The sequence below is a fragment of the Arthrobacter sp. CAN_A1 genome (genome assembly GCF_015751665.1).
In the GTDB taxonomy this organism is placed as follows: Bacteria; Actinomycetota; Actinomycetes; order Actinomycetales; family Micrococcaceae; genus Arthrobacter_D.
Window position 1 is genome coordinate 507,956 of the sequence record NZ_JADOUR010000001.1, and the last position, 50,158, is coordinate 558,113.

The 50,158-nt window shown below is 64.8% G+C and carries 49 protein-coding genes, 1 tRNA gene and 1 pseudogene (1 of these 51 only partly in view); 24 read left to right on the plus strand and 27 right to left on the minus strand.

Annotated elements, in window-relative coordinates:
* On the minus strand, positions 1–411 hold the 5' end (the start) of the coding sequence (locus IWX62_RS02550; RefSeq protein WP_196839765.1) for an SDR family oxidoreductase. 432 nt of this gene lie to the left of the window's left edge; 411 of the gene's 843 nt are visible here — the first part of the coding sequence; its start codon is at positions 409–411; its stop codon lies beyond the left edge, outside the window.
* Positions 412–771: 360 nt separating this feature from the next.
* On the opposite strand from IWX62_RS02550, the gene IWX62_RS02555 reads away from it, so the two are divergent.
* On the plus strand, positions 772–1,677 hold the full coding sequence (locus IWX62_RS02555; RefSeq protein ID WP_333483151.1) for an SDR family oxidoreductase: 906 nt from the start codon (positions 772–774) through the stop codon (positions 1,675–1,677).
* A 31-nt stretch (positions 1,678–1,708) separates the two neighbouring features.
* Here the strand turns inward: IWX62_RS02555 and IWX62_RS02560 are convergent, their stop codons facing one another.
* Complete coding sequence (locus tag IWX62_RS02560) at positions 1,709–2,302, minus strand: vitamin K epoxide reductase family protein (protein WP_196839766.1); 594 nt, start codon at positions 2,300–2,302, stop codon at positions 1,709–1,711.
* 123 nt (positions 2,303–2,425) lie between these two features.
* Complete coding sequence (locus IWX62_RS02565; RefSeq protein WP_196839767.1) at positions 2,426–3,490, minus strand: TIGR04086 family membrane protein; 1,065 nt, start codon at positions 3,488–3,490, stop codon at positions 2,426–2,428.
* 109 nt (positions 3,491–3,599) lie between these two features.
* On the opposite strand from IWX62_RS02565, the gene IWX62_RS02570 reads away from it, so the two are divergent.
* The gene (locus IWX62_RS02570; protein WP_196839768.1) at positions 3,600–4,100 is read left to right on the plus strand and encodes a DUF456 domain-containing protein; all 501 of its coding nucleotides are present in this window, start codon (positions 3,600–3,602) and stop codon (positions 4,098–4,100) included.
* Positions 4,101–4,136: 36 nt separating this feature from the next.
* A complete protein-coding gene (locus tag IWX62_RS02575) occupies positions 4,137–5,774 on the plus strand; it encodes an amidohydrolase (RefSeq protein ID WP_196839769.1) in 1,638 nt (545 codons plus the stop codon).
* Between the two features lie 11 nt (positions 5,775–5,785).
* Here the strand turns inward: IWX62_RS02575 and IWX62_RS02580 are convergent, their stop codons facing one another.
* From IWX62_RS02580 to IWX62_RS02590, 4 genes are all read right to left on the minus strand, one after another.
* The gene (locus IWX62_RS02580; RefSeq protein WP_196839770.1) at positions 5,786–7,576 is read right to left on the minus strand and encodes a glycoside hydrolase family 15 protein; all 1,791 of its coding nucleotides are present in this window, start codon (positions 7,574–7,576) and stop codon (positions 5,786–5,788) included.
* Between the two features lie 10 nt (positions 7,577–7,586).
* Positions 7,587–7,712, minus strand: coding sequence for a hypothetical protein (locus tag IWX62_RS16185; RefSeq protein ID WP_333483152.1), 126 nt, complete (start codon positions 7,710–7,712; stop codon positions 7,587–7,589).
* Between the two features lie 102 nt (positions 7,713–7,814).
* Positions 7,815–9,308 carry a S10 family peptidase gene (locus tag IWX62_RS02585; RefSeq protein ID WP_333483153.1) on the minus strand — a complete coding sequence of 498 codons (1,494 nt, stop codon included), beginning with the start codon at positions 9,306–9,308 and terminating at the stop codon, positions 7,815–7,817.
* Positions 9,309–9,457: 149 nt separating this feature from the next.
* The gene (locus tag IWX62_RS02590) at positions 9,458–10,990 is read right to left on the minus strand and encodes a DHA2 family efflux MFS transporter permease subunit (protein WP_196839772.1); all 1,533 of its coding nucleotides are present in this window, start codon (positions 10,988–10,990) and stop codon (positions 9,458–9,460) included.
* A gap of 51 nt (positions 10,991–11,041) precedes the next feature.
* Between IWX62_RS02590 and IWX62_RS02595 the strand changes: the two genes are divergently transcribed.
* A tRNA-Ala gene (locus IWX62_RS02595) sits at positions 11,042–11,114 on the plus strand.
* Between the two features lie 170 nt (positions 11,115–11,284).
* On the opposite strand, the gene IWX62_RS02600 is transcribed toward IWX62_RS02595, so the two are convergent.
* Entirely contained in the window at positions 11,285–12,079 is a 795-nt protein-coding gene (locus tag IWX62_RS02600; RefSeq protein ID WP_196839773.1) for a hypothetical protein, read from the minus strand.
* 185 nt (positions 12,080–12,264) lie between these two features.
* Here IWX62_RS02600 and IWX62_RS02605 point away from each other — a divergent pair, with 185 nt between their 5' ends.
* Positions 12,265–12,489, plus strand: coding sequence for a hypothetical protein (locus IWX62_RS02605; RefSeq protein ID WP_196839774.1), 225 nt, complete (start codon positions 12,265–12,267; stop codon positions 12,487–12,489).
* Here the strand turns inward: IWX62_RS02605 and IWX62_RS02610 are convergent.
* The 6 genes from IWX62_RS02610 to IWX62_RS02635 all read right to left on the minus strand — a co-directional run bounded on the left by IWX62_RS02610 (position 12,420) and on the right by IWX62_RS02635 (position 18,260).
* Positions 12,420–13,172 carry a hypothetical protein gene (locus IWX62_RS02610; RefSeq protein ID WP_196839775.1) on the minus strand — a complete coding sequence of 251 codons (753 nt, stop codon included), beginning with the start codon at positions 13,170–13,172 and terminating at the stop codon, positions 12,420–12,422. The two genes, IWX62_RS02605 and IWX62_RS02610, sit on opposite strands and share 70 nt — an antisense overlap.
* Before the next feature lie 116 nt (positions 13,173–13,288).
* Positions 13,289–14,920: a ribonuclease J gene (locus IWX62_RS02615; protein ID WP_196839863.1), complete on the minus strand. Its 1,632-nt coding sequence runs from the start codon at positions 14,918–14,920 to the stop codon at positions 13,289–13,291.
* A 56-nt stretch (positions 14,921–14,976) separates the two neighbouring features.
* Positions 14,977–15,204, minus strand: a complete 228-nt coding sequence (locus IWX62_RS02620; protein WP_196839776.1) for a hypothetical protein — start codon at positions 15,202–15,204, stop codon at positions 14,977–14,979.
* A 38-nt stretch (positions 15,205–15,242) separates the two neighbouring features.
* Positions 15,243–15,734, minus strand: a complete 492-nt coding sequence (locus IWX62_RS02625) for a heme-degrading domain-containing protein (RefSeq protein ID WP_196839777.1) — start codon at positions 15,732–15,734, stop codon at positions 15,243–15,245.
* A 72-nt stretch (positions 15,735–15,806) separates the two neighbouring features.
* Positions 15,807–17,651 (minus strand): S-layer homology domain-containing protein, encoded by a 1,845-nt coding sequence (locus IWX62_RS02630; RefSeq protein ID WP_333483154.1) that lies wholly within the window; start codon positions 17,649–17,651, stop codon positions 15,807–15,809.
* Between the two features lie 276 nt (positions 17,652–17,927).
* Entirely contained in the window at positions 17,928–18,260 is a 333-nt protein-coding gene (locus tag IWX62_RS02635) for a hypothetical protein (RefSeq protein WP_196839779.1), read from the minus strand.
* Positions 18,261–18,417: 157 nt separating this feature from the next.
* On the opposite strand from IWX62_RS02635, the gene IWX62_RS02640 reads away from it, so the two are divergent.
* On the plus strand, positions 18,418–19,347 hold the full coding sequence (locus IWX62_RS02640; RefSeq protein ID WP_196839780.1) for an alpha/beta fold hydrolase: 930 nt from the start codon (positions 18,418–18,420) through the stop codon (positions 19,345–19,347).
* Positions 19,348–19,358: 11 nt separating this feature from the next.
* Here the strand turns inward: IWX62_RS02640 and IWX62_RS02645 are convergent, their stop codons facing one another.
* Positions 19,359–20,597: an alpha-hydroxy acid oxidase gene (locus tag IWX62_RS02645; RefSeq protein WP_196839781.1), complete on the minus strand. Its 1,239-nt coding sequence runs from the start codon at positions 20,595–20,597 to the stop codon at positions 19,359–19,361.
* A 144-nt stretch (positions 20,598–20,741) separates the two neighbouring features.
* Here IWX62_RS02645 and IWX62_RS02650 point away from each other — a divergent pair, with 144 nt between their 5' ends.
* Positions 20,742–21,440 (plus strand): FadR/GntR family transcriptional regulator, encoded by a 699-nt coding sequence (locus tag IWX62_RS02650; protein ID WP_196839782.1) that lies wholly within the window; start codon positions 20,742–20,744, stop codon positions 21,438–21,440.
* Between the two features lie 47 nt (positions 21,441–21,487).
* On the plus strand, positions 21,488–22,003 hold the full coding sequence (locus IWX62_RS02655; protein WP_196839783.1) for a mycothiol transferase: 516 nt from the start codon (positions 21,488–21,490) through the stop codon (positions 22,001–22,003).
* A 13-nt stretch (positions 22,004–22,016) separates the two neighbouring features.
* Here IWX62_RS02655 and IWX62_RS02660 read toward each other — a convergent pair whose 3' ends face one another.
* The 3 genes from IWX62_RS02660 to IWX62_RS02670 all read right to left on the minus strand — a co-directional run bounded on the left by IWX62_RS02660 (position 22,017) and on the right by IWX62_RS02670 (position 23,721).
* A complete protein-coding gene (locus IWX62_RS02660) occupies positions 22,017–22,661 on the minus strand; it encodes an alpha-ketoglutarate-dependent dioxygenase AlkB family protein (RefSeq protein ID WP_196839784.1) in 645 nt (214 codons plus the stop codon).
* 38 nt (positions 22,662–22,699) lie between these two features.
* A complete protein-coding gene (locus IWX62_RS02665; protein WP_196839786.1) occupies positions 22,700–22,948 on the minus strand; it encodes a hypothetical protein in 249 nt (82 codons plus the stop codon).
* 104 nt (positions 22,949–23,052) lie between these two features.
* Positions 23,053–23,721 carry a phosphoribosyltransferase gene (locus IWX62_RS02670; protein WP_196839787.1) on the minus strand — a complete coding sequence of 223 codons (669 nt, stop codon included), beginning with the start codon at positions 23,719–23,721 and terminating at the stop codon, positions 23,053–23,055.
* Positions 23,722–23,900: 179 nt separating this feature from the next.
* Between IWX62_RS02670 and IWX62_RS02675 the strand changes: the two genes are divergently transcribed.
* On the plus strand, positions 23,901–25,052 hold the full coding sequence (locus tag IWX62_RS02675; protein ID WP_196839788.1) for a baeRF2 domain-containing protein: 1,152 nt from the start codon (positions 23,901–23,903) through the stop codon (positions 25,050–25,052).
* On the opposite strand, the gene IWX62_RS02680 is transcribed toward IWX62_RS02675, so the two are convergent.
* Positions 25,049–25,852 carry a phosphatase PAP2 family protein gene (locus IWX62_RS02680; protein ID WP_196839789.1) on the minus strand — a complete coding sequence of 268 codons (804 nt, stop codon included), beginning with the start codon at positions 25,850–25,852 and terminating at the stop codon, positions 25,049–25,051. The genes IWX62_RS02675 and IWX62_RS02680 overlap by 4 nt on opposite strands.
* Positions 25,853–25,891: 39 nt before the next feature.
* Here IWX62_RS02680 and IWX62_RS02685 point away from each other — a divergent pair, with 39 nt between their 5' ends.
* The 3 genes from IWX62_RS02685 (at position 25,892) to IWX62_RS02695 (ending at position 28,705) form a co-directional block, all read left to right on the plus strand.
* Complete coding sequence (locus IWX62_RS02685) at positions 25,892–26,557, plus strand: pyridoxine/pyridoxamine 5'-phosphate oxidase (protein ID WP_333483155.1); 666 nt, start codon at positions 25,892–25,894, stop codon at positions 26,555–26,557.
* A 123-nt stretch (positions 26,558–26,680) separates the two neighbouring features.
* A complete protein-coding gene (locus IWX62_RS02690) occupies positions 26,681–27,817 on the plus strand; it encodes a glycosyltransferase family 4 protein (protein ID WP_196839791.1) in 1,137 nt (378 codons plus the stop codon).
* Between the two features lie 54 nt (positions 27,818–27,871).
* Positions 27,872–28,705, plus strand: coding sequence for an SGNH/GDSL hydrolase family protein (locus IWX62_RS02695; protein ID WP_196839793.1), 834 nt, complete (start codon positions 27,872–27,874; stop codon positions 28,703–28,705).
* A gap of 3 nt (positions 28,706–28,708) precedes the next feature.
* Here IWX62_RS02695 and IWX62_RS02700 read toward each other — a convergent pair whose 3' ends face one another.
* Positions 28,709–30,088: a short-chain fatty acid transporter gene (locus tag IWX62_RS02700; protein ID WP_196839795.1), complete on the minus strand. Its 1,380-nt coding sequence runs from the start codon at positions 30,086–30,088 to the stop codon at positions 28,709–28,711.
* Positions 30,089–30,240: 152 nt separating this feature from the next.
* Between IWX62_RS02700 and IWX62_RS02705 the strand changes: the two genes are divergently transcribed.
* Positions 30,241–31,197, plus strand: coding sequence for a ribose-phosphate diphosphokinase (locus tag IWX62_RS02705; protein ID WP_196839865.1), 957 nt, complete (start codon positions 30,241–30,243; stop codon positions 31,195–31,197).
* A 58-nt stretch (positions 31,198–31,255) separates the two neighbouring features.
* Here the strand turns inward: IWX62_RS02705 and IWX62_RS02710 are convergent, their stop codons facing one another.
* Entirely contained in the window at positions 31,256–31,996 is a 741-nt protein-coding gene (locus IWX62_RS02710; protein WP_196839796.1) for a maleylpyruvate isomerase family mycothiol-dependent enzyme, read from the minus strand.
* Between the two features lie 94 nt (positions 31,997–32,090).
* On the opposite strand from IWX62_RS02710, the gene IWX62_RS02715 reads away from it, so the two are divergent.
* Entirely contained in the window at positions 32,091–32,639 is a 549-nt protein-coding gene (locus IWX62_RS02715; protein ID WP_196839797.1) for an acyl-CoA thioesterase, read from the plus strand.
* A gap of 49 nt (positions 32,640–32,688) precedes the next feature.
* Here the strand turns inward: IWX62_RS02715 and IWX62_RS02720 are convergent, their stop codons facing one another.
* Positions 32,689–34,665: an acyl-CoA dehydrogenase family protein gene (locus IWX62_RS02720; RefSeq protein WP_196839798.1), complete on the minus strand. Its 1,977-nt coding sequence runs from the start codon at positions 34,663–34,665 to the stop codon at positions 32,689–32,691.
* 80 nt (positions 34,666–34,745) lie between these two features.
* Positions 34,746–35,030: an acylphosphatase gene (locus IWX62_RS02725; protein ID WP_196839799.1), complete on the minus strand. Its 285-nt coding sequence runs from the start codon at positions 35,028–35,030 to the stop codon at positions 34,746–34,748.
* Positions 35,031–35,076: 46 nt separating this feature from the next.
* Here IWX62_RS02725 and malQ point away from each other — a divergent pair, with 46 nt between their 5' ends.
* The 6 genes from malQ to IWX62_RS16425 all read left to right on the plus strand — a co-directional run bounded on the left by malQ (position 35,077) and on the right by IWX62_RS16425 (position 41,793).
* Positions 35,077–37,230: a 4-alpha-glucanotransferase gene (gene malQ / locus IWX62_RS02730; RefSeq protein ID WP_196839800.1), complete on the plus strand. Its 2,154-nt coding sequence runs from the start codon at positions 35,077–35,079 to the stop codon at positions 37,228–37,230.
* A gap of 131 nt (positions 37,231–37,361) precedes the next feature.
* Positions 37,362–37,742, plus strand: coding sequence for a DUF7793 family protein (locus IWX62_RS02735; protein ID WP_442859226.1), 381 nt, complete (start codon positions 37,362–37,364; stop codon positions 37,740–37,742).
* Positions 37,743–39,293, plus strand: coding sequence for a putative bifunctional diguanylate cyclase/phosphodiesterase (locus tag IWX62_RS02740; RefSeq protein WP_196839801.1), 1,551 nt, complete (start codon positions 37,743–37,745; stop codon positions 39,291–39,293).
* Positions 39,294–39,302: 9 nt separating this feature from the next.
* Positions 39,303–40,094, plus strand: coding sequence for a class I SAM-dependent methyltransferase (locus tag IWX62_RS02745; protein ID WP_196839802.1), 792 nt, complete (start codon positions 39,303–39,305; stop codon positions 40,092–40,094).
* A gap of 189 nt (positions 40,095–40,283) precedes the next feature.
* Positions 40,284–41,687: an OFA family MFS transporter gene (locus IWX62_RS02750; protein WP_196839803.1), complete on the plus strand. Its 1,404-nt coding sequence runs from the start codon at positions 40,284–40,286 to the stop codon at positions 41,685–41,687.
* Position 41,688: 1 nt separating this feature from the next.
* Positions 41,689–41,793, plus strand: a complete 105-nt coding sequence (locus tag IWX62_RS16425) for an MFS transporter small subunit (protein WP_442859227.1) — start codon at positions 41,689–41,691, stop codon at positions 41,791–41,793.
* A gap of 244 nt (positions 41,794–42,037) precedes the next feature.
* Here IWX62_RS16425 and IWX62_RS02755 read toward each other — a convergent pair whose 3' ends face one another.
* Positions 42,038–43,021 carry an aldo/keto reductase gene (locus tag IWX62_RS02755; protein WP_196839804.1) on the minus strand — a complete coding sequence of 328 codons (984 nt, stop codon included), beginning with the start codon at positions 43,019–43,021 and terminating at the stop codon, positions 42,038–42,040.
* Between the two features lie 366 nt (positions 43,022–43,387).
* Between IWX62_RS02755 and IWX62_RS02760 the strand changes: the two genes are divergently transcribed.
* Entirely contained in the window at positions 43,388–44,779 is a 1,392-nt protein-coding gene (locus IWX62_RS02760; protein ID WP_196839805.1) for an S-layer homology domain-containing protein, read from the plus strand.
* A gap of 68 nt (positions 44,780–44,847) precedes the next feature.
* Positions 44,848–45,636 carry an SDR family oxidoreductase gene (locus IWX62_RS02765; protein ID WP_196839806.1) on the plus strand — a complete coding sequence of 263 codons (789 nt, stop codon included), beginning with the start codon at positions 44,848–44,850 and terminating at the stop codon, positions 45,634–45,636.
* A 50-nt stretch (positions 45,637–45,686) separates the two neighbouring features.
* Here the strand turns inward: IWX62_RS02765 and IWX62_RS02770 are convergent, their stop codons facing one another.
* Positions 45,687–47,168 (minus strand): glyceraldehyde-3-phosphate dehydrogenase, encoded by a 1,482-nt coding sequence (locus IWX62_RS02770; RefSeq protein ID WP_333483156.1) that lies wholly within the window; start codon positions 47,166–47,168, stop codon positions 45,687–45,689.
* Positions 47,169–47,399: 231 nt separating this feature from the next.
* Here IWX62_RS02770 and IWX62_RS02775 point away from each other — a divergent pair, with 231 nt between their 5' ends.
* Both IWX62_RS02775 and IWX62_RS02780 read left to right on the plus strand, forming a co-directional pair.
* Positions 47,400–48,236, plus strand: coding sequence for an ACT domain-containing protein (locus IWX62_RS02775; protein WP_196839807.1), 837 nt, complete (start codon positions 47,400–47,402; stop codon positions 48,234–48,236).
* A 35-nt stretch (positions 48,237–48,271) separates the two neighbouring features.
* Complete coding sequence (locus IWX62_RS02780) at positions 48,272–49,228, plus strand: acyl-CoA thioesterase (RefSeq protein WP_196839808.1); 957 nt, start codon at positions 48,272–48,274, stop codon at positions 49,226–49,228.
* A 163-nt stretch (positions 49,229–49,391) separates the two neighbouring features.
* On the opposite strand, the gene IWX62_RS02785 is transcribed toward IWX62_RS02780, so the two are convergent.
* Both IWX62_RS02785 and IWX62_RS16190 read right to left on the minus strand, forming a co-directional pair.
* Positions 49,392–49,685, minus strand: a complete 294-nt coding sequence (locus IWX62_RS02785; RefSeq protein WP_196839809.1) for a DUF4287 domain-containing protein — start codon at positions 49,683–49,685, stop codon at positions 49,392–49,394.
* Between the two features lie 225 nt (positions 49,686–49,910).
* A pseudogene (locus tag IWX62_RS16190) lies at positions 49,911–50,158 on the minus strand (hypothetical protein); the annotation flags it as partial.

Below are 50,158 nucleotides of genomic sequence, written 5' to 3' on the forward strand. Positions count from 1 at the left end.
GTCGCGGAGGAACGTGTACTCCATCCCGGAGCGTCGCATGTGCTCTTCGGTGGCCCAGTGGTCGCGGCCAAGGGTGAAGGTGGCATCCGCTGCCGCCCCCGAGAATGAGGTGTACACGATGTGCCGGACACCGGCATCCCGCGCGGCATCGACGAAGGTTAGGTGCTGGCTCACGCGGTCCGCAGCCTCGCTCGCTGACACCATGAAGAGGGTGTCGACGCCGTGTAGGGCCGCAGCGGCCGCAGCACGATCCGCGTAGCTGCACTGAGCCGCCGTCGCCCCGGCCAGCACCGGTGCCCGGCCAAGGTTCCGGACCGGCAGGCGAAGGGTGAGTCCGGCGGCCGAAAGACTGCGGGCAACGGCGCCGCCGACCGCCCCGGTGGATCCCGAGACTGCAACTAGTTTGTTCATATCCGGTCCAGCGCCAGGACTGCAGGAATTATTTCCCCGTCGGCAGGGTCCTGCGCCGCTCGCCTAGACTGGGGCATTATGCGCTTCATCAACAAATACCGTGTGCCCATCGTCTGGCTTCTGATCATTGCCATGGTGGCAAGCATTGGTGCCGGTTTCTTCGCCCAGATCCTCTAGCCGCCGGGCCGGTTGGGGTGTGGGAGCCTCCGCTCCGGGATCTAACCTCAGGGTGTGCCTTGTCCCGGCAGGGCCAGCCGCCTAAGATAGTCAGTAGGCTTAGCTTTGGCGGTGGTCGCTGATTCACCGTCCCGTTGGCTTGCACAGACCGTATCGCACGCACGCTCGGCAAGTGAGGATCATATGACTGACAAGACCTCTGACCAGTACACCTTCCAGAATCCCGTCACGCGTTTTCCTAGCATCTCTCCACCGAAGCAGGATCAGCCCGAACCCGGGCTGGACCGCGATCTGGAGCCGCAGACCGACCGCGGGGAAACGTCCTACCGGGGAACCGGCAGGCTCAAGGGCCGCAAAGCCCTCATCACGGGAGCCGACTCCGGCATCGGCGCCGCCGTCGCCATCGCGTTTGCGAGGGAGGGCGCCGACGTCGCCCTGTCCTATCTCCCCGAGGAGGAGCCGGATGCGGTGGAGGTGGCTCGCATCATCGAGGAGTGCGGCCAGAAAGCGGTCAAGCTTCCCGGCGACCTGACAGATGCAGCGTTCTGCCGGTCCCTGGTCAATGAGGCCGCCGAGCAGTTGGATGGCCTGGACATCCTGGTCAACAACGCCGGCAAGCAGATTGCCGTCGAGCGCCTTGAGGATCTTACTGACGAGCAACTGGACGAAACCTTCAAGACCAACATCTACTCGTTCTTCTGGATTACCCGGGAGGCGCTGAAGCACCTGAAGCCTGGTTCAAGCATCGTGAACTCGACCTCGATCCAGGCCTACAGCCCGTCATCTACGTTGCTGGACTACGCGAGCACCAAGGCCGCCATCAACAACTTCACCAAGGGCCTTGCCGAGCAGCTCGCACCCAAGGGGATCCGGGTCAATGCGGTCGCTCCGGGGCCGATTTGGACTCCGCTGCAGGTTTCGGATGGGCAGCCGAAGGATAAGCTTCCCGAGTTCGGCAAGGACACGCCACTGGGCCGTGCTGGCCAGCCCACTGAACTGGCCCCTGCGTATGTTTTCCTGGCATCGTCCGAGTCGAGCTATGTGGTGGGCGAAACCCTGAACGTCAACGGTGGGAAGCCTTCGCCCTAGGCGTTACCCGCCCGGCCCAAGGGTCGGGCGGTCAGCCCACAAACACGCCAATAAACCTGAAGAACACGCTCGCCGCCGCCGCGACCAGCAAGAGCGCCGCCGTCGTGCCCGTCCAGCTGCCGAGAAGGGCCCGGGCACGCGGCCCCGCTGGCAGCGCGCCGCGGAGCATATTGCGTGAGGTGAGGAAGATGGTGAGCACGATCATCGCCGCCCAGACCACTATGCAGTAGGTGCAGAGGATGCCGATGGCGAACAGCGCCTGGCTCCACAGCCAGACGGTGAAGACCATGCCGAGGCTCACCCCGACCTGTAGCGATAGCCAGTACCAGCGCGCCACCTGGGCTCCGCCGAGGAGCATGGCTCCGGTAGTGATGATCACGCTGAACGCGACAATGCCAAGGAGCGGATTGGGAAACCCCAGGAGACTGGCCTGCCACGTTTTGAAAACCTCACCGCAGGAGACAAAGGCATTGACGTCGCAGCTGGTGACATAGTCCGGATCCGCGTAGACGGCGAGCCGTTCAAGGACCAACTGGCCGGAGGCCAGCCAGCCCACCAGCCCGGTGATCACCAGCAGCAGCCCGAAGGGCCTGTCGCGCGCGAAGCGTGGTGCGGGGCTGTCCATGGTTACATCCTCGACGCATCGGCGAGCGGGTGCAAAGTGGTGGCTTCCCCTGGGCAAAGGATCACACAACTGTGCCCCGCTGGTTAACAAACCGGCGGGGCACAGTGTTGTGAAGTCCGGAGGTTAGCGGGTGGGGGTGTTGTCGTAGTCGGCCTTGTCGATGCGGCGGTGGTACCGCATGCCGGTCAGGCCGCCCAGAACAGCACCGCCGAGCGCTGCCACGAGGGCCACGATGACGGCGACGATGCCGGCGGTGGTCAGATTGCCTTCATTCAGGGGGATGCGGGGGAAGCTGTTGAGATTCGCCAGAATGTCGAACTGCCTGCCGAAGACTAACCCGAGTACCGCTACCAGCACGGCGATGATCAGTGCCCACAGCCAGACGGCGACACCCTGCTTTGCGCCGTTGAAGCGCGCCATCCGACCCGCGACATAGCCGCCGGCGAAGTAGGAGAGAAGCAGGATCACCAGCAGGACAATGGCCCCGGTGATGCCGACGGTCTGCGGATCGGCCGCCACCTGATCGGCTGCATCGTTGAGGTCGGTATTGGTGGAGAGTCCAAAGACGGCCCCCGCCGCGGCAACCAGCGCTGTCAACAGCACTGCCATGCCGGTGGCGGTGAGCCAGCCGAAGAACGCCGACCCAAACTTCATCCCGCCGAAGGTGTCCTTTTCATGCTGCAGGAGTGCAGTGCGCTCGGCCGATGTCGGGAGGGCGGGACGGTCATCGTGATCGTCGCGGTACCGGGCGTCGTCGGGGTCAGCTGTGTGGCTGACGGGCTGAGCAGTGACGGGCTGCGTCCGGGTGGATGGCGAGGCAGCCGCGCCGGCTCCCGCCCCTGCCGCTACCGCACCGGCGGTGCCGTCGGTCTCGGCCCGGCGCTGGCGGGTCGGGTCACCATCGGTGGTGCGATGCACCTCGGTGGGCTGCGAATCAGCATAGTTATGCGCCTGGGTGGCGTCGTCGTCGGTGGCAGTGCGCCGGGGGTCGACGTGGGTGTGCGCCTGGGTGGCGTCGTCGTCGGTGGCAGTGCGCCGGGGATCGACGTGGGTGTGCGCCTGGGTGGCGTCGCCGTCGTCGGCGGCGGCCGAAGTACGCCGCTCCGGTGTGCCGTCAGCATGCTTGGGGGTGAAATCGCGTGGCGAATCGTAGTCGGATGGGTCGTTCCCTGTTCCTGGCGTGCTCATGGTGCCTCCTGATTTTGGTGCCTTTAGGCTTTATCAGCAACCTTAGTGTTGCCGTGGGGTGGTAACAACCGTGGCTGGAGCACCGGCAGAGCGGTGAGAGACTTTCCCTATGGAATTTCAGATCCTGATGACCGTGCTGAGCGGCCTGCTGATTGTGGTGGGCGTCGCCGGAGTCATTGTGCCAATCCTCCCGGGCAGCATCCTCATTGTCGGGTCACTTCTGATGTGGGCCCTGGTCGTCTCCAGCACCGCGGGGTGGGTAACCTTTGGCGTCGGGGCCGCGCTGGCTGTTGCCGGGCTGCTTGCCGGCGCCGTGCTGACCGGACGGAAACTGCAGCAGCGGCAGATTCCCGGCCGGTCGGTAGTGGTGGGCCTGGTGGCCGGGGTGGTGGGGATGTTCCTGATTCCCGTGGTCGGGTTGTTCGTGGGATTCGCAGCGGGCTTGTTCGCCAGCGAATTTGCACGGCAGCGGGAATTCAAGCCGGCCCTGTCCTCCAGTGGGGCAGCGTTGAAGGCGACCGGCATCGGTATCCTCGTGGAGCTAGGCTTGGCGTTGCTTGCGGGCAGCGTATGGGTCATCGGCGTGTGGGTGCACTTCGCCACCGTCTAGGACCTACTGAACTTTTCTGTCGCCCGGGAGCAAACCATGCAGCTGGATCTCATCCTCACCAACGCCCGCATCATCACCATGGACCCGGCTCGTCCCACAGCGGGCAGCCTCGGCATCCTCAATGGGATGATTGTTGGCCTCGACGACGACCTCGCGGGCCTCGCCGCCAAGGACGTCATCGACCTGCACCACCGGGTGCTGGTCCCTGGTTTCAACGACGCCCATTGCCACACCGCGTGGTTTGGACTCACCCTGGGCGAGGTGGATCTATCCCACCTCACCGATTTGGACCGGGTCTACGCCGCGCTCCACACGGCAGCCCAATCAATGCCGGAGCCAGGTGACGACGACGGCTGGCTGGTCGCCAGCGGCTTCGACCATCACCGGTTTGGGGGACAGTTCCCCGACCGGGCCGCCCTGGACCGGGTCTCCGCCGGTCGGCCACTCTTCATCAGGCGGACGTCAGGACACGGCGGGATCGCCAATACCGAGGCGTTGCGCCGTGCCGGGGCGCTGCGGGCAGGGTTCCCCGACCCGATAGGCGGGCGGGTCGTCAGGGATGGGGCGGGGGAGCCGACCGGTCTGCTGCAGGAGACAGCTCAAGCGCTGGTCCTGGACCTGCTGCGCCCTTACCCGCGTGACGCCCTGGTCCACGCCATCGAACGCGCGACAGCCCAGTATGCCCGGGAGGGGATCACCAGTTTCAGCGACGCCGGTATTGGCGGCGGCTGGATTGGTCACGCACCGGACGAGCTGGGCGCCTTCCAGGACGCCCGGGCTGCAGGGAAGCTGCACGCACGGGCCCAGCTCATGCCTGCCATCGAGACGGTGCGGCCACCTGGAGAAGACGGCCGGGGTGGCGGCCTGGGGCTGGGGATGTACAGCGGATTCGGTGATCATCTGCTGTCCCTGGGGCCGGCGAAGATCTTCCTCGACGGCGCGCTGTCCAGCGAAACGGCGGCCCAGACCGAGCCGTACAGCACCGGAACCGCGAACAAGGGGTACCTGCTGCAGGAACCGGAGTTCCTGCAGCAGCAGATGGCCGACGCGCACCGGGCCGGCTGGTCAATAGCCGCGCACGCTATCGGTGACGCCGCGATCGATCTGGCGATCGACACCTTCACCCAGTTCCAGGCCCAGCAGTCCCAGCAGGGAAGGATCCCGCACCGGATTGAGCACGCGGCGGTGATGCGGCCGGACCAGTTGGCGGCGCTCGCCGCGCTGGGCATCGCGGTGGCACCCCAGGCCTCCTTCTTCCGTCCCATCGGCGACGCGATGGCTCATTCCTTGGGGGCGCAACGAGCGGCGTTCACCTACCGGGCCAAGTCGTTTCTCGACGCCGGTGTGTCGCTGGCGGGCAGTTCGGACCGGCCCTGCGCCGATGGGACGGCGCTGCGCTCCATCCAGGCGTATGTCGATCGGCTGACATCCAGCGGTCGCGTCTTTGGGACTGGCATGGAACGGCTCAGCGCCGGGGAGGCCCTGGGCATCTATACGGTGGGCTCCGCCGAGGCCACCGGGTTTGGTTCGGTGAAGGGCCGGCTCGCTGTCGGGATGCTCGCCGATTGCGTGGTCCTCGATGCTTCCCCGTTGGAGGTTCCGACTGGCGAGATCGCCGATATTCCCGTGATGGCTACCCTGCTGGGCGGCCGGTTCACCCATCACCAGCTGTGACCGACCGGAGGTTACGCGTCGTCTGACAGGGATAGTGCAGCGGTGATGAGGGCAAGATGGCTCAACCCTTGCGGCAGGTTGCCCATGAACTCGTGCCGGTCATCCCCGTCGATCATTTCGGACAGCAGGCCGACGTCGTTCGCGAGGGGCAACAACGCGTCCATCTGCGAGTGCGCCTCGTCTTTGCGCCCCACGTGGGCCAGCGCCGCCACCATCCAGTAGGCGCAGGCGACGAAGGTGGATTCCTCATGCTGCATCCCGCTGTACCGGTAAAGGAGTGGTCCGGAACCCAGCTCGGTGCGCAGGGCATCGATGGTTGAGGACATCCGCGGGCCGCGCTCGTAGCCGGTGATCGCGTGCAGCAGGATCGAGGCGTCCAGCTCCTCGCTACCCGGGTACCAGACGTAGCTTTGGCGGTCGGCAGACCAGCAGTTTTCCTCCACCCAGTCGCGGATCCGGTCACGTTCGGCCCGCCAGCGCTCGGCGGGGCGTTGCAGCTGGCCTGCTTCGGACAGTTTCACAGCACTGTCGAGGGCGTGCCAGCACCCCAGTTTTGACGTGGTGTAGTGGCGTTCTTCGGGGAGTTCCCAGATACCGGCGTCGCGCTGCTGCCAGGTGTCACACGCCAGATCGGCAAGGTCGGCGAGTTGGCGGGATGTGGTGGGATCCAGAACGTGGCCGGCTTCGACGTAGAGCCGCACAATGTCGAAGAGGTCGCCGAACACGCCGAGCTGGAGCTGACCCGCCGCAGGGTTCCCATCCACCACGGGGCCGATGCCCCGCCAGCCGGGAAGGTCAGGAGTGCGGGTTCCCTCCGGGGTGTCGCCATTGAGCCGGGTGAACACCTGCAGGTCGTCGCCCTGGGTACGAAGGTTTTTGAGCATCCAGGACACCGCTGCATGTACTTCCTCCCGCAGACCGGCGCGGATTAACGCGTGCAGGGTGTAGGCGGTGTCCCGCAGCCAGGCGTACCGGTAGTCCCAGTTCTTTCCGCCTGCCCTGCTCTCTGGCAGCGACGTGGTGGCGGCGGCAGCGACGGATCCGGAGGGGCTGTGGATCAGCAGCTTCAGGGCGAGGGCGCTGCGCAGGACCTCGGCGGCGTAGGGCCCGTCATAGCTGAATTCCCGGGACCAGGTCTGCCAGTTGGTGATGGTCCGGTCAATGCCGGCATCCACCGTGTGGGGGTCCGGGAGCGGCAGGGGTTCGTCATGGGTGGAGACGACGGCCACCAGGTGTCGCGATCCGGGCCCGGTGGTGAGCAGCCCGGAAATCGACTGGCCCTCGATCGACAGGTCGCCCTCGTTGATGCCGCGGACGCCCAGAGCGGTGCCGTTGACCCTGAGGACCGCGCCGTGATCGGTGGACTGCACCCAGGGGGAAGCGGTTTGGAAACAGTTACCCGGCCGGATGGCCCAGCGCATGGGGACGTTCCCGGTGAGGCCCTCGATCCGTCGGGCCAGCTCACCCCAGGGGAGCCGGCCCGCCACGCCTGTGTTCAGCGAATCGGTGACTCGCACGGTCCCCGATCCGGTGGTGTACGTAGTGGAGAGGACGTTGGTGCCCTCGACGTAGGCCCGGTGGGAAGTGAACGGCTCTGCCGGACACAATTCCAGCGCACCGCCGTCGTCGGCGTCCAGCAACCGGGCGAACGGCGGGGCAGAGTCGAGGTCCGGCGTGGGGTACCAGTCGATGGACCCGTCGTGGGCGATCAGCGCCACAGTCCTGCCATCACCGATGGCGGCGTAGGAGCGCAGATCGACGTAGCCGTCCCGACGGTCGGCTGGGTCATTGGGGTCAGTCATTGCAGGTGGGCTAACGACCCTGGTTCTTGTAACGGGTCTTGTCGGCGCGGGTGTTCGTGTTGTTGCCCCGGCGCTGGCTCAACAGTTTGGAGGCAATGACAGGAACCAGGGTCCACAGGAGTTTTTTGATGAGCACGACGATTTCCTTCTCTGTAGGGGTCCTGTGGCATTCCCACGGGAACCCTAAGCTTACTTAGAGTTTGCGAGGAAAGAAACTTTAGGATGGCACACGGGAGTTCTAGCTGGTGTGCGTGACAAAGTCCCTCAGTGCGGCCAGCTGCGCCAGTCTGCACTCGGGCTTGAGGTACATCATGTGTCCGGCCTCATGATAGTGATGCGTGAACCTGGCCCTCATCTGATCGGTCAGGTTCATGTGGGCAAACACGTATTCTGCGGCGAAATGCGGGGTTGCGCCGTCCTGATAGCCGTAGTCCACATGCACCCGAAGGGTGGGGTTGTGGACCAGGAGACGTTCAAGGGTCTGGCTCACATCAACGGGCGCGCCCTCGAATGTTTTGTAACTCCAGGGGTGCACCCGTGCCGTCAGTACCTCGTAGGGGAGGTCGTTCTCGTAGCCGAGCTCTGCCCGGACATAGTGGTTCATGGCTGCCGCGTAGGGCCCGGTGATGGCCCGGATACTCGGATCGTCGGTCATCGCCGAGTCCTGTAGGTTGGCGGGCTGCGCCTTGAACCGACCATCAATCCGGCCGACCGCCAGACCGTCAGCGCGGAGCAGTTCGGTGGCGAACTCGCCGTACTGCCACCGCAGGTTGGTGCGGCGAATGAAGGCTTCGTCGAGGGTGGTGATTGCTGCGAGGCGGGCGACGACGTCGTCGTACTCCGCGGCGGTCAGCCGGCTGCCCTGCGTGAGGGCGTACCCGTAGTCCTTGGCGGCGAATTCCTCGGCTTCCCCGACGACCTCGGCAAGATCCCGGCCCGGATGGCGGCCGTGGAAGTGGGCGATGGCAGCATAGGTCGGAAGGTGCAGGGCGTAGGGCACATCGCTTCCGGGGAAGAACCGCAGCGTCGACATGTTGAGCACGGTGGAGATGAGCCCCAGTCCGTTGACTGCCATGCCGTAGGCATCGAAAAGACGCCCGGCGACGGCAACCGCGCGGAGGGTTCCGTAGGACTCACCGACCAGGTACTTCGGGGAGAGCCACCGGTTGTTGCGGGTGGTCCAGAGGCGGATAACCTCAGCCACCAGGTCCCGGTCCTCGATGAAGGCATGGAACTCGTCCGACTTTTCGCCCTCAACGACCCGGGAGAAGCCGGTGTTGACGGGGTCGATCATGACCAGGTCGCTGTGCTCAAGCAGGGTTTCAGGGTTGTCCACCAGGCCGAAGGGCGCAGGGGTCATGGCCCCGGTGTCTCCGGAATCCACCCGGCGCGGGCCCAGGAGGCCCAGGTGTAGCCAGATCGACGCCGATCCCGGACCGCCATTGAACGCGAAGGTGACCGGGCGCTGGTTGGCCTGGCCAGCGTCGTCAGGATCGGTGTCTTTGGTGTAGGCAACGATGAAGATTTCGGCCTTGGGCTTGAACCCGTCAGCCTTGCCGTCCTTCGTCTCCTCCCGCCGGAGGACCAGCCGACCGGTGGTGCTGGTGTACTTCAGGCCCGATCCGGTGGTGTGCTGCCGGACGGCAAAGTCGTCGGTCACTTCCTTGACCTCTTTGACCTTGTCGGGTGCTGTGGAGTCGTCGGTCGTGGAGTCTGGGGTGTCATCAGCCATGCCTAGAGCGTACAGGTAGTTATTAGAGGCAACCACCCGCTAGCGGTGTGGGGTCTGTGGCGGGGGAAAGCGAACCGGCCGTAGTTGTCGCCACTCCCAGATTGACCCCTCGTGTTCGGGTTGCTCACCAGGAGGGCGCCCCGGAACAGCTAGGTCAAGGTGGGTTTCCCATTGATGCTCCCGACTGGAACGTTCGATGGTTTTTCGTCGCCAGCCCAGCCGGTCCGGCGTTCCGGTCGCGCGAAGAACAGCGCCGCACCCAGTCCGATGAGGATGGCCGTTGCGGGGAGGAACAGTGACTCGCCCATTGCCGCGGCGTAGCCTGCCTGCAGCGACTCCGGAAGTTGCTGACCGGGCACCGCGTCGGCACCGCCGTCGCCGATGTTCGCGGTCAGGCGGGACAACATCATGGCGGCGATCGCCGAACTGCCGAGCACCGCCCCCACCTGGCGAGTGGTGTTGTAGACGCCCGAACCGGCACCCGCCGCTGACCGCGGCAGGTTCCGCGTTGCGGTCAGGGAGACCGGCGCCCAAATTCCGGCGCTCGCGAGGCCCAGCAGCGAGATGGGCAGGAGTAGCGCCCAGACCGGCACCTCGGGGGTGAGGATGGCGCCCAGCCAGAACAGTGACACGGACATGGCCGAGAATCCGAAGACGGCCATGTACTTGGGGTTTCCGCGCTGGACCATCCGCCCGACCAGGGGAGCGAGTGAACCGGAGATGATCGCCATCGGGGTGAGCAGCAGGGCCCCTTCGGTGGGGGAGAAGCCGCGCACGTTCTGCGCGTAGAGCATCAGGGGGATAGCGACGGTGGTGATGGCGAAGCCCATGGCGAAGATCGACGTGTTGCCCAGGGAAAAGTTGCGGTCCTTGAACAGGTCCAGTGGAACGAGGGGTTCCTTGCGGTTATATCTCTGCCACAGGATGAAAGCGGTGAGCAGGACCAACCCGCTGATGATCAGCGACCAGACCGATATGGGCCCGGCGATGGTGCCCCAGTTGTAGGTTTCGCCCTCCTGGATACCGAAAACCAAGCAGAACATGCCTGCGGCACTCAGGGCGACGCCAAGATAGTCGAAACTGTGGCTATTGGTTGGCAGTCGTGGCACTAGCCGGTAGGCAAGGATCAGCCCGACGACGCCGACTGGCGCGTTCACGAAGAAGATCCACTCCCAGCCGAGCGAGTCGACCAGCAGGCCGCCCAGCACGGGGCCCACCAGGGTGGCGACGCCGGCCACTGAACCCCACAGCCCCATGGCGGCACCGCGGCGTTCCGGTGGAAAGATCCGAGTGATGACCGCCATGGTTTGGGGTGTCATCATCGCGGCACCCAATCCCTGCAGGACCCGGGCGAGAATCAGCATTTCCACCGACCCGGCTAGCCCACACCACACGCTGGCCACGGTGAACACCGTCAACCCGGCGAGGTAAATGCGACGCGGACCGAAGCGGTCACCAAGCCGACCCGTGATCAGGAGGGGCACCGCGAACGCCAGCAGGTAGGCGCTGTTGACCCACACCACGCTGTCCAGATCCGCCCCCAGCCCGTTCATGATCGCCGGAATGGCGACCGACACGATGGTCGAATCCACCAGGATCATGAAGAACCCGATCACCAGCGCCCACAAGGCGGGCCAGGCGTTGATCTCGGTCTGCTCCTCAGCGGAGCGGTGTGTGGTCATTCTTTGAGGTTACTCCGGCATTGCGCACCCGTTTGCTACAGTAATTTTTGCGGGGCTTTAGCTCAGTTGGTAGAGCGTTTCGTTCGCAATGAAAAGGTCAGGGGTTCGATTCCCCTAAGCTCCACTCGCGAGGGTCTTCGACCCGTGGAAGTTCTGCTGGGGTGCGGTGGACTTACCCTTTTGGACCGTTACCTGGGTGGGGTGTGGGTTGGAGCACCAGCGCCTGCTGGCCCGCGTCCTGAAGCGTCAAACCACTGGACGCCGGCTGGGGTTTCTAGCCGTCAAGCAGGGTCTTCAATTTGTGTCACGGTTGCGTACTCCGACCGTCAGAATCGTCAGGGCAGCGCAAGCCGCTGTCGCCACTGCGGACTTCGACCGATGGCGTTGTCCGATCACCACACCAGCGAACGCCCACACCAGAGTTCCGGCGTACATGCGGGAGGAAACGCTCCTCCGCTCGGGCCCGGCAACCGCCCGCGCGCCGAGTGTGCCGAGCGCCGCGAGAAGGGCAGCTCCCGCCGCTGCGGACTTGGGCCCGGCAGGAATGATGTCTTGGGAGACGAGCATTGCGGCAAGGTTCACTCCGCATGCCGCCTGTCCCCATGCTGATAGCATTCCCGCTGCAGGAGCCGCCATCGCTACTTCCGTTGTGCTTAGCTGGTTTCTTGTTTCGGCGCGGGCGATTCGACGCCGTCCCGTCTCGGCAAGAACGGTAAGAGCAGTCAATGCTGCTTGGGCACTCCAGAATCGACCTGATCGCGCCAACGGCGCCCAGAGTCCGGTTACGGCAAAGGCACCGGCAAGGGGCCAGCCTGCCTCACGCCATATCTCCTTGGTGCGTTCGGAGGCGCGAGCCTGATAGACCGCATATCCGGTGGATGAGGCAAAAATGGGAAACCAAACTGTGAAGGTATAGGCAGCCGGCTGGATCACGTTGGGTGGCGCGTCCTCGCCGCGGAATCGTGGGCCGTAGAACGTGGGAAGAAGCACTTGAGCGGCAGCTGCCACACAGGTCAGGATCTGGCGGGTGTGATCTCCCGAGAACGCTGAGCGCACGTGGCCAAGGCGACCGGGGTCCGATGCTGTCATGACAGCTTCACCGAACGCCCACGCTATACATGGGACTAGGGTAAGCCGTCGTAGCCTGGTCGACAAGCCCCCGAAGCGTTCGTCAACAACTGATCAACACGGGCCCAAGGAGAATCTGCGCATCGCGCCCTGATTGCGCTTAGAGCTGGCTTTTCGGCCCGTGGGAAAAGTGCCACACTTCCCGTATGGAAATCGAGCAATGGTGGTCAAAACTGCAGCAGGCGACGCGTGACTGGCTGATCGCGAACAACGGTGACTTGGTGCCAGTTCCCATCGTCGACGAGATCAGGCAGGTGGGTGGCCCCGACCTGAGAGGTGTCAGCGGGGCGGGACAACCCGGTTATTTCTCTGATGAAGTGATCGACTGGGTCGAAGCAGTCGGCAACGATGAAGCACCTGGATCTCCCTGAGATGAGGCTTTCCCGCGTTCGACGAAGGCCACCTTGTATCGCCAAGCACCCCAGGCAGCAAGGCCCAGGGAGATAACCAGGCAAAGCAGCTGCCAGAACCAACCCTCGGCGGGCCAGAAGACCCAGGCGATGGTAAACAAGTAGCCCGCACCCAGAATGCTGGCGGCGAGATACAGTTTCACCCCTGGCTTCCACCCTGCCCAGTAGGCGCGGATAAGGAAGTCGGAAACAGGAGTCGATCGGACAGGTTGCAGCGACATCGCCACCCCGCCCGGGCTTGGTCCGCCCATCACATCAGTCTCGTTGGTTGAGTAGCTCAGCTTCTCGCCCGCGTAGTTGCCGTTCAGCGCGCGTGCAATGAACATCACACTCAACGCCGCCATCGCCCCAGTTGCCACCAACAGAAACGCGAAAATACCGCCCCAGAGGAGCGGCAGTAAGAGCAGGACGACGATAGCTGCCAGGCCTTCCGATGGATCCGCCAACGCGTTGGCCACGCCCCTGCTATCCCGCAGCGGTCCCATGTCGGCAAACGCGAGCGGGAAAGCGACCAGTGACATCCCGATCACAACGAGGAAAAGCACCAGCCAGATAAGTGCACACAGTGCATACCCAAAGGGCCGGGCCAGGAGCAGGAAAGAGCTCGGCGCGGATTGGTTTCGTGTTTTCAGGCTGCCCGCCATGCTCCCCATCAATCTGGCGGGCGGCTGCCCCCCACCCTAATAGAAGCATGGAAAGAGAAAACCCCCGGTACGCCGACACAGTTATCGGTCGTCCCGGGGGTGCCAGGCACGTCCGGTTAGGCGTCGACGACGATCGCCGTGACCACTGGTGTCCGGTTGTAGAACCGGCGCATCCAGGAGGCGGTGGCCCGCTCGATGACGTCCTCTGGATCGTTGTTGCCGCCGTTGCGTCCGCCGCCCGGGTTGGCCAGCGACTTCTCGATGGCGTCGGACGCCTTGTCGAGGTCATCCTGACTGCATTCGAATCCCTTGGTGAAGAACTCGAGAGGCTCGGCCACTTCGCCGGTCTTGGCATCGATGATGGCCAGAACCGTCACCGCGCCCTCCTCCGCGAGCCTGCGCCGTTCCTCCAGCGTGTCCTCGGTGGTGTGTCCTACGCTGTCGCCGTCGACGAAGACCAGTCCGGCAGCAATCTTGCCGGAAACGGTGGCCTTGCCATTGACCAGGTCAATGGTGGTGCCGTCTTCCGCGAGGATCACGTTCTTTGGGTCAACGCCGGTGGCGACGGCGATGGCCTCGTTGGCCTTCAGGTGACGCCACTCGCCGTGCACCGGCATGACGTTGCGGGGCTTGACGATGTTGTAGCAGTAGGCCAGCTCGCCGGCACTGGCGTGACCCGAGACGTGAACCTTCGCGTTGCCCTTGTGGACCACATTGGCTCCCAGCTGGGTGAGGGAATTGATGACGCCGTAGATGGCGTTCTCGTTGCCGGGAATCAGCGAACTCGCCAACAGGACCGTGTCACCCTCGCCGATGCGGATGGCGTGGTCGCCTCCGGCCATGCGGGACAGTGCGGCCAGAGGCTCACCCTGCGAGCCAGTGCAGATGAGGACCACCTTGTGATCGTCGGACTGCTGCAGCTTCTTGAAGTCCACCAGGATACCGCGGGGGATGGTCAGGTAGCCCAGTTCGCGGGCGATGGTCATATTGCGGACCATCGAGCGGCCCACGAAGGCCACCTTGCGGTGGTGCCGGTGCGCGGTGTCGATGACCTGCTGGATCCGGTGGATGTGGCTGGCGAAGCTGGACACGATGATGCGGCGGGGCGCGGTGCGGAACACCGTGTCGATCGCCGGGAGGAGGTCCTTCTCGGACGTGGTGAACCCCGGGACGTCGGCGTTCGTGGAGTCGGTCAGGAACAGGTCGACGCCCTCGGTGCCGAGCCGGGCGAAGCCGACGAGGTCGGTGATCCGACGGTCCAGCGGGAACTGATCCATCTTGAAGTCACCCGTGTGGAGGACCATTCCGGCGCTGGTGCGAATGGCGACGGCCAGGCTGTCGGGGATGGAGTGGTTGACGGCCAGGAACTCAAGGTCGAAGGGACCCATCGGCTTCCGGGCGCCCTCTTCGACCTGGATGGTCTTGGGGTTGATGCGATGTTCCTTGAGCTTTGCCTTGATGAACGCGAGAGTCAGGCGGGACCCGATCAGGGGGATATCAGCCCGTTCCCTCAACAGGTAGGGGACGCCGCCGATATGGTCTTCGTGGCCGTGGGTCAGGACGACGCCGACGATGTCCTGCAGGCGGTCCCGGATCGCCGAGAAGTCGGGGAGGATGAGGTTGACGCCGGGGTGGACTTCCTCGGGGAAGAGCACGCCGCAGTCGACGATCAGCAGTTTGCCGTTGAACTCGAACACGGTCATGTTGCGACCGATCTCGCCGAGCCCACCGAGTGCGACGATGCGCATGCTGCCCTTTGCCAAGGCCGGTGGAGCGTTCAGGGTGGTCTTGTTATTCACAGTATTTACTCGTTTTCAATTGATATGTGCGAGCTGCGGGTTGCCGCAGGGTGGCCGTGACCGGCCGAAATCTTGTGCCTTGTTTCGGCGTCGGCAGCCATGCCGGTCACCGGGTAGCGGGAGGCATCCGCTACTGCGCAATAGGTGTCCCCCGGGGATGACTGCGGAGAGTGCCGCGGTGTCATCGGGCAGGCGTTGACATGGCCTGCCGCAATGGTGAGGGAGAAGTCCACTTATTTACCTTACTGGAAGGTCAGCAACCCTGCCGTATTCAGGCGTCGAGATGACCTCGGAGCGCCTCCACCACCAGATCGTGGTCGTCCCGCTGGGGGAGACCCGAGACGGTCACGGTGGCCACCGGCCCCACACCCCGCACGTAGAGCGGGAAGGATCCACCGTGTGCAGCGAAGACTGTGGTGTCGAACAGCGGGTTGTCCTCCATCGGAGTCCCACTCAGCTGGGCGCGGAGACCAACGAGGTACGACGGCTCCTGGTATCGGGCCGCGGTGCGGGCCTTCGCTGCCGCCCACAGGTCATTGTCGGGGGTTGCGCCGGGCAGGGCCACATGGAACAGCACCTGGTTGGCCCGGCTGATGTCGATGGCGATCGGCAATCCCCGGTCGGCGCCGAGGGTGACCAGGCGCTGGCCGAGGGACAGCGAGTCGTGCAGCGTGAAACCAGGGAACTGCAGCTCGGCCATTTCGAGCTCGATCCGGGTGATGAGTTCGGACACCCGGGTGTCGGCCTGCTTCGCGGAATCCATTACCCCAACTTACTCTCCGAGGGAGGCCAAAGACCTGTCTCCCTCGGAGAGTAAGACCTGTTGCGGTTCGGGCTAGAGCCGGCAGCCGCCAAGACTGCGCTGGACGCCGTCGACCCGGTACACGAATGCGGCCATCGCTTCGCGGGTGATGTTGTCCAGTGGACGGAAGGTTCTGTCGCTCCATCCGGTGGATACGCCGGTCTGCTTCATCCAGGCGATTTCCTTATAGAACTCGGTGCCCCGTGGGACATCGCTGAACGGTGCCGTTGAGGGAGCGGTAAATCCTGCGGCTCCGCCCAGGTTGCAGGCGTCAGCCGTGTAGCGGAACATGAAGGCCGCCATCGCATCGCGGCTGATGGGCTGCAGTGGACGGTACGAACCATCGCCCCAGCCAGTGGACAGGCCCATGGCGGACATCCACGCGATTTCCTTGTAGTACAGGCTGGTGATCGGGACGTCCCGGAACGGGCTCCGCGCCGGCGCCTTGAAGGCGGGGCTCCCCGCATGCCGGTAGATGAAGGCTGCCATGGCGTCGCGGTTCATGGTGGCGGCGGGGCGGTAGGTGCCGTCCGACCAGCCGGTGGCGAGGCCCTTGGTGTGGAGCCACTCGATTTCGCCCTGGAAGCCCGACGTTGAGATGTCGGTGAACGGCCCGCCGACATCGATGGTGACGGTCGCGGCGCTCGTGGACAGTGAGTTGATGGTGACTTTGGTGCCGGCATGGGTGGTGAACGTCCTGCCTGCCTTCCATGCGTGGTTCTGTGCGTAGTAGCCGGCGAAGGGTTTGGTGGAGGGCATCAGGACCAGCGAAGCATTCGGGGCGGCGCCGCCGAGTTGAACGATTTTCACCCCGAAGTTTCCATTGACGGCCAGGGCCTTGTCGTAGCCCACCGGTGCCCGCAACTCGAGGTAATAGACTTCCTTGCTCTTCGGATCGGTAAATTTGACCGCCCGGTTGGATGCAGTGCCAGCCCAGGGTTTCAGGGTGTAGGTCTTGCGGCCCGAGGCGACGCCCACGTTGCGGATCTCGTCCCCGCGACCGAACTTGCCGTAGTCCCAGAAGCTGGAGCTGATGACGGGTGTCTGGAACCACTGGGCCGAGCCCATCAGGTCCATGGTGTCGGCATACTCACGGATGTAGCAGCCGGAACCCGAGAAGGAAGGAATATCGCTTTGGCCGTTGGTGCACTGCAGCGCATCGGCGTGCATCAATCCGAGGACGTGTCCGAATTCATGGGTCACCACGTTGGTGGTGAAGTTGCTCATCTGCGGCATCAGAATCCGACCGCTGGTGCCGTTGCTGCTCCAGCCGTACCCGAGGATGCCCCCCTGGAGTGCGGTGGGGATGAAGACGACCAGAGCGGTGTAAGGACTGTAGGTCCACCGGAGTTCGTTGGTGACCTGGTTCATGATGTCGTTGTAGGACCAGGTGGAGCGCGCCTTGGATTTGTGTTCAGCAACCTGGGAGGTGACCGACATGGAGAGCCGGTTGTTCGACATTGATTTCCAATAGTTGCTTGACACATTCACCGAGTTGACGGCATTGGCCATGGACACCGTGCTCGCACTGTCAGCGAGCTTCACGGTGACCAGTTTGACCTTGATGGTGCCTTGCCGCTGGGCGGGCACCACATTCGCCGGAACGTCCATGGGCTGCGCGGTTGCTGCGCCTTCACGCTGAAGGCCAAGCGGCTGCCCGTTGGTTTCAAAGTCGTAGCCGGGTTCGTAGGTGTGGACAGAACGCGGAGCGCCATCAGCAGGCTCGGCGATGTCCTTGCTGTCCGGGATGGCCGACGTCGGGGTGGCCGGCTCAACGACCGCCGTGCCTTCGGGGGCAAGTGATGCTTCCGGCGCTGGCTCGACGAGAGCTGATTCGGCAGGAGCGACGGGCGCGGCTGTGGCCGGCGCGGCGGTCATGGCGGGAAGGGTCGATGCCAAGAGGATCAGGCCGGTTAAGGCCGCAGCGGATCGCCTGAAGACGCGCATATGTTTTCCTAACTCAACCGGGGCGAGAGACTTGACCGCTTTGCTGCAGATCCCGGGAGGTCTTACACAAAACAGGTCCGGCGCAAACGAGCGCCGAACCTCTTTAGGTCACCCCAAAAGTATAGATTTGCGACCCCTACGGGAACCGCCCCAAATTGACAAAGGCTTTCCGAAATACGCGAAGGATTAGCGCAGGTTTTGCCTAACTCAGGACGCTTTGTCCGAGAACCACCAGTCGGACTCGTGTGCGGGCGGCATCGGTGCTGTGCGTTTGGTGCTGAGCTCGCTGACAAGGGTGGCGGGCGCGGACCGGGCGGTCGGGCGTCTGCGGGTGAGGAGCATCCGCGCGACGGCCAAAAGCAGAACAGGGATGGACACGAGGACTGCAACGGTGAGGGCGTACATGGCCAGCAGAGCGTGAACAGGCGAGCCGAACAGGCTGGCGATGAAAAAGCTGCTGCCCAGCCAGGCCCACAGCCAGAACAGGAGAACCGCGTAGACCAGCGCACGAGCACGCCGGTACTGCAACGGATAATTCATCCGCTGGTGCTCCATTCGCTTGATCCCCAGTAGTCATTGAAATCCCGCTCAAGGGGTCTCAAGATTGATCCTAGCCTCAAAGGAAGACACTTGAACGTTTTATCGTCGATAATGAAGCGTGGCCGGAAATAAAACTGAAAGAATTAGTGTCGACCGGGTGTATAGCGGGAAACTCTGGACCCGTGTCAGCTCCGTGGGGAGCACTGGGGAACGACCGTTTGTCCTGGTCTGCGGAATTGGCGTTTCCTCCCACTACTTCGAACAACTCGCACCCCACCTTGAGCAGTACGGCCCGGTGTATGCCCTTGACCTCCCCGGCTTTGGGGGAGTACCCCACAATCGCAGTGGGTTGTCGATGACCGAGTACGCCGACCTCCTAGGCGATGTCATTGACTCGCTTGACGCGCCGGACCCCGTGATTGTGGGGCACTCGATGGGCACCCAGGTGGTTGCCGATCTGGCATCGCGGCGCCCCGGACTGAGCACGATCGTGTTGATCAGCCCCGTGGTGGACTCTGAACGTCGGAAACTCGCCACGCAGGCTTGGCGGTTCGCGACGTCCAGTTGGCGGGAACCGTTCCGGGTGAAGGTCCTTGCCGTGACCGCCTATCTGTTCTGCGGGTTCAACTGGTTTTTCAGGGTACTCCCGAACATGTTGACCTACCGGATCGAGGACACAGCCGAGCGGATCCGGGCGGACACGCTCCTGATCCGGGGGCAGCACGACGCCGTGTGCCCGCCGGAGTGGATTGCCACCCTCTCCTCCCGGCTTCCAACGTCGAGCGCGTTTGAGGTTGAAGGCGCCGCCCATTCTGTGATGCATGCCCATGCCCGGGAGGTGGCGCGGCTCTGCGTCGACCACGCCGACCGGGGATCAGCGGCGCACGACGACGACGCCGTCACCCGCGTTGCAGAGCTCCCCGACGAGGGGGTGGAAGTAGCGCCACTGCAGGCGGTGGACATCCTCTCCGAAGAGCTCAAAGGGGTGGCCACCGAGGTGGCAGGAAGCGCCAAGGGCAGTGACGATCTCGTGGAAGAAGGCAGAAACCGTCAGGCTGACGCCCGCCGGGCGCTCAGGGGAGACTAGCGCGGCGTCCCTCAGGAACCTTGGAGCAGCCGGACGTGGTCAGGGTTGAGGTCCTCCACCTTGTTGACGCCGAGCAGCTGCATGGTCCGTGCGGTCTCCTTGCTGAGGATCTCGATCGACCGATCCACGCCAGCCCGTCCCCCAGCCATCAGTCCGTACAGGTAGGCGCGCCCGATCAGGGTGAAGTCGGCGCCGAGCGCCAGGGCGGCCACAATGTCGCCGCCGCTCATGATGCCGGTGTCCAACATGATGCTGGTCTTGCCCTTCAATGCGGCAGCGACGTCGGGCACCAAATGCAGGGGAATCGGGGCGCGGTCCAGTTGGCGGCCGCCGTGGTTGGACAACACGAGGCCATCCACGCCGTGGTCGACAGCCTTCTTGGCGTCGTCGACGGTCTGGATCCCCTTGACCACCAGGTTTCCCTTCCAGACGTCACGCAGCCAGTCGAGGTCCTCGTAGGTGAGGGTGGGGTCGAACATCGAGTTGATCAGGTCCGCCACGGTGCCTGAGTAGCGGGAGAGCGAGGCGAAAGCCAGCGGCTCATGCGTGAGGAAGTTGAACCACCAAGCCGGCCGGTAGGACGCATCCAGCACCGTCTTCACTGTGAGAGCCGGCGGAATGGTGAGCCCGTTGCGTACATCCCGGAGCCGTGACCCGGCAACCGCCGTATCAACGGTGACCATCAAGGTGTCGTTGCCTGCCTTGGCCGCGCGATCGATCAGCTCCATTGACCGGTCGCGGTCGGTCCACAGGTACAGCTGGAACCAATTGCAGCCATCAGGCGCCGCCGCCGCCACATCCTCGATGGAGGCGGTGCCCATGGTGGAAAGGGTATAGGGGATTCCCGCGGCCTCAGCTGCCTGGGAGCCGGCGTACTCACCTTCCGACTGCATCATGCGGGTGAAACCGGTGGGGGCAATACCGAAGGGCTGGGCCGACCGCTGACCCAGCACCGACACCGACGTGTCCACCGTCTCAACGTTGCGGAGGATTCCCGGCCGGAACTCAAGATCGAGGAAGGCACCCCGCGCCCGGCGCAGGGTGATTTCCGCCTCGGCGGCTCCATCCGTGTAGTCGAAGGGGGCGGTGGGGGTCCGCCGCTTGGCGATATCCCGCAAATCCCAGATGGTGCTGGCCCGCTTCAGCCGGGCGGCGGAGCCCAGCTCCGGCTTCCGGAACTGCATCAGCGGTGCCAGGTCGCTGACCTTCGGGATGCGTCGTTTAAGTGCTGGGGGAATCTGGGAAGGCATGCTGTCCTCGCTTCGCTCCGGGTGTGGTAGGACCACACGACTTTTGGTGGACTCTACCGTCCAGTGGACCGGCCGCGCAAGCATTTCCCTCTTCTGTCACCGTTGCCCCTCGCCTGTGGTCGGACCACTGGCTAGCATGGGGACATGCGTAACCATGAGCTCGTACTGTCCTGGATCGAGGCTGAGCTGGCGGCTGGCCGGCTCGCCGTCGGCCAGCGGCTCCCAGGCGAGCGGGCAGTGGCCGAACAGCTGAACGTCTCACGCGCCTCGGCCCGGGAGGGTATCCGCGTTCTCGAGGCGATGGGCGTAGTGCGGGCGGGAGTGGGATCCGGGCCGGGGGCCGGCACCGTCATCACCGCCAATCCGGCCGTCGCCCTCGGCTCTGCCCTCCGCTTCCATGTGGCGAGCTCGCATCTTCCCGTGGAGGACATTGTCCAGACCCGGCTGCTCCTGGAAACCTGGGCCGCCGGCCAGGCGAGGGCGGGTGCGCCTTCCATCGCCACCGCCGCAGCACTCCTCGACCACATGGACGCCCCCGGTCTGGCCACCGAAGAGTTCCTGCGCCTCGACGCGCTGTTCCATGTGGCCCTCGCCGAAGCTGCTGGCAATGTCCTCATCGGCGCCATGATGTCCTCACTGCGCGGATCAATCGAGTCGTATACCCTCCGGCTCACCAGCAGCCTCCCCAGTTGGACCACCACGGCGGATCGTCTCCGCTCGGAACACCGGGCCATCTATCAGGCGATCTTGGCGCGCGACGACGACGACGCCTCGCCGGGGCTGACTGCCTCGACGCTGATTGCCGAACATATTGAGGGCTTTTACCGAGAGGCCGGCCTGTAAATGGGTAGGCGGAACCCGTGTGATCTATTGAAGGGGAGACTGGAAAGATGAGCTCAATCGACATTCTGGAGGAGGCTTTTGGCCGGATCCCGGACGCTGTCCGCCGTGCGGTGAAGGACCTCGACGCGGATCAACTGGCCTTTCGGCCGACGCTTCCCGGCGGCCTGCGCGGGAACTCGGTGGCGTGGCTGATCTGGCATCTGGCGCGGGTCCAGGATAACCACCTGGCCGACGCTGCCAAGGTTCCGGAACTCTGGACCAGCAGGGGGTGGTCCGAGCGGTTCAACCTGAACCTCGACGGCTCTGACACCGGGTATGGGCACACCTCAGCCCAGGTGGATGAGGTACGCACCGGCTCGGCACAGCTGCTGGTGGACTACTACGATGCCGTTCACGCCCGCACCATGGGCTACCTGGCCGGTCTCGGTGAGGCCGATCTGAACCGGATTGTTGACATCTCCTGGAACCCACCGGTCACCCTCGGGGTCCGTCTGGTCAGCGTCATCGAGGACTGCTATCAGCACGCGGGCCAGGCCTCCTACGTGCGGGGGATGATGGTCTAGACTCCGCGCCGATTCACGCTAGGCCGGTCTCCCGGAGGGTGATGTTCAGGCGTCCCTTGAGGCCAAGAGCCGGGTCAGCGGTCCCCGGATGGGTTTTCAGTACCCCGTGGTACGCGAACCGGGATGCCCCGCCGAACACGAAGAGGTCCCCTGACTCGAGCTCAAGGTCGGTCCAGGGCTTGTTTCGGGTCTCGGTGTTGCCGAACCGGAAGACGCACGAGTCGCCGATGCTCAGGGAAACGACTGGTGCGGGTGACCGCTCGTCCTTGTCCTGGTGCATGCCCATCGACGCGGCGTCGTCGTAGAAGTTAATGAGGGCGGCGTCGGGCGCGTAGCGATCCGGGGCGCCATAGGCTGCTGTCACCGCATCGCGGCCCATCTCGGCCAGCCACTCAGGGAAGTCAGCTACCTGGCCGCCGCCGGCGTCGTCGGCAGTCCTGGTGTAACGGTACGGCTGCCAGTGCCAGCCCAGGCAGACGGTCTTGACCGACATCTGCGAGCCGTTCGGCATGCGCGCCGCCCGCATTGGTACAGGACCTGCTGCCCAGCCGCGGCACGCCTCCACCAACTCCCGCTGTTGGTCCAGGGTGAGCCAGCCGGAGAGGTGGACGGCGCCGGGTGCCGGGTCGGTACGCTCCCGGGGCAAGAGAGAATCCATGCCCCCTATTGTGGCCGATTCAGGTGAGAAAGGTGGGTTCAGGTGGTCCAGAACGTGAAGTCGTCCTGACTGAGTGCGAGGCGGGCGTCCACTGCCTCGTCGCGCATCCAGACGGTGCCGAGGCCGGGAGCGGTCTCCTCAACCTGCCCGCGGTACAGCACTTCGCTGTGCAGCCGCGCTTCGATGCGGTCGCCGCGCTTGAGGGAGCGCAGGCTGCGAATGCGGCTCCCGCTACCGGGGGTGGGGTCGGTCCGGCAGGGTTCGGCGTTGAGGCTGGCTGTGGGCATGGTGGTCCTCCAGGAAAGTGATGGATCGGTGGGCGCGCCAGCGACTGCCAGCTATCTAGTTATGTCAACTGCGTCAGGGGTCCGTTCTATTCCGGGCTCTGCGGTCACGCCGCGAGCAGCCGGCGTACCTCATCATCGGGCACCGGTTCGAAATGCCGGTAGGCCTGCCCCACCGAGCCGAGCGTGGGGGTGTCCCAGAGCCAGACTGCCCGATCGGCCACCGCCTGAACGCGGGGCAAGGACTGACCCAGGAAAACCGGCGCGGCAACGATCAACTCCGCCGGATGGAGGGGCCGGACCGCCTCGATTGCCGCGCGGAGGGTGGCCCCGGTGGCCACGCCGTCGTCGACCAGCACCACCGTCCGTCCCGCGACTTCCACCGGTGGCCTCCCCTGCCGGAACAGCACGTCCCGGCGTCCCAGTTCGATTCGTTCCCGCGCGGCTGCGGCCCGGAAGGTAGCCTCGCCGTCACCCGTCAGCCCCGCAATCACCCGTCCGTTGCGCACCGTGCTGAGGCTCCCGCCGATGGTGGCGACAGCGCCCATGGCCAGCTCCCCCCATCCGGGCACCCCCACTTTGCGGACCAGGACGACGTCGAGTGGGCATCCCAACGACAGCGCAATCTCGGCGGCAACCGGCACCCCGCCGCGGGGGAGACCAAGGACCAGCAGGCTGGGGGAACCCGCCAGACCGAGCAGGTCACGGGCGAGCTGGCGGCCGGCGTCCTGCCGATCGTCGAACCTGCGGGGTGCAACCGATTTGCTGCGCATCATCTGGGTCTGTTCATCCGAGGCGAAGAGTGGTAAACCGAATGTAACCCTACATTTCCGGTCAGTTCAAAGTCGATCACCGGAGGAACCAGGAGGCCCGCCATGTGTAAGCGGGGCACCACAGAACGGTCAATCAGGGCGCCGCGGCACAACCGCCGTGAGCGGGATCCAGGCGGTGCGGGATGATCAGCGCACTGCATTCCTACAGCCAGCTGTACAAGCGGCCTGGTCCCTGGTGCACCATCTACACCGACGCCAGCACAGGAGTGGGAGACTCCCTCCACGCCGACGACGCGCGACCTGACGCCATCACGGCCGCGCTGCACCGGGCCGGGGCGGACAAGACCGATCTCACGGCGGTCAGCGCCGCGCTGACTCGATCCGCGAAGGGCCTGCCGGATCCGGTGGCGCGGTTTCTTCTGGTCAATGACGGTGAGGTCCACGTCGACGAGTTCCTGCCCGGGCGGCTGGTGATGGCGGAGGTGCTCGACGTCGGGCCCGTCCCGAATCTGGTTCCGCTTATCCGGCACCGACCCGAGGAGTTCGCCTATGTGGTGGCCGAGGTGGGCCGTGACGGCGGCGTCATCCACCTGCACCACGCCAATACCTCCGACGACGAAAGCACCGAGGTGGCAGGGTCCACCGAAAACCTGAAGAAAATCCCCGGCGGTGGGGCGTCGCAGGGCGGTTTTCAGCACCGGACCGAGAACATCTGGCGTGCCAACGCCGCAGAGATTGCTGGCGAGATTGACCGGGTGGTGCGCAGCAGCCGGGCCAGGCTGCTGATCGTTGCCGGGGATATCCGTGCCCGTAACCTGGTGGCCGAACAGCTGTCGGAGGCGAGCAAAACCCTGCTGTCTGTCATCGAGAGCCACACCCGCACCGACGGTGCTGATCGGGACGCCTTCGCCCGGCAGGTGGCATCCCGGGTGGCGGACTGCATCGCCAGTGAGCAGAAGCTTCTGCTGGAACGGCTGGACAATCGGCAGGGGAGGGAACATCCCGGGTCGGTGACCGGTCTCGGCGCCGTAGTGCACGCGCTGCAGCAGGCTCAGGTGGGCACCCTGCTGGTGGAACGGTCGGCCTGGGACGAGCAACGATTACTGGCTTTGGCGGCCGAACCGTGGCTGGCCGCATCGACGAGTGAGACGGCCGGTGTTCGGTTGATCGGAACCATTCCCGCGCCGTCGGCGCTGCTCCGCGCCGCGGCGCTTACTGACGCAGACGTCGTCCTGTTCCCGTCCGGAGCGCTCGACCCGCACCGGATAGCCGCGTTGCTGCGGTGGCCGACTGGCCCGACGGCGCCAGCCACCACCGCGCCGGCCCACGCCTAACCAGACGCCGGATCTTCCTGCGGTGTTGCGTGGCGACGGCCGACGATGGTGAGCCAGAGCCGGTGCGTGGTGATCACCAGCGCCAGCCATCCGAGGCCCAGCGTGGCGGCGACCACCACGTCCGTGACCCAATGGTGACCCAGGTAGACGCGGGTCGCCGCCATCAGGAAGGTGAACAGCAGTGCGCCGCCAATAATGAGGACGCGGGTGCGCTTGCGGTGCGCGCCCAGAACAAGCAGATAGGCGATGATGCCGCTGATCACCATGGCATTGAGCGTGTGCCCGCTGGGGAACGACGGCGAGGACTCGGACGGGGGGACAGCGAACTCGAGGGGCGGTCGGAGCCGGCCGACGGCATTCTTCCCGAGAACGGTCATCAGCAGCGAACCGGCCGCCGCGACTGCCACCAGGATGAGCGGGGTGACGGCCCGACGGCTAACACATAGGGCGGTGATCGCTGCCGCGGTCAGGATGGGCATCCCCAGTGGGCCGCCCAGGAAGGTGAATCCGGTAGCAAGCGCCACCAGCACCGGGTTGCGTAGTTGCACCGCAGCATCCAGTGCGGGCTGGTCCAGGACGGCGATACCGTCCGTTTCAGCGACCGCCTCATACACCTCGGCGGAGGCGACGGCGAGGGTCACGGCGACCCCCACGCCAAGGACCAGGATCAGCAGGAGGGCCCAGTGCGGTCCGATCCAGCCCGCCAGAACCCGGACACAGCGGACCAGGAACCGGCCCACCGGGGTGGTCCAGCGAGTGTAATTTCGTCCGCCCGTAAAACGGTCCTCGTGGGATGTCATTGATCGACCTTAGCGCGGCGTCGGGCCTACGCTGGTGGGATGAATGATCAACGATCGCTGCGGAACATCGTCAGTGGTGTGCCTGCCTTCCCCGACGCCCTGCCCCAGTTCGCCACCGACGCGGCGCCCGGCTCACCGATTGACCTTTTCCTTGACTGGTTGGCGGCCGCCGTCGATGCCAGGGTGGCCGCCCCGCATGCGGTCACCGTGTCCACAGTCGATGCCGACGGGGTCCCGGATGCCCGGGTGGTGATCCTGAAGGACGTTGACGACCGCGGGTTTTCCTTCGCTAGCAGCAGCGACAGTCCCAAGGGCCGCCAGTTGCAGGGATCTCCGGTGGCTGCGCTTACCGCGTTCTGGCCAACGGTGGGCCGCCAAATCCGGGTGCGGGGTGCCGTCCGCCCTGCCGGTGCGGAGGAAAACGACGCCGATTTCCGGCGTCGTCACCCGGTGGCCCGCGCCCTGGTGCTGGCCGGTCAGCAAAGCAGTGAGTTACGCAGCCGCACGGAACTGGATGACGCCGTCGAGGCCCGGGCGCAGGCTCTGGAGGGCGACGGGCCGACGCCCGGCTCCGCCACCTGGACTGTCTACACGGTGGTCCCGGACAGCGTTGAATTCTGGCAGGCCGACCAGGAACGACGCCACTTGCGGCTGAGGTATGTCAGGGAGGGGTCCGGCTGGTCCCGTGCCCTGCTCTGGCCCTAAAGGGTGCGGCGTGTTTGTCTAGCGCCAGCGCACCTGTGCGCGTCTCCAGGTGTTCACCGGGAGGTTGGATACTGGCCACCCGGAAGTCATCGCCAGCCAACCCGGGGGTGTCACGGTGGGGGTGTGAGGATCGTGATTGTTGCCGAAACATTCCTGCCCGCCGTGAACGGGGTAACCCATTCCGTCCAAAAAATGCTGGAGCATTTCGCGTCCAGCGGCGACGAGGTGCTGGTCATTGCTCCCTCTGGTGCCGGCGGAACCGAACCGGTGGGCGGAGAAAAAGTACGCATCCATCGGCTGCCCGCTGTCCCGCTGGCCGGGTACGGGAGTGTCCGGGTGGCGCTCGGCGGTGTGGCCCGGGTGCGCACCATCCTGGCAGGCTTCGCCCCCGACGTTATCCACCTGGCGTCGCCGTTCGAGCTGGGGTGGCGTGCCGTGCGGGCCGCTGAGCAACTCGGCATCCCGGTAGTAGCGGTCTACCAAACCGATGTCCCCGGGTATGCCGCCCGGTATGGGGTGCCGTTCCTCGCGAACTGGGCGTGGCAGCGGGTGGAAAACATCCACGACGGGGCGGACAGAACGCTCGCCCCCTCCACCTCGGCAGTGGACCAGCTCCGGGGGCACGGTATCCCCCGGGTCCACCTGTGGCGCAGAGGCGTTGATACCCGGCGGTTTCACCCCCGGCATCGTGACTACACCTTCCGGGCCGCGGTGGCGCCGGGTGGGGAGCGGCTGATCGGGTATGTGGGCCGGCTCGCCGCCGAGAAGCAGGTGGAAGACCTCCGGGTCCTGGCGGACATCGAGAACGCGCGGCTGGTGATCATCGGTGACGGGCCTTTACGCGGTGCGCTGGAAGAATCGCTCCCCACCGCAGTCTTCACCGGATTCCTCGGTGGCGCCGACCTGGCCACCGCAGTGGCCAGCCTCGACCTGTTTGTGCATCCCGGTGAACTGGAAACCTTCTGCCAGACCATCCAGGAGGCCATGGCGTCCGGCGTACCCGTGGTCGCGACCGGCCGGGGCGGGCCCGTTGACCTCGTCGATGTGTCACGCACCGGGTGGCTTTACCCGCCGGGTGACCTTGCCCAGCTGCGCCGTCACGTGGTGGACCTGATCGGCGACGACGCCAAACGGCAGGCCTTCGCCGACGCCGCTTTCGCCAGCGTCCAGGGCCGCACCTGGCCGGTGCTGTGCGAGTTGCTGGTGCAGCACTACGAAGAAGTGATTGAGGAACATGCGCTGCTTCGCCTGCGGAACTGAACCTGACGCTGTGACCTACCGCCTGGCCCGGGGCGGAGCGGTCGCCTGCCCGGCATGAGTGAGCGCAGCCCGCTGTACGTTGCGCTGGGCGATTCCTTCACCGAAGGGGTAGGGGATGCGAACAAGCACCTGCCCAACGGGGTTCGCGGGTGGGCCGACCGGGTGGCTGAAAGACTGGCCAAGGACCAGCCCGGGTGGGAATACGCCAACCTCGCGGTCCGCAGCAAACGACTGCGTCACATCGCCGCTGAGCAGCTGGGCCCGGCAGTGGCCCTGCGCCCCACCTTGATCACGCTGTACGCCGGGGGCAATGACATCCTTGACGCCGGCACGTCACTGCCTCACCTCCTGGGGGCCTACGAGGACCTGGTGGCTTCTCTCGCCGCCACCGGTGCCAGGCTGCTGCTGTTCACCGGGTACGACGTCAACGTCTCACCAGCCTTGCGGTTGCTCCGCAAGCGCCACCAGCTCTACAACGACGGCGTCCGCCGCGTCGCCAACCGGTACGGGGCTGAGCTGGTGGACTATTGGGGATTCGACGCGTACGAGGACCGCCGAATGTGGGGTCCGGACCGCCTCCACATGTCGAAGGCCGGCCACAAATACATGGCAGCCCGGGTGCTTGACCTCCTTGAAGTCCAGCACTCAGTGAAGCTCAAGGTCTGGGAGCCCGCGGCGCCGAGGACGTTCAGGGAGTGGGAGACCGCGCAGCGCCGGTGGATCCATGACTGGGTGCTGCCGTTGGCTGGCCGGAAGATCCGGCGGGTCACCCTGGGTGATAACCTCCAGCCCCGGTGGCCCACCCCCGTGGTGGTGCCACCGAAGGGCGGGCTCCGCCGGTTGGTGAAGGAGCAGGGCCTACCGGCGGTGGCCGATAGCTCCGGGTGACCGCTAGCCGGCTCCGACGATCAGTAGAATCCCGGCAAACACCACCCCGGAGACGATCAGGGTGACCATGGTGTACCCGAGGATGTCGCGCATCTTCAGACCGGCGATGGCCAGTAGTGGCAACGCCCAGAACGGCTGGATCATGTTGGTCCACTGATCACCGTACGAGACGGCCATGATCGCAATAGCGGGGTCCACGCCCAGCCGTTCGGCGGCGTCGAGCATGATCGGTGCCTGCACAGCGAACTGCCCCCCGCCGGAGGGGACGAAGAAGTTCACCAGCCCCGCGGACAGGAGCGCGAACAGCCCGAACGTCGTCGGGTTGGCAATGTTCACGAAGGCGTCGGAAACCACATTGATCAGGCCCGTCGTCGTCATCATGCCCATGATTCCGGCGTACAGGGGGAACTGGAGCAGGATCTCGCCGACGTTCGAGGCGGCGTTCTTGGTGAGCGCGATCAGTTCGAAGGGGCTCCGCACCAACAGGAAGAGCAGGGCGAGGAACGTCCAGTTGACGATGTCCAGCGTGGCGGTGCCGCCCTGCACATAGTGGACTACCAGGTAGGCGACGAGGGCCAACCCCACGACGGTGGTGAGGATACGGCTGGCGTCGATGCGGTCGGCGGGGGTGACGACGTCGTCGTCGAGGGTGACGTTGTCGGAGTGCCGGGCGTCGACCTGCAGTTCAATAATCCTGTCCCCAGCACGGGGGGACACGAGGGCCAGTGCGGCAGCGACCAGGATGATGGTGGCGATCGCGGCGGTGATGTTCCACCAGGAGAAGGTGGTCTCGGAGATCGGGACGGTTCGGCCGAGCTGCTCGGCGATGAAGGAGCCCTCGGTCGCGGCGGTCAACGGACCGGACCCCGAGTAGCCCATGTGCCACACCACAAACCCGGAGAATCCCGCCGCCACCAGCATGGGGAAGTGCAGGGCCATGCCGCGTTCGCGTGCCTGCGCGGCAACTTCCTTGGCGAGCAGGCCGCCGACGACGAGGCCGAGGCCCCAGGTGATCAGCGAGGCGGTCGCAGCGACCACGAACACAAAGACGTAGGCCTGCATGGGGCTCCGCGGGATGCCGCCGAGACGGGCGAGGAGTTTCCTGACTGGCCCGGTGTGGGCGAGCGCGTGCCCCAGCAGCAGGATGAGTGCCATCTGGGTCATGAAGGCGAGCAGCCCGGCCAGGCCGTCCCCCCACCCGGTGAGAACGTCCACTGGTCCGGCGTCGGTGAAGATCAGTGCAGCCCCGGCGACCACGAGGCTGAGGACGACGGCGAACACCAGTGCGCTGGGCAGGAAGCGTTCCACCACCGAGTTGATCGGACGCATGGCTGCTGACACCACCGACGTCTGCTGTTTTGAGGCGGGACCGGAGGTTGGCATGGGTGTGTGCTCCTGGAATAGACGTCATCGTCGGTTCGGAGGACCCCGATCCGGCATCCACGTTACTTCAAAGGGACCCGCGGGGACGCAATCTGTACCACAATGGGAGCACAATATGATCCCCACCAACTGCCGTGAAAGGTAAACCGTTGATCAAAGAGATCGCCGTTTTCAGTGGACAAGCAAGTGGAGGATTCGCCAAGGAAATCTGCGGGCATCTGGGTGTACCCCTGCTCCCCTCCCGGTTACAGCGCTTCGCCAACGACTGTCTGGAGGTGCAACTGCTTGAGAACTGTCGGGAACGTGACGTGTTCATCGTGCAGCCGCTGGTCAAGCCCGTCCAGGAGAACCTGATGGAGCTGCTGATGATGATCGATGCCGCCCGCGGGGCCTCAGCCGGCCGGATCACCGCGGTGATGCCGCACTATTCCTATGCCCGCTCCGACAAGAAGGACGCGCCGCGCATCTCCATCGGCGGCAAGCTGGTAGCCGACCTCCTGACCACCGCCGGAGCGTCGCGGGTCCTCACCATGACCCTGCACGCACCGCAGGTGCAGGCGTTCTTCGGGGTGCCAGTTGACCAGCTGCACGCGCTCCGCGAACTCGCCGCCCACTTCCAGGGCCTCGACCTGAGTAACACCATCGTGGTGTCCCCGGACCTCGGTAACGCGAAGGCCGCGACGGCGTTCTCCCGGCTGCTGGGTACCCCGGTGGCGGCGGGAGCAAAGGAACGCTTCGAGAATGACCGGGTGCAGATCACCTCGATCATCGGCGACGTCCGGGACAAGGACATTGTGGTGCTCGACGACGAAATCGCCAACGGCAGCACCGTGCTGGAACTCCTGGATCATCTGGCCAAAATGGGGGCACGGAAGGCGCGGGTAGTTTGCACCCACGGTATTTTCTCCAACGGGGCAGTGGAACGCATCGCCGAGCGCGACGACGTCATCGAGGTGCTGTGCACCAACACGGTCCCGATCGGCGCCGAGAAGGCCCACCCGAAGCTGAAGGTGATTTCCGTGGCCAACGCCTTCGCCGAAGCGATCCGCCGTATCCATACGGGCGAATCGGTGAGCGCCCTCTTCCAGTCGGAGGATATCAAGGTCTGACGCAGTCGGCCCTCCTGGCAGAACCCGGCGTAGCGGTCCTGGCCCCGACCCCGTCGCCTTAGGTGGCGGAGGCCAGACGCCGTCGCAATTCTTCTGCTGGGGCGCTGGGCCGCGCTCCCTCCGGCAGCGGGCCCCTGCCCCACAGCCAGAGCAGCAGTTCGGACGGTCGGCCACTGATCTGGGCGTCGGCCCGGTCACTGACCTGGCGCTCCAGGGTCACCACATCACGGGTGATGGCGAGCGTCCAGGCGAGTCCGGCACTGCGCAGGGTGACCGTGGCGCCGGTGGCGTCGTCGTCGGGTTTACTCCGGACGAGCATGACGGTGAGGATTTCGTCGATGCCGTCTGTGGCGAGATCCGGGTCGATCGGCGTGGCACTATCCAGTGCTGATTCGAGGTCATACCGGTGGATCGACGTCTCGTGGGCGAGCCGACGGATCCAGAAGCCCACACTTTGGTCATCCTTGACCCAGGTGAACGCCGGATCCTCCGGCGCGTGGGCGTCGAACTGCTCGGTCAGGCGTCCGTAGCACTGCTGCAGGGCGTGTACCGGTTGCAGGAGGGCAAGCTCGGCTGGCGGCCACGTGCCGGTCGGTTTGGCGCCGGTGCGGATGGACTCGGCTTTGTGCAGATAGACCATCGCCGTGTGGCGAAGCAGATCCTCGACGGTCCAGCCGGGGCAGGCGGGCACCTCAGCGTCAAGCGAGGATGGGGCCAGCTCGACCATCCGGGAGTGGTCGCGGGCCAGACGTTCACGATACTGGTCGAAGGTCAGGGCGTACGGATATGGGGCTGTCATCACCCGAGTTTAGGCACATCCGTTCGGGAACGCTGGGTGCCCGGTGGTCGGGCCGGCTTGCCTCCCGGATGTTACTCGTCGGTAATATAGGTGCATGCACCTTCTCTTTCGGACCCTGCTGACCCTGTTCCTGTCCCGGCGGCGTCCGGCGCTGAGCATTTGGGGCGAATCGTCCCTTCCGCTCCGGGTGCTGCCCACGGACATTGACATCGCGATGCATGTCAATAACGGCATGTACTTTTCGCTCATGGACCTTGGGCGGTTCGACCTGATGATCCGCAGCGGTACCTGGTCCATGATGCGCCGTCGGGGGTGGAGCCCGGTGGCCAACGGCGAGACGATCAGTTTCCGCAAATCCCTCACGCTCGGACAGCGTTACTCCATTGAGACCCGCATCATCGGGTTTGACGAGCGGGCCATCTACTTCGAGCAGCGCATGGTCAGCAACGGCGAAATCTACGCCAAGGCCGTCATCGCCACCCGGCTGGTTTCCCGCAAGGGGCCGGTCAGCAACGAGGATATTTTCGCCGCGCTCGGCCAACCGCCTGCTGACCTGGTCCTGCCGGAGTGGATCCACGAATGGCGGCTCAACAACTCCCTCCCCAGCACCCGTCGCCCCGCCCCTCACGTCTGGGTCCGCTAACCCGTCTGGGGCCCGCTAACCCGTCGGCGGGCCCGGCAGGACCCCGGGGTCAGCGGTAGTTCCGGTGCTGGTTGTCCCGGGTGGAGGGCCCGCTCGGAGGCGGGGCGATCCACGGTCCGGTCCCCTCGGACGGGTCAAGGATTCCCGCCTCCAGCCAGGTGTACCGGCCGTCGAGGAGACGCTGCGACAGGGCCCGATCGGAGGAGTCCGTGTTGCTCCATAACGCGGTGAACAGCTGATCGATTCTCCCCCGTGACTGCAGGCAGAAGGCCTCGGCCAGTTCGTAGGCGGCGGGGCCGGCGGCAGGATCCGTGGTTCTCAGCATTTCGGCCCGGCTGCAGACCGCCGCCATCGCAAAAAGTTCAGCCCCGATATCCACAATCCGGCCCAGGAACACCTGCTTGTACTCGAGGTTCGCCTGCCACCGCCCCATCCCCAGGAAAGTATTGCGGGCCAGCCGCCGGGAGGACCGCTCGATGAACCGCAGATGCCGGGCCAGCCGACCAAACTCGCTGTACGCCGAAGGGTTCAGGCCCTGACCAGCCACCAGCTTCGGCAACCAGCGGGCGTAAAACCCGCTCGCCCCGAGTGCGGCCTTGGCCTTGGCTGCAAGGTCGGCGTCCGACGACGCCAGGTCGCCCGCCGCCGATAGGTGCGCGTCCACTGCCTCCCGGGCAATGAGGAGGTGCATGATCTCGGTGGACCCTTCAAAGATCCGGTTGATCCGCAGGTCACGCAGCAGTTGCTCGGCGGCAACGGCCCGCTCGCCCCGGGCGGCAAGCGAGGCGGCGGTCTCGTAGCCACGCCCGCCCCGGACCTGCACCAGTTCGTCAGCCACCCGGCATGCCATTTCGCTGGACCAGAGCTTCGCCAGGGCCGCCTCGATGCGGACGTCCTTCTGGCCGCTGTCGGCCAGCCCCGCAGACAGTTCAAACACGGCTTCGAGGGCAAAGGCGGTGGCCCCGATGAACGCGATTTTCTGCCCCACAGCTTCGTGATGGCCTACCGGGTGACCCCACTGAACCCGTGCATTGGACCATTCGCGGGAGATCTTCAGCGACCATTTACCGGCCGCGGCGCAGATAGCGGGGATGGACAACCGGCCGGTATTCAGCGTGGTCAGGGCAATCTTCAGGCCTTGCCCCTCGCGGCCCAGACGGTTGGCCGCCGGCACCCTGACGTTGTCGAACCGTGTCACGCCGTTCTCGATGCCCCGCAGCCCCATGAACGTATTCCGGTTCTCCACCGTGATACCGGCGGAATCGGCCTCGACCACGAACGCCGAGATGCCGCCCTTACCGCCCGCATGGGCAGGCACCCGGGCCATCACCACCACGAGTTCGGCGATCACCCCATTGGTGGTCCAGAGCTTGCTGCCGTTGATGATGTAGGTGGCGCCGTCGTCGGCCCGCGTCGCGGTCACCCCCATCCGCGCTGGATCCGATCCGACGTCGGCCTCTGTGAGGAGGAACGCGGTGACCGCGCCCGCCGCGCACCGGGGGAGGTACTGCTGTTTCTGCTCCGGGGTGCCGAAGACTTTAACCGGCTCGGGGACGCCGATGGACTGGTGCGCCGAGATGAGGGCACCGATGCTGGGATGCACCGAGCTCAGGAGCATCAGAGCCCGGCCATAGTAGGTGAGGGACAGTCCAAGGCCGCCGTATTCCTTGGGGATTTTCATGCCGAACACGCCGAGGGCAGCGAACCCGCTGAGGTATTCGTCGGGGATCCGCGCGTCGCGTTCAATTCTGCTGCCGTCAAGGGTGGCGGCGTAGGCCGTCAGGTCCTTGATGAACGCGTCGCCCTCCTGCTGCGCCGCTGCCAGGGGGCGCGGGTGCGGATGGACCAGCCCCAGGTCGAAACTGCCCAAATACAGTCCTTTGGCGAAACTGGGGCGCGTCCACTCGGTTTCGCGGGCCGCCTCCGCCACCTCGCGGGCCGCTCGCTGAGTGACCGGTGGGCCGTCTCCCGGGAGGGTCGGTGCTGGACGGGTTTCTTCGGACTGTGACTGCGGTTCGGCGCTCATGGCTGTCCCCTTGCAACATGGGCCCGCCGCGGGTCGGAGACCCTGATGAAACTGTGCCCTTATGCTACTCCCCGGCCGGTTTATCCGGTTCTGAAGTCCCGGAATTCTCCAGTGGGCTTTCCATAGGAGGCGTCGACGTCGTCCACCCGCCCCGGGGCAGCAGCGGAGGTGAGCCACTGCGCCAAGGCCCGGACGGCACGGTCAGCACCCTCGGCAATGATCAGCACCGACCCATCAGCCTCGTTCGAGGCGATGCCCGTCAGCGCCAACCCGCGGGCCCGTTCGCGGGTGTAATAGCGGAACCCGACGCCCTGGACGGTCCCGGTAACCGTTGCCGTGAGCCGTGCCTGCGGCTGTTCATCCATGAGCCCATCGTAGCGAAGCACTCCTGGACCCAATAGGTTTGTGGGTATGCCAGAAACAGAAACACCGCGACCACCAGAGCCTGAGCTGCTGCTCCGCCTCGCCGAAGCCCACCAGGTGGGCACCGCATTCCGCGGCTGGGACGGCCAGGAGAAGAGTGTCAGCTCGCGGACGCTGACTAAGGTGCTTACCGCCCTGGGGGTGGCCTGCGCGTCGGAAGCCGACGCTGCCCGGTCGTTGCACGACGCCGAGACCGCGGCGTGGCGGCGGACGCTGCCGCCCGTGGTCGTGGGGCGGGAGACGGTTGCCCAGGACGTCCCCATCACCATGCCTGCCGGGAGTCGCCCCCGGATCAGGCTTGAGTTGGAGGACGGCGGGCGTCGTGACCTTGAGATTGAGGGGTCGCCGGTGGAACGCTCGGAAATTGACGGTGTACCGCTCGAACGCCTGCACCTCACCCTTCCCGTTGACCTCCCCCTCGGCTGGCACACGCTGCACGCCGGACTGCCTGACGGCGACGACGTCCAGTGCACGCTCGTCATCACTCCGCAGCGGTTGGATACCACAGCACGGCTGAGCCGGACGTGGGGACTCATGGCGCAGCTGTACTCGGTGCGGTCCGCCGACTCGTGGGGCATCGGGGACATCGCGGACCTGGGCAGCCTCGCCGAATTCTCGGCCAGCCGGGGCGCCGGATTTGTCCTCATCAACCCGCTGCACGCAGCCGAGCCCACCCCGCCGGTGGAACCGTCACCCTACCTGCCGTCGACCCGGCGGTTCTTTAACCCGCTCTACCTTCGGGTGGAAAACGTGCCAGAGTACGCGGGCCTCCCCGAAACCGAGCGTGCCGCCGTGGAGCAGGACGCCGCCACCCTGCGGGCGGCCAACCACCACGCTGACATCCTGGACCGCGACAGCAGCTACGCCGCGAAGCTCAGAGCGTTGGAAGCCATCCACCGGGTGCCCCTGAGCGAAGACCGGCAACGCGGCTTCGACGAGTTCTGCCGCCAGGAAGGGGACGGTCTGCGGAACTTCGCCCTCTGGTGTGCGCTCGCCGAAACCCTCGCGCCGGGCGTCCCCGAGTGGGAAGACCCCTCCTACCTTGACGCGCAGCGCGCCAAACTGGCGGACCGGATCGGATTCCACCTCTGGCTGCAGTGGCTCTGCGACGAACAACTCGCCGCAGCCCAACAGGCTGTGCTGGACGCCGGGATGAGCATCGGGATCATCCACGACCTGGCCGTCGGCGTCCACGCCCACGGCTCCGACGCGTGGTCGCTCCGCAGTGTCCTGGCTGAGGGGATCAGCGTCGGTGCGCCCCCGGACATGTTCAACCAGCAGGGTCAGAACTGGAGCCAGCCGCCGTGGCATCCGGGGCGGCTCGCCGAATCCGGGTATGTGGCCTACCGCGACATGCTCCGCACCGTCCTCAAACACGCCGGCGGGATCAGGGTGGACCACATCCTGGGCCTGTTCCGGCTCTGGTGGATCCCCGTGGACGGCGGGTCCGGCGACGGCACCTACGTCTACTACGACCATGAGGCCCTGATCGGGATCCTGGCCCTCGAGGCGCAGCGGGCTGGCGCCGTCGTCATTGGCGAGGATCTCGGCGTGTTCGAGCCGGGGGTGCAGGACTACCTCGCCGAACGCGGCATCCTGGGCACCTCCATCCTGTGGTTCGAGCACGACGACGGCGGCCCCAAACGTCCCGAAAGCTACCGCCAGGCATGCCTGACCAGCGTCACCACCCACGACCTGCCGCCATCCGCCGGCTATCTGGCGGGCGAGCACGTTGACCTGCGGGAGTCTCTCGGGCTGCTCAACCGTCCAGCGGAGGAGGAGCGTGCAGCCGACACGGCGGGTCAGGAATCGGTGCTGTCTCTGGTCCGGTCGGTGACCGGGTCAACAGTGGCGGGAACCCCCGACAGTGCCGAGGCGGCCACGACCGCTGAGACGGCCGACAGCGTAGAGACGACTGTCGAGGCCCTCCACGAGTTCATCGTGAGGACCCCATCGGTGTTGCTCGGTGTCGCGTTGACCGATGCGGTGGGGGAGCGGCGCACCCAGAACCAGCCGGGCACCAAGGACGAGTATCCCAACTGGCGGATCCCGCTGGCCGGGCCGGATGGCCAGGCAGTGCTGATCGGGGACCTGCAGGGCAACGAGCGATTTGCCGCACTGACCCGGGTGCTGAACGCCTGAATCCCGTTTGACGTCGAGTTTCTAGCGGGTGATGCCCACCGGGGTCCTATCCTGTACGTATGGTCTCAACCGGATTGACTTCCACTGCATCCCCGTGCCGCCGGGCACGCGAAACCGCTCGGTGATCCTCAGTGGATGAGATAGGGCAGGGCCGGATCGAGGGCATCGATGCCACCCTGGTGCTGGGACCCGACGATATCCTGCGGCTACGGTGGGCGCGCGGTATCTCCATTGTTGAGGAGGATGCGCTCCGCGCCATGGCGCGGGTGAACGAGCTGTGTGCCGAAACCCGCCACCCGATGCTGGTTGACATGGCCACCACCAAAGCGGTCAGCAGGGGAGCGCGGACCGTGTTTGGCCTACCATGCTCGGCGTCGAGAATCGCGTTGCTCGGCTCGTCGCAGGTGGATAAGGTGATCGCAAACTTCATTTTGGGGGTAAGTACGCTCCCGTGCCCCACCCGTTTTTTCACGTCCGAGCCGGCCGCTCTCGAGTGGCTGCAGGAGGGGTAAGTGGCTGAAGAATTCCTGGACCAGCGGCTCGACGCCCTCGTCGAGGGAATCGTCCGGCTCTCGTCGGGCGACCTGTCCGCACGACTGGAAATTTCGCCGGCACGCGATTCGATGGACGCCGTCATCAACGGGGTGAACCTGCTGGCCGAGGAACTTGAGATCCTCTACGAGGAGTTGGAACAGCGTGTCCAGGACCGCACCGCTCGCCTGCACGCCGCCCAGGTGGAACTGGAGCGGATGGCAATGTACGACAGTCTCACCGGTCTGCCGAACCGCGTCCTCCTGCGCCGCAGGATCGACGACGAGACGCTCGCCGCAGCGCTCGGGGCGCCCCCGCCGGCGCTGATCCTGCTGGATCTTGACGAGTTCAAAGCCGTCAACGACAGCCTGGGTCATTCCGCCGGAGACGATGTTCTCATCGAAGTGGGGCGCAGGCTCACGTCCACCGTGCGCGACTCGGACACCGTCGCCCGGCTGGGAGGTGACGAGTTTGCCGTGCTGCTCCCGCAGACGTCAGATCAGGAGGCGGCTGCCATCGCAGACCGGGCACTTGAGGTGCTGCGCCCGGAAATGATCGTCTCCGACACCAGCATCCGCACGTTGGCGAGTATCGGAGTGCGCTGCGGACAGCCCGGCCTCAACGGCGAAGATATGATGCGTGACGCTGATACCGCCATGTATGTGGCCAAGAACCGTGGACGGGGAAACGTCCAGGTGTTCCATCCGGCCATGCTGCAGGCCACCTTCGACCGGTTCAACACCCTTGACGAACTCCGCCGTGCCATCGGCTCCGGGGAGCTCAGGGTGCACTACCAACCGGTGGTCCTCCTCGCCACCTCGGTGGTGGTCGGAGCTGAGGCTCTGGTCCGCTGGCAGCATCCAGAACGCGGGTTGCTCTACCCTGCAGATTTCATGGAGATGGCTGAGGAGAGCGGGCTGGTCCTGGACATCGGCGAGTGGATGATTGCCGCCGTCGCGGCCCAGCTCGGCGAGTGGGGGGAGCTGCTCGACGGCAGGGACTTCGCCGTGCGGGTCAATCTCTCTGCCACGGAGAGCAGGACCCCCGGGCTGGTGGGCTTCATTGACCGGGCCCTCGCCGAGCAGGGAGTTCCTGCCACGCGTCTCATCGTCGAGATCACCGAGACCTCGCTTATGACCGATCAGGCAGCCAGCGCGAAGAACCTGGCCGGGCTGCGGGCGCTCGGTGTCGGCGTCGAGATTGACGACTTCGGCACCGGGTACTCATCAATCAGCTATCTGCGAAAGCTTCCCGCCCAGGCAGTGAAAATGGACAGCTCACTGATCGAGGACATTGCCGCTGACCCTCTGCAACTGAAGTTTGTGGGCGCGGTCCTCCAACTGATTGAGGCCGCGGGTCTCGTCTCCGTGGCCGAGGGCATCGAAACCCCTGATCAGGCCAGGCTCCTCACGGAGATGGGCTGTGTCTACGGGCAGGGCTACCTTTTCGGGCGGCCAACCGACGGGACGGCGCTGGCGGAGATGCTCTGCATGGCGCCGGACCCGGCTGGTATCGACCGGCTCAGGGACTAGTCTTGACGGGTGTCATCGCTTCTGAGGAAATATCTACTGTTACCGGCAATCATCAGGCTCTCCTCAGCTGTGCCCAAGGACAGGAACGCCGCCTGGGCGGGCTACTGGTCCCGGATCACCACCACCGGGGCTGATGGCGATGTGCTGTGGGATGCAGGCGGTGACCACGAGTTCACCAGCTACCTCCCCACCCTGCTCCGCACCCTGAACCCGGCGCTGCCGGTCATCGACGTCGGGTCGGGTCACGGGAGCTTCACCCGGCTGCTGGCAGCACATTTCCCCCGGGCCATCGGTGTGGACGTCGCACCCAGTGCCACCTCCCGTGCCCTCGCCGAATCAACGACGGTACCCGCGGCTGAATTCCGCACCGCCGACTGCACAGCAGCCGGGGTGGGCGACCGACTTGCCGCCGAACTGGGTGACGCCAATGTTTTTGTCCGCGGCGTGTTTCACGTCCTGGACCCGGTGTCCCAGGCGGCGCTCGCAGCCAACCTACTGGCTCTGGTGGGTGCCACGGGGAGGGTATTCCTCGTCGAAACCAACTACCGGGGCAACTCTTTGGGCTACATCTCCCGTCTTGGTGCTACTCCTCGGCGGATCCCCCGACCCCTGAAGCTGGCGATCGAAGGTCTGCCCAAACCGGGCCACTTCGGGTCAGGGGAGCGCCGGGCCGCGTTCGACGACGCCGCGTGGACGGTTCTCGAGGACGGGGCGGTAACCATCGACGCAGTAGCCATGCGCCAGAAGGGCCAGCCGGAGCAAATCCCGGGTTACTACGCTGCCCTTGCGCCCCGTGGCTAAACTCTGTCGGGTAGGGCTCTCCTGGTCCTGTCTCATCTGACCGCTTATCGCATCAGAGCTACCGTTCATCGCCGCCTGGGATCGTCGTCTACCATGGGGAGGTTGAGTACTGAAAACTAAATTCCACGTAGCGTTAGTAGCCGCCGTCCTGGCTGTTCCCCCACGCTCTCCGTGACGAAGGAGTTATTGATGAGTTGGCTTGCCCGAGAACACACCATCGCGCCGCCGGGGTACAACCGCTGGCTGATTCCTCCGGCGGCGCTGGCGGTGCACTTGTGCATTGGCCAGGCGTACGCTACCAGCGTCTACAAGACCGCACTGGTTGAGCACTTCGATGCCAGCCTGACCCAGATCGGTGTGATCTTCTCGATCGCCATCGTGATGCTGGGCCTGTCCGCAGCCGTCATGGGCACCTGGGTGGACAAGAACGGTCCCCGGATGGCGATGTTCACCTCGGCGCTGTTCTGGACCGGCGGGTTCCTCATCGGTTCACTCGGCATCTTCACCAACCAGCTGTGGCTCGTCTATGTGGGCTACGGCTTCATCGGCGGCATCGGCCTGGGCATCGGCTACATCTCGCCGGTCTCCACCCTGATCAAATGGTTCCCGGACAGGCCAGGACTGGCCACCGGTATGGCCATCATGGGCTTCGGCGGCGGCGCGCTGATCGCCAGCCCGCTGTCCACCCAGCTACTCCGCATGTATGACCCAAACTCCGGTGCAGCTGACTGGGTAGCCAGCGGCGAAGCGGTGGGCATGCTCTTCCTCACTCTCGCAGCGGTCTACCTGGTCTACATGATGTTCGGTGCGTTCACCATCAAGGTTCCCGCCGCGGACTGGAAGCCCAAGGGCTTCGACCCGTCCACGCTGAAGGCCAAGCCTCTCGTCACCTCCGACAACGTCTCAGCGAAGAATGCCATCAAGACCAAGCAATTCTGGCTGGTCTGGATTGTGCTTTTCTGCAACGTCACCGCCGGTATTGGCATCCTCGAGCAGGCCTCACCCATGATCCAGGACTTCTTCCGTGAATCCGATGGCACCACGGCAATCACTGTCGCCGTCGCTGGTGGGTTTGTGGGTCTCCTCTCCATCGGCAACATGGCGGGCCGCTTCGTCTGGTCCTCGACCTCGGACATCATTGGCCGCAAGCGCATCTACATGGTCTACCTGGGCGTCGGTGCCCTGCTGTACACCACGCTGGCTCTTGCCGGAGCGGGCACCACCGTCCTCTTCGTGTTCCTTGCCTTCTTCATCATCTCCTTCTACGGCGGCGGTTTCGCTACCGTCCCCGCCTACCTGCGCGACCTGTTTGGCACGTTCCAGGTTGGTGCCATCCACGGCCGTCTGCTGACCGCCTGGTCGGCTGCGGGCATCGCCGGACCACTGATCGTCAACGGTTTCCTCGACGCCCAGGGCACGCCCGGTGAGCTCACGGCCGCCGCCTACCAGCCGGCACTGTTGACCATGGTGGGACTGTTGATTGTTGGCTTCATCGCCAACCTGATGATCACCCCGGTCGATTCGAAGTTCCATGAAACAAAGACGAAGCCCACCACCGGGACGTCTACTAAAGAACCCGCTATGGAGGCATGAGATGAAGGCAGCAAGCACCACGTTCGTATGGGCACTTGTGGTTGTGCCGTTGGCCTACGGTGTCTTTCAGACCCTGACCCGCGTATCGGCGCTCTTCGGCGCGTAAGTATCAGATTGTCCGAGGACAGCTCCTAGAAGTACCGCACACTGCAGCGGCCCCCATCCCGGACGGGTGGGGGCCGCTGCAGTTAACGGTTCAGATACACCTGCCTGGTGTTTACCAGCGTGGGTGGATCGCTTCCCGGAAGTGGCGGGTGTAGATGTCGCGGATGCCGTCGTTGAGCTCGACGCCGAGCGCGCCTGTGTCGGCGGCCGCTGCAGTTAACGGTTCAGATACATCTGCCTGGTGTTTACCAGCGTGGGTGGATCGCTTCCCGGAAGTGGCGGGTGTAGATGTCGCGGATGCCGTCGTTGAGCTCGACGCCGAGCGCGCCTGTGTCGGCGGCCGCTGCGTTGGCTCGGGCCTGCTCCACGGTGCGGGCACCGGGAATGACGCTGGTGACGCCGTCCTGGGCCACAATCCAGGCGATGGCCGCCTGGGCGGTGGTGACGCCGTCAGGAACCAGTTCCTCGAACTCCTTAACCGCGGCGAGCCCGGTGGTGAAGTCGACGCCCGAGAACGTCTCGCCCACATCGAAAGCTGACCCGGTGCGGTTGTAGTTCCGGTGGTCGTTTTCGGCGAACGTCGTGTCCTTCGAGTATTTGCCGGAAAGCAGTCCCGAAGCGAGCGGTACACGAGCGATGATGCCGACGCCAGCCGCCTTCGCTGCGGGGAGCACCTCGTCCAGGGGCTTGAGGCGGAAGGCATTGAGGATGATCTGGATGGTGGCGATGTCGCCGTGCTTCAGCGCTGCCAGGGCCTCGTCGGTGCGTTCCACGCTGACGCCGTAGTTACGGATGGCACCTTCGCTGACCAGGGTGTCGAGCGCACCGTAGACTTCCGCGTCCGAGTACACCGACGACGGCGGGCAGTGCAGCTGCACCAGATCGAGGGTGTCCATCCGGAGGTTGGTGCGGGACCGGTCGACCCACTGGCGGAAGTTGGCCAGCGTGTAGTTCTCGGGTAACTGGTCCACCCGGCGGCCCATCTTGGTGGCGACAGTGATGTCCAGCCCGGGGTTCTCCGCGAGGAAGGCGCCGATGGTCTGTTCGCTGCGTCCATCGCCGTATACATCGGCGGTGTCGAAGAAGGTGATGCCTGAATCTACAGCCGCATGGAGGATGGCTGTGGCGTCTTTGGGGTCCACGTCTCCCCAGTCGGCGCCGAGTTGCCAGGTCCCCAGCCCAACTGTCGAAACGGAGCGGTCAGTTTTGCCAAGAGTTCGTTGTTCCATCCTTCGACTCTAGCCGGGTCGCCCTGACCGCTTCGTTTTATACAGAACTCACTCGAACTCCTTTTCGAGTATATGATTCACAATTACGGCATGGCCCCTGGGGATCCTAGGTTCTTCGAAAATCAAAAAGTTGCGCCGGTCTCTTGCTCTGCCAATACTTTAAGGACCGATGTGAATCGAACAATGCGAATGCGAATTGGGACGGCGGCGGTGTCTGCCTTTCTTCTGCTCAGCGGCAGCGGCGCCGCTCATTCAGCTGTAACATCCCCGGCTATTCCAACTGACGGGCCGATCATGGTCGGAGTTGCGGCTCCTCCCATCAACAGTGTTCCTCCTACACCGGGTACCTCGAGTGGGCTTCCGCTGTTGGAGACCCTGACCGTCGAACCAGAGGGCCTCACCCAGTCCCGCGAAGACCAGTTTGAGTATCCTATTCTGGGTGCCGACGGGTGCAACACCAGAGAGCGTCTCCTGAAGGCCTCAACTACCACTGGTAAGACGACTGGACCATGCACTGTCTCGGGGCAGTGGTACACCTGGTACGACGGCGAAATAACGACCGACCCTATGCAGCTTGCCATTGACCCAATAGTTCCGCTTGAGGAGGCCTGGGATTCGGGCGCTTCAGAGTGGACTGCCGCGCAGCGGCGCGCTTTCGCGAACGATATCGGCCGCGATATTTCTCTGCAGGTGGTTACGACTTCGGTAAAGGCAAGCAAAGGGGAGTCCGATCCTGCGGAATGGCTACCTCCACGGAGCGGCGTAAATTGCAAATATGCCACGGCCTACACCTTGACCAAATCACGGTGGAACCTCAGCATTGACCAAGCTGAGTATGAGGCTCTTCGAGAGATACTCAGCGACACGTCAAACTGCAACGGGAAACCACTCTTGATTCCTGAGCGCGGAATGGCACCCGGGCGGGGGCCAGCTTCGATTATCGGAGGAATCGGGGCGCCTTCAGGCACACCTTACAGAGCGGTCACTGTTGCGGCCTATGCCACTGACGGAACTGTAGCTGCTGGAGACCAGGTGTCTATCGACGGGACCTTCGAGTTGAGTGGTTTGGCTCCCGGAAAATACACTCTCCTGTTCCGTGGGGGTACGAGCGGAACGGCTGACCAATGGTACAGCGAGAAGGGTCAAGGCTATCCGCCGAGCACGATCGCTGTTGTCTCAGGTGGGGTAGTCAGTGGAATCAATGTGGCGATGATAGCCAGCGCTACATTTACCGATGTAGGGCCGGGCACCCAGTTCTCTCCAGAAATAGCGTGGGCGGCCACCACTGGAATTGCGAGGGGGTTTCCTGATGGAGGGTTTCGCCCAGTAGAGCCGGTCAAACGGGATGCAATGGCTGCGTTCTTGTATCGATTGGCGGGTAGCCCGGCAGTTCCGTCTGATGCTCCAGTGTTTGCTGATGTGCCTGCCGACAGCGAGTTCTTTGACGAAATTCGATGGCTTGCCTCAACTGGAATCACTACAGGATTTCCGGACGGGAGTTTTCATCCGTTGGAACCGGTGAATCGGGACGCGATGGCCGCCTTCCTACACAGGTTCAGTGGGAGTCCCCAACTTTCTGGTGTCGGCCCGATTTTCCCGGACGTTCCGGTAACTAGCCAATTTTCGAAGGAGATTAGGTGGCTTGCCCAGACGCAGATCACTACCGGCTACTCTGACGGGAACTTCCGTCCCACGTCGTCGGTGAATCGGGATGCCATGACTGCGTTCTTGGCAAGATACGCGCGAACCTTCGGCTGATTCAGGCTTGCGGACCGATCCAGCTCCGACCTCTGGCACGTCCTCCCGCCCTCGCGTAGCCTGAGGCCATGGTGAGAATAGTGGTCATTGGGGGTACGGGCCTAGTGGGTCATCACGTGGTGGACGAGTGCGTCCGGCGCGGCCACCAAACGCGGTCGATCAGTCGACACCTTCCAACCCATCACTCGTCGCGGAGGGTCGCCGGGGCCGAATATATAGCGGCCGATGTGACTACCGGGGAGGGGCTTACGGATGCACTTCTTGAGTCAGATGTCCTCATCGACGTTCTCGACGGACGCTTCGGAAAAGGCCAGCGGGCGCTCGACGACGGTGCGCTGAACCTGCTCGCAGCCGCCCGTGAGGCAGGGGTGCGCCGCGCCGTCGTGCTCTCGATTGTGAACGCGGACCGGGCGGCGTTCTCCTACTACCGCGCGAAGGTGCGGCAGGAGAAGATCTACCAGAACTCGGCGGTCCCCTCAGTCATTGTGCGTGCCACCCAGTTCCACAATCTTGTAGCCGGCGTGTTTGACGCCGGAGGCAAGGTGGGACTACTGCCGGTCCTGAAAGGCGCCGCGTTCCAGCCGATCTCCGTCCAGGATGTAGCGGGCGCCCTGGCCGACGCAGCAACTCACGAGCCTGCCCCCACCGGGGTCATCAACATCGGCGGCCCACACGTGCTCGCCATGGCCGAGCTCGCTCGGATCTACCGCGACGTCACCGGAACCACCAGCCGGCAGGTCAACGTCCCGTTGCCCGGTGCGCTGGGCAAATTCTTCACCAGCGGCGACAACCTCGCCCCGGACAGCCCCGTGGACGGGATCTCCTTTGAGGACTGGCTCCGCCACCGCGCCACGTAAGACCCATCCTCCGCGTAAGGCCCTGGTGGCCGGTGGTGAGGCGGCGTGTTTCAGACCGCCGAGGACCGCACAGTGGCGGCGACGGGTTCCTTGGCGGGGAACGACGGCGGGTTCACGCCAGCCATTTCCTCCATCACCCGGACCACCTGGCAGCTGTAGCCGAACTCGTTGTCGTACCAGACGTAGAGCACCAGGTTGGTGCCGTTCGCGATCGTGGCGAGCCCGTCGACGATTCCCGCCCGGCGTGAGCCAACAAAGTCGGTGGAGACGACGTCGGGCGAGTCGATGTAGTCCACCTGCTTGCGCAGATCGGAGTGCAACGACGTTTCGCGGAGGTAGGTGTTGACCTCGTCCTTGGTGGTGCCATCGGCAATCGTCAGGTTCAGGATGGCGATCGACACGTCGGGGGTGGGCACGCGGATGGAGCTGCCTGTCAGTTTGCCCTCAAGCTCGGGCAGCGCTTTCGAGACGGCCTTCGCCGCACCGGTCTCGGTGATGACCATATTCAGCGCCGCCGAGCGGCCACGCCTGTCGCCCTGGTGGAAGTTGTCAATCAGGTTCTGGTCGTTGGTGAAAGAGTGCACCGTCTCCACATGCCCATGCACCACGCCGAACCGGTCATTGATGGCCTTCAGCACCGGAGTGATGGCGTTGGTGGTGCAGGACGCCGCAGTAACAATCTGGTCGGTGGGCAGGATGGTGTTGTGGTTGATGCCGTGCACAATGTTCTTCAGCGCACCCTTGCCCGGCGCGGTCAGAAGTACGCGGGCGATGCCCTTGCTCTGCAGGTGCTTCGATAGCCCCTCGGCGTCGCGCCACCGGCCGGTGTTGTCGACCAGCAGGGCGTCCTTGATGCCGTAGGCGGTGTAGTCGACGGTGGACGGGTCGTTCGAGTAGATCACCTGGATGTGCACGCCGTTGGCGGTGATCGTGTTGGTTTCCTCGTCGATCCTGATGGTTCCCTCGAAGCTGCCATGCACCGAGTCGCGGCGGAGCAGGCTGGCCCGCTTCATCAGGTCATTGTCGGCACCCTTGCGGACCACAATGGCGCGCAACCGCAGCCCGTGCCCACCGCCGGCCTTTTCGATGAGTAGCCGGGCCACCAGGCGACCGATGCGCCCAAACCCGTATAGGACGACGTCGGTGCTGGTGCGCTCGTCGGCGCCGCGCTTGTCGACGACGTCGGCCAGTTCTGCCCGGAGGAAGTCCTCCAGGGAAGCGCCGTTGCCTTCGGCCTTGAACTTGTGGGTGAGCCGGGCGATGTCGATGGCGGCCGCACCGAGGTCAAGGTCCACCAGGGTGCGCAGCAGCGGTGCGGTCTCTTCAAGGAACAGCTCTTCCTTGCTGATGCGGCGGGCAAAGCGGTGGGCTTTGAGGATGTTCATGGCCGACTTGTTGATGAGGCTGCGGCCGTGAATGCTGATCACCACGTTGTTCTCGCGGTACAGCCGCCCGATGACGGGGATCATTCCCTCTGCCAGAGCCTCCCGGCTCATCCATGTGTCAAGGCATTCCGATGGGTCGCGGTGCACTGTCAATCCCTTCCTGCCGCTGGGTGTTCCAGCGCTGTGTCCGGCCAGCTGCCTTGTCGGGCAAACCCGGTCTGCGGGTGCTGACTCAGTCGCGCGGTCCGCCCGGACGACGGTGTCGGGGGCTACGGTGGTGCGCGGGTAGTGACCCCAGAATATCGCCCCTCGGCGATTGGTGATAAACGGTCACGACATCGCAACGCAGGCGAAACAGCGGGCCCGCATGCTGGAGGCATGAAGCGACACCTAACCCATGCGGCTGCCGACTTGATGTGCGATTGGTGTGGCCAACTTCCTGAACCCGGAAAGACCCGTGTGACCCTGGCCAATGTGGCGGTGATGCTTCCCATCGAGCTTCTGGTGCATGCGGCAGTGGTCAACACCGACCTCCCGTATCTGGCAAAGGTCCTGGTGCTCGCTTTCACTGCCACTGCCCTGGTGATCTGGGTGGCCGATCCCGCGGCAGCCCGACTGCTGCGGTCCTTCCTGCACGCCCCAGCCATCCGGCGGCGCCGTCGGCTCGACACGGCCGCGGCCCTGTGGCGGGCCCGCGTTCTGGTGCGGGACGAACCGGGTGCCCTGGAGCGGATCACCCGGCGACTTGCCCGGCTCGACATCAACATTCTGAGCATCCATGTACATCCCGCCGAGTCCGGCACGCTGGACGAGTTTGTGCTGTCCGCCCCCGGTGGCCTGCGGGAGGAGGACATCGTGGATGCGCTGCTCGACGGCGGTGGGCGGGCGCCGAGTATCTGGCCGACGACGGCACTCGCCCTCGTCGCCGGCCAGACCAAGGCGCTGACACTCGCCGCCCGCCTGACGCGGGACCCCGGAGAATTGCGCCACGTCGTCGCCGAGTTGCTGTCGGCCGAGGTAGTGCACCCCTACGAGGTGGTGCCGTCGTCGTCCGCCGACGGCACCACCTTGAAGATTCCCACCGCTTGGCACGGACCGCTGGTGTTCCGGCGACCGGCCGCACCGTTCACGCTGGCCGAATCGGCGCGCGCCCACCGCCTGGCGGAGATCGCCGAAACGGTGGAGCGTCGGCTCGTCGTCGCGACCGACACATAACCGTCGGCAACGGGGTGGTGCGCGATACTGGCTCAATGACTCAGACAAATTCCGTCACCCTGCGTTTCCTCGCTGCCCCCACCGACCTCGGGCACAGCGGATCCGTCGACGCCGGCACGGTGCTGGAGTGGGTGGATAAAGCAGCGTACGCAGCCGCCGTCGGGTGGGCGAAGTCCTATTGCGTCACCGCGTACGTTGGCAACATCCACTTCGCCGATCCGGTCAATGTGGGGGACATGGTGGAGGTCGAGGCGACCATCGTGTACACCGGGCGGTCGTCGCTGCACATCCAGACCGTCGTGTCCTCGGGCGACGTCAAGGGTGGCGGCGGGTCCATGCGCAGCCAGTGCCTGGTGATCTTTGTGGCGGTGGGGGAGGACGGCAAGCCCGTCCCGGTCCCACCGTACGAACCGTCAACCCCCGACGAGATCGGCCGGCGGGACGCGGCCAAAGCACGGATCGCCGTGCGCGAGGAAATTGTCGAGGCGATGCGCGGTCAGGTCTACACCGATGAAGGAACCGCTGAGAAGGTCACCCTCCGGTTCCTCGCGGCGCCCACCGACGTGAACTGGGGCGGCAAGGTGCACGGCGGCACGGTGATGGACTGGATCGATGAGGCCGCCTACGTCTGCTCCGCGCGGTACTGCGGCCAGGACACCGTGGCGGTGTTTTCTGGCGGGGTGCGGTTCTATCGGCCGCTGCTGATCGGGGACGTGGTGGAGGTGGAAGCCCGGCTGGTCTATACGGGCAACAAGGGCATGCACATCGCTGTGCACGTCAGGTCGGGCAAACCGACCGAGGATGAGATGCACCTGACGACCTACTGCCTCACCGTGATGGTGGCCCGGGATGCAACCGGCACAGCTGTGGCCGTTCCGGGGTGGATACCCCGTTCGGAGGAGGACCGCCGGCTGGAGGCCCATGCGCGGCACCTGCTGGAGATCCGGGGACGAGCGCCCGGGAATCGGCTGCCGAACCACCTGACGAGCTAGGGGCAGGGCTTCCAGGCCCGTTACGGAAGGTGCTTGCGGGCTTGATGAGCTGAGCATTAACGGTGCTCTGCGCCTGGAGGCAGGCATCACTGACGTAGCGGCCCAACGTCTCGAGCGTTGATGTATAACTATCTCGAAGAACAACGAGTGTGGCCAATGACCCTTAGTAGCCCTCTGGCTTAGTGGCAACACCGTCCAGCCACAGATGATCCTTTGGGTCATTGTGGGTGCTTCCCGTGCCTACGTGATTGCTGCCGATGCTGTCCCCCTTCGTGATGACGTGCACCATAGCCATACCGTGCCCCCGGCCAAGTCCGTATTCCTCAGACAACCACGTGAGGATGGGTCCTGCCTTGGTGTTCGGCCCTAGATCGCGCTGATGAGCGAGTTCGATCAACTGGCGCGGGGTTAGCCCCGTCTTTTTCTCGACCGCGTCGAGGTAAGCCTGGAATGACATCGATCTCCCTTCTATTTGGACTACTGTGCCGCATCCGTGGAGAGTTCGCTAGCCTATTTCACTGCAACGAACGCTCCAGCTACTTCTCTGCATCCACACCGATGTCCGGCAGAGAAGTTCGAGGCATGAATAATGCGTCACTGTCATCCCGGATGGACGCAGGGGGTGACGAAAGACTACGACAACGCAACGTGTGGGCTGTACCTGGCAGAGGCTTCCAGTCGGCTAGGCGAGGGCCGAGTCCGCATGTTCCGGCGGCCACACCACGCTGAAACGCTCGAAGACGATATCATCGCTTTCCGACCAGTGTCGACCCTGCGCTGCTGATACCCGGGTCCAGTACCGGCGGTGTTCACGCCGCCAACTCTCGAGGCTTAGCCCGGATTTTTCATGATCGTCGGTTTGGTCGCTGCGCTGGCGGTTGATTCCTGCTTCGGGTGATTTTGTGGTTTTGGGCTCGTTGGTGGGGCCTG

Bases quoted from the DNA above. Each gene is read 5' to 3' on its own strand.
- IWX62_RS02555 (WP_333483151.1), top strand. From the start codon at position 772: ATGACTGACAAGACCTCTGACCAGTACACCTTCCAGAATCCCGTCACG.
- IWX62_RS02560 (WP_196839766.1), bottom strand. From the start codon at position 2,302: ATGGACAGCCCCGCACCACGCTTCGCGCGCGACAGGCCCTTCGGGCTG.
- IWX62_RS02565 (WP_196839767.1), bottom strand. From the start codon at position 3,490: ATGAGCACGCCAGGAACAGGGAACGACCCATCCGACTACGATTCGCCA.
- IWX62_RS02570 (WP_196839768.1), top strand. From the start codon at position 3,600: ATGGAATTTCAGATCCTGATGACCGTGCTGAGCGGCCTGCTGATTGTG.
- IWX62_RS02575 (WP_196839769.1), top strand. From the start codon at position 4,137: ATGCAGCTGGATCTCATCCTCACCAACGCCCGCATCATCACCATGGAC.
- IWX62_RS02580 (WP_196839770.1), bottom strand. From the start codon at position 7,576: ATGACTGACCCCAATGACCCAGCCGACCGTCGGGACGGCTACGTCGAT.
- IWX62_RS02585 (WP_333483153.1), bottom strand. From the start codon at position 9,308: ATGGCTGATGACACCCCAGACTCCACGACCGACGACTCCACAGCACCC.
- IWX62_RS02590 (WP_196839772.1), bottom strand. From the start codon at position 10,990: ATGACCACACACCGCTCCGCTGAGGAGCAGACCGAGATCAACGCCTGG.
- IWX62_RS02600 (WP_196839773.1), bottom strand. From the start codon at position 12,079: ATGACAGCATCGGACCCCGGTCGCCTTGGCCACGTGCGCTCAGCGTTC.
- IWX62_RS02605 (WP_196839774.1), top strand. From the start codon at position 12,265: ATGGAAATCGAGCAATGGTGGTCAAAACTGCAGCAGGCGACGCGTGAC.
- IWX62_RS02610 (WP_196839775.1), bottom strand. From the start codon at position 13,172: ATGGCGGGCAGCCTGAAAACACGAAACCAATCCGCGCCGAGCTCTTTC.
- IWX62_RS02615 (WP_196839863.1), bottom strand. From the start codon at position 14,920: ATGCGCATCGTCGCACTCGGTGGGCTCGGCGAGATCGGTCGCAACATG.
- IWX62_RS02625 (WP_196839777.1), bottom strand. From the start codon at position 15,734: ATGGATTCCGCGAAGCAGGCCGACACCCGGGTGTCCGAACTCATCACC.
- IWX62_RS02630 (WP_333483154.1), bottom strand. From the start codon at position 17,651: ATGACCGCCGCGCCGGCCACAGCCGCGCCCGTCGCTCCTGCCGAATCA.
- IWX62_RS02635 (WP_196839779.1), bottom strand. From the start codon at position 18,260: ATGAATTATCCGTTGCAGTACCGGCGTGCTCGTGCGCTGGTCTACGCG.
- IWX62_RS02645 (WP_196839781.1), bottom strand. From the start codon at position 20,597: ATGCCTTCCCAGATTCCCCCAGCACTTAAACGACGCATCCCGAAGGTC.
- IWX62_RS02650 (WP_196839782.1), top strand. From the start codon at position 20,742: ATGCGTAACCATGAGCTCGTACTGTCCTGGATCGAGGCTGAGCTGGCG.
- IWX62_RS02655 (WP_196839783.1), top strand. From the start codon at position 21,488: ATGAGCTCAATCGACATTCTGGAGGAGGCTTTTGGCCGGATCCCGGAC.
- IWX62_RS02660 (WP_196839784.1), bottom strand. From the start codon at position 22,661: ATGGATTCTCTCTTGCCCCGGGAGCGTACCGACCCGGCACCCGGCGCC.
- IWX62_RS02665 (WP_196839786.1), bottom strand. From the start codon at position 22,948: ATGCCCACAGCCAGCCTCAACGCCGAACCCTGCCGGACCGACCCCACC.
- IWX62_RS02670 (WP_196839787.1), bottom strand. From the start codon at position 23,721: ATGATGCGCAGCAAATCGGTTGCACCCCGCAGGTTCGACGATCGGCAG.
- IWX62_RS02675 (WP_196839788.1), top strand. From the start codon at position 23,901: ATGATCAGCGCACTGCATTCCTACAGCCAGCTGTACAAGCGGCCTGGT.
- IWX62_RS02680 (WP_196839789.1), bottom strand. From the start codon at position 25,852: ATGACATCCCACGAGGACCGTTTTACGGGCGGACGAAATTACACTCGC.
- IWX62_RS02685 (WP_333483155.1), top strand. From the start codon at position 25,892: ATGAATGATCAACGATCGCTGCGGAACATCGTCAGTGGTGTGCCTGCC.
- IWX62_RS02695 (WP_196839793.1), top strand. From the start codon at position 27,872: ATGAGTGAGCGCAGCCCGCTGTACGTTGCGCTGGGCGATTCCTTCACC.
- IWX62_RS02700 (WP_196839795.1), bottom strand. From the start codon at position 30,088: ATGCCAACCTCCGGTCCCGCCTCAAAACAGCAGACGTCGGTGGTGTCA.
- IWX62_RS02710 (WP_196839796.1), bottom strand. From the start codon at position 31,996: ATGACAGCCCCATATCCGTACGCCCTGACCTTCGACCAGTATCGTGAA.
- IWX62_RS02715 (WP_196839797.1), top strand. From the start codon at position 32,091: ATGCACCTTCTCTTTCGGACCCTGCTGACCCTGTTCCTGTCCCGGCGG.
- IWX62_RS02720 (WP_196839798.1), bottom strand. From the start codon at position 34,665: ATGAGCGCCGAACCGCAGTCACAGTCCGAAGAAACCCGTCCAGCACCG.
- IWX62_RS02725 (WP_196839799.1), bottom strand. From the start codon at position 35,030: ATGGATGAACAGCCGCAGGCACGGCTCACGGCAACGGTTACCGGGACC.
- malQ (WP_196839800.1), top strand. From the start codon at position 35,077: ATGCCAGAAACAGAAACACCGCGACCACCAGAGCCTGAGCTGCTGCTC.
- IWX62_RS02750 (WP_196839803.1), top strand. From the start codon at position 40,284: ATGAGTTGGCTTGCCCGAGAACACACCATCGCGCCGCCGGGGTACAAC.
- IWX62_RS16425 (WP_442859227.1), top strand. From the start codon at position 41,689: ATGAAGGCAGCAAGCACCACGTTCGTATGGGCACTTGTGGTTGTGCCG.
- IWX62_RS02755 (WP_196839804.1), bottom strand. From the start codon at position 43,021: ATGGAACAACGAACTCTTGGCAAAACTGACCGCTCCGTTTCGACAGTT.
- IWX62_RS02765 (WP_196839806.1), top strand. From the start codon at position 44,848: ATGGTGAGAATAGTGGTCATTGGGGGTACGGGCCTAGTGGGTCATCAC.
- IWX62_RS02775 (WP_196839807.1), top strand. From the start codon at position 47,400: ATGAAGCGACACCTAACCCATGCGGCTGCCGACTTGATGTGCGATTGG.
- IWX62_RS02780 (WP_196839808.1), top strand. From the start codon at position 48,272: ATGACTCAGACAAATTCCGTCACCCTGCGTTTCCTCGCTGCCCCCACC.
- IWX62_RS02785 (WP_196839809.1), bottom strand. From the start codon at position 49,685: ATGTCATTCCAGGCTTACCTCGACGCGGTCGAGAAAAAGACGGGGCTA.